General features: G+C 72.0%; 49 protein-coding genes and 1 pseudogene (2 of these 50 only partly in view). 21 read left to right on the top strand and 29 right to left on the bottom strand.

What is annotated here, in order from left to right:
• From cas5e to OG242_RS20430, 6 genes are all read right to left on the bottom strand, one after another.
• Positions 1-657, bottom strand: partial view of a type I-E CRISPR-associated protein Cas5/CasD gene (cas5e, locus tag OG242_RS20455; RefSeq protein WP_405899536.1) — the 5' portion only. The gene continues 72 nt to the left of window position 1, outside the view; the window shows 657 of its 729 coding nt (coding positions 1-657); the start codon lies at positions 655-657; the stop codon falls past the left edge of the window.
• Complete coding sequence (gene cas7e, locus OG242_RS20450) at positions 654-1,871, bottom strand: type I-E CRISPR-associated protein Cas7/Cse4/CasC (RefSeq protein ID WP_405899535.1); 1,218 nt, start codon at positions 1,869-1,871, stop codon at positions 654-656. Before cas7e ends, cas5e begins: the two co-directional genes overlap by 4 nt.
• Before the next feature lie 91 nt (positions 1,872-1,962).
• Positions 1,963-2,634, bottom strand: coding sequence for a type I-E CRISPR-associated protein Cse2/CasB (gene casB, locus OG242_RS20445; RefSeq protein WP_405899534.1), 672 nt, complete (start codon positions 2,632-2,634; stop codon positions 1,963-1,965).
• Positions 2,631-4,250, bottom strand: a complete 1,620-nt coding sequence (gene casA, locus OG242_RS20440; RefSeq protein ID WP_405899533.1) for a type I-E CRISPR-associated protein Cse1/CasA — start codon at positions 4,248-4,250, stop codon at positions 2,631-2,633. The genes casB and casA overlap by 4 nt, the downstream gene beginning before the upstream one ends.
• Positions 4,251-4,341: 91 nt before the next feature.
• On the bottom strand, positions 4,342-7,236 hold the full coding sequence (gene cas3 / locus OG242_RS20435; protein ID WP_405899532.1) for a CRISPR-associated helicase Cas3': 2,895 nt from the start codon (positions 7,234-7,236) through the stop codon (positions 4,342-4,344).
• Positions 7,237-7,555: 319 nt separating this feature from the next.
• Positions 7,556-8,020: an ATP-binding protein gene (locus tag OG242_RS20430; protein WP_405899531.1), complete on the bottom strand. Its 465-nt coding sequence runs from the start codon at positions 8,018-8,020 to the stop codon at positions 7,556-7,558.
• 144 nt (positions 8,021-8,164) lie between these two features.
• On the opposite strand from OG242_RS20430, the gene OG242_RS20425 reads away from it, so the two are divergent.
• Both OG242_RS20425 and OG242_RS20420 read left to right on the top strand, forming a co-directional pair.
• Positions 8,165-9,013 carry a helix-turn-helix domain-containing protein gene (locus OG242_RS20425; protein WP_405899530.1) on the top strand — a complete coding sequence of 283 codons (849 nt, stop codon included), beginning with the start codon at positions 8,165-8,167 and terminating at the stop codon, positions 9,011-9,013.
• Positions 9,010-9,207, top strand: a complete 198-nt coding sequence (locus tag OG242_RS20420; RefSeq protein ID WP_405899529.1) for a DUF397 domain-containing protein — start codon at positions 9,010-9,012, stop codon at positions 9,205-9,207. The genes OG242_RS20425 and OG242_RS20420 overlap by 4 nt, the downstream gene beginning before the upstream one ends.
• Before the next feature lie 203 nt (positions 9,208-9,410).
• Here OG242_RS20420 and OG242_RS20415 read toward each other — a convergent pair whose 3' ends face one another.
• Positions 9,411-10,361 (bottom strand): LysR family transcriptional regulator, encoded by a 951-nt coding sequence (locus OG242_RS20415; protein ID WP_405899528.1) that lies wholly within the window; start codon positions 10,359-10,361, stop codon positions 9,411-9,413.
• A 63-nt stretch (positions 10,362-10,424) separates the two neighbouring features.
• Between OG242_RS20415 and OG242_RS20410 the strand changes: the two genes are divergently transcribed.
• The 4 genes and pseudogenes from OG242_RS20410 to OG242_RS20395 all read left to right on the top strand — a co-directional run bounded on the left by OG242_RS20410 (position 10,425) and on the right by OG242_RS20395 (position 15,449).
• Positions 10,425-11,717: an MFS transporter gene (locus OG242_RS20410; RefSeq protein ID WP_405899527.1), complete on the top strand. Its 1,293-nt coding sequence runs from the start codon at positions 10,425-10,427 to the stop codon at positions 11,715-11,717.
• 460 nt (positions 11,718-12,177) lie between these two features.
• Positions 12,178-13,515 (top strand): annotated as a pseudogene (tnpB, locus tag OG242_RS20405) (IS607 family element RNA-guided endonuclease TnpB); the annotation flags it as partial.
• A 95-nt stretch (positions 13,516-13,610) separates the two neighbouring features.
• Positions 13,611-14,327, top strand: coding sequence for a L,D-transpeptidase family protein (locus OG242_RS20400; RefSeq protein WP_405899526.1), 717 nt, complete (start codon positions 13,611-13,613; stop codon positions 14,325-14,327).
• A gap of 102 nt (positions 14,328-14,429) precedes the next feature.
• On the top strand, positions 14,430-15,449 hold the full coding sequence (locus OG242_RS20395) for a sigma-70 family RNA polymerase sigma factor (RefSeq protein ID WP_405899525.1): 1,020 nt from the start codon (positions 14,430-14,432) through the stop codon (positions 15,447-15,449).
• A 25-nt stretch (positions 15,450-15,474) separates the two neighbouring features.
• Here the strand turns inward: OG242_RS20395 and OG242_RS20390 are convergent, their stop codons facing one another.
• The 9 genes from OG242_RS20390 to OG242_RS20350 form a co-directional block, all read right to left on the bottom strand.
• Positions 15,475-15,819, bottom strand: coding sequence for an STAS domain-containing protein (locus OG242_RS20390; protein WP_405899524.1), 345 nt, complete (start codon positions 15,817-15,819; stop codon positions 15,475-15,477).
• 44 nt (positions 15,820-15,863) lie between these two features.
• Entirely contained in the window at positions 15,864-17,141 is a 1,278-nt protein-coding gene (locus OG242_RS20385; protein ID WP_405899523.1) for a thymidine phosphorylase, read from the bottom strand.
• Positions 17,142-17,256: 115 nt separating this feature from the next.
• Positions 17,257-17,661 carry a cytidine deaminase gene (locus OG242_RS20380; protein WP_405899522.1) on the bottom strand — a complete coding sequence of 135 codons (405 nt, stop codon included), beginning with the start codon at positions 17,659-17,661 and terminating at the stop codon, positions 17,257-17,259.
• Complete coding sequence (locus OG242_RS20375) at positions 17,658-18,947, bottom strand: ABC transporter permease (protein WP_405899521.1); 1,290 nt, start codon at positions 18,945-18,947, stop codon at positions 17,658-17,660. The genes OG242_RS20380 and OG242_RS20375 overlap by 4 nt, the downstream gene beginning before the upstream one ends.
• Positions 18,944-20,059: an ABC transporter permease gene (locus tag OG242_RS20370; protein ID WP_405899520.1), complete on the bottom strand. Its 1,116-nt coding sequence runs from the start codon at positions 20,057-20,059 to the stop codon at positions 18,944-18,946. The genes OG242_RS20375 and OG242_RS20370 overlap by 4 nt, the downstream gene beginning before the upstream one ends.
• Positions 20,056-21,639 (bottom strand): ABC transporter ATP-binding protein, encoded by a 1,584-nt coding sequence (locus OG242_RS20365; RefSeq protein ID WP_405899519.1) that lies wholly within the window; start codon positions 21,637-21,639, stop codon positions 20,056-20,058. The genes OG242_RS20370 and OG242_RS20365 overlap by 4 nt, the downstream gene beginning before the upstream one ends.
• A 310-nt stretch (positions 21,640-21,949) precedes the next feature.
• Positions 21,950-22,990, bottom strand: a complete 1,041-nt coding sequence (locus OG242_RS20360) for a BMP family protein (RefSeq protein WP_405899518.1) — start codon at positions 22,988-22,990, stop codon at positions 21,950-21,952.
• Positions 22,991-23,128: 138 nt separating this feature from the next.
• On the bottom strand, positions 23,129-24,358 hold the full coding sequence (locus OG242_RS20355) for an amidohydrolase (RefSeq protein ID WP_405901669.1): 1,230 nt from the start codon (positions 24,356-24,358) through the stop codon (positions 23,129-23,131).
• 161 nt (positions 24,359-24,519) lie between these two features.
• Positions 24,520-25,128, bottom strand: coding sequence for a hypothetical protein (locus OG242_RS20350; RefSeq protein WP_405899517.1), 609 nt, complete (start codon positions 25,126-25,128; stop codon positions 24,520-24,522).
• A gap of 232 nt (positions 25,129-25,360) precedes the next feature.
• On the opposite strand from OG242_RS20350, the gene OG242_RS20345 reads away from it, so the two are divergent.
• Both OG242_RS20345 and OG242_RS20340 read left to right on the top strand, forming a co-directional pair.
• Positions 25,361-25,603 (top strand): type II toxin-antitoxin system Phd/YefM family antitoxin, encoded by a 243-nt coding sequence (locus OG242_RS20345; protein WP_405899516.1) that lies wholly within the window; start codon positions 25,361-25,363, stop codon positions 25,601-25,603.
• The gene (locus tag OG242_RS20340) at positions 25,603-25,977 is read left to right on the top strand and encodes a type II toxin-antitoxin system VapC family toxin (protein WP_405899515.1); all 375 of its coding nucleotides are present in this window, start codon (positions 25,603-25,605) and stop codon (positions 25,975-25,977) included. The genes OG242_RS20345 and OG242_RS20340 overlap by 1 nt, the downstream gene beginning before the upstream one ends.
• Positions 25,978-25,998: 21 nt before the next feature.
• Here the strand turns inward: OG242_RS20340 and OG242_RS20335 are convergent, their stop codons facing one another.
• The 4 genes from OG242_RS20335 to OG242_RS20320 are packed head-to-tail and all read right to left on the bottom strand — an operon-like array spanning position 25,999 to position 30,630.
• A complete protein-coding gene (locus OG242_RS20335) occupies positions 25,999-27,057 on the bottom strand; it encodes a hypothetical protein (protein WP_405899514.1) in 1,059 nt (352 codons plus the stop codon).
• Positions 27,058-27,068: 11 nt separating this feature from the next.
• Positions 27,069-28,004, bottom strand: a complete 936-nt coding sequence (locus OG242_RS20330) for an N-acetylneuraminate synthase family protein (RefSeq protein WP_405899513.1) — start codon at positions 28,002-28,004, stop codon at positions 27,069-27,071.
• 11 nt (positions 28,005-28,015) lie between these two features.
• On the bottom strand, positions 28,016-29,248 hold the full coding sequence (locus OG242_RS20325) for a cytidylyltransferase domain-containing protein (RefSeq protein ID WP_405899512.1): 1,233 nt from the start codon (positions 29,246-29,248) through the stop codon (positions 28,016-28,018).
• Positions 29,249-29,280: 32 nt separating this feature from the next.
• The gene (locus tag OG242_RS20320; protein WP_405899511.1) at positions 29,281-30,630 is read right to left on the bottom strand and encodes a DUF6716 putative glycosyltransferase; all 1,350 of its coding nucleotides are present in this window, start codon (positions 30,628-30,630) and stop codon (positions 29,281-29,283) included.
• Between the two features lie 209 nt (positions 30,631-30,839).
• Here OG242_RS20320 and OG242_RS20315 point away from each other — a divergent pair, with 209 nt between their 5' ends.
• The 4 genes from OG242_RS20315 (at position 30,840) to OG242_RS20300 (ending at position 36,667) form a co-directional block, all read left to right on the top strand.
• The gene (locus OG242_RS20315; protein ID WP_405899510.1) at positions 30,840-31,817 is read left to right on the top strand and encodes a glycosyltransferase family 2 protein; all 978 of its coding nucleotides are present in this window, start codon (positions 30,840-30,842) and stop codon (positions 31,815-31,817) included.
• A complete protein-coding gene (locus OG242_RS20310) occupies positions 31,817-33,187 on the top strand; it encodes a polysialyltransferase family glycosyltransferase (protein WP_405899509.1) in 1,371 nt (456 codons plus the stop codon). The genes OG242_RS20315 and OG242_RS20310 overlap by 1 nt, the downstream gene beginning before the upstream one ends.
• A 3-nt stretch (positions 33,188-33,190) precedes the next feature.
• Positions 33,191-35,671, top strand: coding sequence for a YfhO family protein (locus tag OG242_RS20305; RefSeq protein ID WP_405899508.1), 2,481 nt, complete (start codon positions 33,191-33,193; stop codon positions 35,669-35,671).
• A gap of 69 nt (positions 35,672-35,740) precedes the next feature.
• Positions 35,741-36,667, top strand: coding sequence for a class I SAM-dependent methyltransferase (locus OG242_RS20300; protein WP_405899507.1), 927 nt, complete (start codon positions 35,741-35,743; stop codon positions 36,665-36,667).
• A gap of 22 nt (positions 36,668-36,689) precedes the next feature.
• On the opposite strand, the gene leuE is transcribed toward OG242_RS20300, so the two are convergent.
• On the bottom strand, positions 36,690-37,358 hold the full coding sequence (gene leuE / locus OG242_RS20295; RefSeq protein WP_405899506.1) for a leucine efflux protein LeuE: 669 nt from the start codon (positions 37,356-37,358) through the stop codon (positions 36,690-36,692).
• A 203-nt stretch (positions 37,359-37,561) separates the two neighbouring features.
• Here leuE and OG242_RS20290 point away from each other — a divergent pair, with 203 nt between their 5' ends.
• Positions 37,562-38,488 carry a L,D-transpeptidase family protein gene (locus OG242_RS20290; RefSeq protein ID WP_405899505.1) on the top strand — a complete coding sequence of 309 codons (927 nt, stop codon included), beginning with the start codon at positions 37,562-37,564 and terminating at the stop codon, positions 38,486-38,488.
• 178 nt (positions 38,489-38,666) lie between these two features.
• Here the strand turns inward: OG242_RS20290 and OG242_RS20285 are convergent, their stop codons facing one another.
• The 7 genes from OG242_RS20285 to OG242_RS20255 form a co-directional block, all read right to left on the bottom strand.
• Positions 38,667-39,866 carry a helicase associated domain-containing protein gene (locus tag OG242_RS20285; RefSeq protein WP_405899504.1) on the bottom strand — a complete coding sequence of 400 codons (1,200 nt, stop codon included), beginning with the start codon at positions 39,864-39,866 and terminating at the stop codon, positions 38,667-38,669.
• Positions 39,866-40,690, bottom strand: coding sequence for an RNA polymerase sigma factor (locus OG242_RS20280; RefSeq protein ID WP_405899503.1), 825 nt, complete (start codon positions 40,688-40,690; stop codon positions 39,866-39,868). Before OG242_RS20280 ends, OG242_RS20285 begins: the two co-directional genes overlap by 1 nt.
• A gap of 275 nt (positions 40,691-40,965) precedes the next feature.
• A complete protein-coding gene (locus OG242_RS20275; RefSeq protein ID WP_405899502.1) occupies positions 40,966-42,222 on the bottom strand; it encodes an ATP-grasp domain-containing protein in 1,257 nt (418 codons plus the stop codon).
• Positions 42,223-42,257: 35 nt separating this feature from the next.
• A complete protein-coding gene (locus OG242_RS20270; protein ID WP_405899501.1) occupies positions 42,258-43,448 on the bottom strand; it encodes an ATP-grasp domain-containing protein in 1,191 nt (396 codons plus the stop codon).
• 49 nt (positions 43,449-43,497) lie between these two features.
• The gene (locus OG242_RS20265) at positions 43,498-44,595 is read right to left on the bottom strand and encodes a hypothetical protein (RefSeq protein ID WP_405899500.1); all 1,098 of its coding nucleotides are present in this window, start codon (positions 44,593-44,595) and stop codon (positions 43,498-43,500) included.
• Positions 44,596-44,710: 115 nt separating this feature from the next.
• Positions 44,711-46,051, bottom strand: a complete 1,341-nt coding sequence (locus OG242_RS20260; RefSeq protein ID WP_405899499.1) for an aldehyde dehydrogenase family protein — start codon at positions 46,049-46,051, stop codon at positions 44,711-44,713.
• Positions 46,052-46,163: 112 nt separating this feature from the next.
• Positions 46,164-46,835: a cyclase family protein gene (locus OG242_RS20255; RefSeq protein WP_405899498.1), complete on the bottom strand. Its 672-nt coding sequence runs from the start codon at positions 46,833-46,835 to the stop codon at positions 46,164-46,166.
• 474 nt (positions 46,836-47,309) lie between these two features.
• On the opposite strand from OG242_RS20255, the gene aroF reads away from it, so the two are divergent.
• The 8 genes from aroF to OG242_RS20215 all read left to right on the top strand — a co-directional run bounded on the left by aroF (position 47,310) and on the right by OG242_RS20215 (position 57,255).
• Entirely contained in the window at positions 47,310-48,359 is a 1,050-nt protein-coding gene (gene aroF / locus OG242_RS20250; RefSeq protein WP_405901668.1) for a 3-deoxy-7-phosphoheptulonate synthase, read from the top strand.
• Between the two features lie 19 nt (positions 48,360-48,378).
• Positions 48,379-49,473, top strand: a complete 1,095-nt coding sequence (locus OG242_RS20245; RefSeq protein ID WP_405899497.1) for a phenazine biosynthesis protein — start codon at positions 48,379-48,381, stop codon at positions 49,471-49,473.
• Positions 49,474-49,475: 2 nt separating this feature from the next.
• A complete protein-coding gene (locus OG242_RS20240; protein ID WP_405899496.1) occupies positions 49,476-50,933 on the top strand; it encodes an isochorismate synthase MenF in 1,458 nt (485 codons plus the stop codon).
• Positions 50,934-51,027: 94 nt separating this feature from the next.
• Positions 51,028-52,227, top strand: coding sequence for an NAD(P)/FAD-dependent oxidoreductase (locus OG242_RS20235; protein WP_405899495.1), 1,200 nt, complete (start codon positions 51,028-51,030; stop codon positions 52,225-52,227).
• A gap of 25 nt (positions 52,228-52,252) precedes the next feature.
• A complete protein-coding gene (hisC, locus tag OG242_RS20230; protein ID WP_405899494.1) occupies positions 52,253-53,377 on the top strand; it encodes a histidinol-phosphate transaminase in 1,125 nt (374 codons plus the stop codon).
• A gap of 67 nt (positions 53,378-53,444) precedes the next feature.
• Entirely contained in the window at positions 53,445-54,728 is a 1,284-nt protein-coding gene (locus OG242_RS20225; protein ID WP_405899493.1) for an MFS transporter, read from the top strand.
• Between the two features lie 69 nt (positions 54,729-54,797).
• On the top strand, positions 54,798-56,171 hold the full coding sequence (locus OG242_RS20220) for a hypothetical protein (RefSeq protein ID WP_405899492.1): 1,374 nt from the start codon (positions 54,798-54,800) through the stop codon (positions 56,169-56,171).
• 31 nt (positions 56,172-56,202) lie between these two features.
• Positions 56,203-57,255, top strand: a complete 1,053-nt coding sequence (locus tag OG242_RS20215) for a zinc-binding dehydrogenase (RefSeq protein ID WP_405899491.1) — start codon at positions 56,203-56,205, stop codon at positions 57,253-57,255.
• Between the two features lie 64 nt (positions 57,256-57,319).
• Here the strand turns inward: OG242_RS20215 and OG242_RS20210 are convergent, their stop codons facing one another.
• Positions 57,320-57,671: the 3' portion of a DUF5937 family protein gene (locus OG242_RS20210; RefSeq protein ID WP_405901667.1), read on the bottom strand. Its footprint extends 626 nt past the window's final position; only the last 352 of its 978 coding nucleotides appear in the window; the start codon falls outside the window, past its right edge; its stop codon occupies positions 57,320-57,322.

Genomic DNA, 57,671 nt, shown 5'->3' with positions numbered 1-57,671 from the left:
GTTGGGAACGGTCACCGTCCTGCTGACCACCGTGCGCAGGGCGTGCCGACGTTGCTCGGCGGAGAAGCTGAGCGGCTGGTCGCGCTGGTAGTCCGCGTCGGCCTCCTTCCCGTCGGCCTCGCGGAGCACCGTCAGGGACACCGTCGCCTCGCCCCTGTGCCGACGGCGGTACCAGGCAGCCGCCTGCCACGGCTCTTCCGCCAGCGCCTGCTGGAGCGAGTCCCCGTCACGTACGCCCAGCTCCACCGGCTGTGCGGGCGGACAGGAGCGACGGCCGAGGAACGGTGGATACACCGGTGCCCGCAAGGACGCGTGCAGGCGGGTGAGGAGGCCGCTCTCGCCCGCGACTGCCGCCACGAACACCGCATCGGCCAGGTAGAAGCGTTCGGACAGCGGCATGGAGGCGCCGGTGACCCCATGGTGTGCCGTCTGGAAGTCCCTTACCCGGCTGCCCGGTTGGTCGATCCGCACGCCGAAGCGCAGACCGGTCAGGGCGGCCAGTGCCTCGTCGTCGCCCCTTTCGATGCCTGCCGCCGCCGCGAGCAGACCGATCACTCCGCTCTTCGTGGGAGCCGATTCCGTGGTGCGCCGAGTGAAGCGGGCGGACGCACCCCACGACTGCAAGGGGCCCGCCAGCCTCATGGTCAGCACGCTCATTCCGGCTTCTCCAGGCGTTCGGCGACGGCCTGCCCCACCGAGGCGACGAGTTCGCCGATGTTCCGGGACTCCGTGCCGATGCCCGCGAGCTTCCGGGTGTTCGGACCGACGCGGAGCACCCACGTGAGGGTGGACCCTTCGTCGCCGTACGCCCGCTCGACGTCCGGGATGTACTCCGCGAGGCGCGCACACGCCTCGGACATGTGCCCGCCGAGGTCTCCGCGCACCGGCTCCTCGAAGGCAGCGACGAAGCTGATGGGACGGGTGGTGCGAAGCTTCACGACGACGGCGTCGGGCAGCGTGTGGTGGCCGAAAGTGTTGATCTTTCCGGTGGGCAACGACTCGACGAAGCCCTGGACGAACGCCTCGGCGGCCCGGCGCACCGGGGTCACCTCGGACTCCTCCTCGCGCAGCCCCTCCCCCAGGTTGGCCGCCAACTGGTGCACGCCGAGGGCCGCGTATCGGTAGAGCGTCGCCGAGTTGAAGTCGACCGTGCCGATCATCCCGGCGCCCGGCTCGGAGTCCTTGTTGCGGTCGTCGACCGCCGTGTAGTAGTCGGACTCGTTGTCCACGCGGTGGACGCTGATGGCGTGGGCGACCTGCACCGCCGCGTCCACGTTGAAGTCGGTGGCATCCGCGACCATGCGTCCGAACAGCGCGATGTCGACGGAGTGCCGGGTGTCCGCGATCTGTTTCACCCGGGCCTTGTTTTCTTTGTCCTTCAGGAACCCCGCGATGTCGGCCGCGCCCTCGACGGCGAACCGGGCCAGTCCGTCGAGCTGCCGCGCGCTGAGGAAGACCAGGTACTTGGCCTGGGGCAGCGCCTCCTGGGTCTCTTCGTCCCCCTCTCCCTCCGCGGCCGCCTTCTTCGCGGAACTCTTGCGCTTGGGGACCTCGATCTTGAGCCCCGTGGCGGCGATGACCTCTGCCGCCAGCTCCAGGGCTTCGGCCTCTTCCACGGACGCGTCATGCTCGCGGATGCGGTCGGCCAGCACCTCGACGACCTTCTTGGTCCGCACGCCCAGTTCGCTCGGGTCGAGGAGGCTCTCGGACTTGAAGTAGTCCCGGGTGGCCTTCTTCCACGCCTGGCTGGAGACCCGGGCGCGGGGTACTCCCCCGTACACCGACGACTTGGGGGACCCGGTGTCGTCACGGTTCAGATTGCTCGGTGGGACGGTCTGCAGGGCATGGACATCGAGGTAGAAACGGTTCACGAGGCGTCCTTGTCGTACTGGCTGGTGTGTGGGTGCTGCCGCATTCGGCGGAGCCCCGTTGGTTCAGAGGGAGATTGAGGGCAGCCGGGTGTCATTCGTCCGCGGACCCGCTGCCGCCCGGCTGCCGGACGTCACCCGGCTTCTCCCCCTGCCAGGCGTGGAAGGACCGTCCCCATTCCCTGCGCACCCGGTCAGGACCGTCCGGCCACTGCCACGTGTAGAGCTGCCCGGCGAGCAGTGCGTAGTCGAGGGGGAACTGCTCACGGCGCAGCAGCAGGACGATGTCCCGCAAGCGCTGAGCGAGCGTGGACAGGTCCGGCGCCGTACCGGCCCGGACCAGCCGCTTGCGCAGCGAGTCGTCGATCTCGTCCGGCTTCATCATGCGGCGCACGGCGGCGCCGACCCCGCGTGGTTTCCCACGACCGCCTCGTTCATGCATGCCCGTGTCCCGCCGGGACTGCTGATGCAGCGCCCACAGCGTGAGAGCCGTGTGGAGGGCGTTCTCCGCGCGTTCGAGTTCGGGTTCGCTCAGCTCGCGGGCGTTGTCGGCGGGGACGTGCAGAGGCGAGGTGTCGACCAGAGCCCACAGGTCGGGCAGGCTCTCCGGCTTCTGTCCGGCACCTCTGCGCAGCCGGGCAAGAGCCGCGACGGCGTTCGACTCGTCGTCCCGATATCCGCGTTGGAACACGCCGATGCGTGCACCGGCGAGTTCCTCAACCCGCTTGCGAGGAGTCGTCAGAGCGGTGGTGGTGATCGTCGTCATACGTGTTCCTTGGTGGCAAGCGCGGCGGCGGGCGTGGCGGCCTCTTGTCCACTGCTCGTGTCCGTCGGGTGTTCGGAGTCCGCGGGATGGCCCAGACAGCTGTCGATGCGGTGACGGAACCAGTTGCCGGCGAGGCCGGCGTTCAGCCATTCCGTACGCGACTTGACCGTGATGAGGACGCCCTGCCAGGCGGCATCGCCGGCCCGGTCGATGAGGCCGTTGCCCAGCCGGGACACGATCTCGTGCACCTGTCTCTGCCAGTCGGCGCGTGCGGCATACGGATCCGTGCTGCCGTCCAGGGCCGCGAGCCAGGTCCGGTAGTGGGATCCCAGCACATGGAATCCCGCGTCGCGTGCCGTGGCCCGGGGGCCGTCGCTCTCGGTGCCGGCGGCGCGGGCGAGGTTCGTCGCGAGGTCCCCGAGCGCCATGACGGCGTTGTCGGCGTCGGTCACGGCGCTGATCGCCTGCTCCGCGTACTCGCTCTTGCGCTCGTGGAGCAGGACGACCGAGATGGACACGTGGTCGTCGACGACCTCGTCGATCACCGACTGCTGCGTCCCGTACTGGGCGCCGACGATCCGCGCCCTGATCAGGTAACCCTCGGACAGCACCTCGCTCGTCACCAGCTGCGCGATCCACTCGAAGAGCCTGGGCGGGAGGTAGTCGGCGGCTTCCGCGCCCTGTGCGGGTGCGCCCCTGTTGGCGATCAGAGAGGCGAGCCCCCGCCATGCCGAGCGGGCTGGGTCGTGCTCGCGGGGCATGTAGGCGGTCGCCTCGCCGTGCTTCTTCTCCTGCGCCTTGCTGCGCCGCCAGGCGGTCATCGGCTCGCAGCCGTGTTTGTTGCGCGCGGTGAGCGGGTCTCCGTAGCCGAGGACCACGCCGTGGACGCCGTCGGCGTCCGAGTGCAGCTGGATGCGCCGGGTCTGCCAGGTGTAGAGGTCGCGGACACCGGTGGGACGGCGTACGGGCTCCGCCCCCGGCCCGCAGGCCTTCCGTCGCCAGGCGGGGAGGTCGTCGCCGGCATCCCAGTCGCTGAGGCCGACCGTGTCCGCGGGCGACACCATGTTGAGCAGGAGGGTTTCCCGCAGCGTGCTCCCCTCGACGAAGACACCGCCCAGGTTGCCCGCCCAGCCGACCCCGAGCGGGTAGACCTTGCCCTTCTTGGCCCGGTCGTCGCCGACGACACCGCTTTTGATGCCGGAGGTGTCGTACGCGTGCGCGTGCACGATCCAGCGGGCGGCCTCCGCGTACGTAAGCCGGTCGACGCCCGGCATGCGCGAGCTGAAGAAGGGGTCCCCGTTGGGCACGTCGGCCACGATGCGGTTGAGCGACGCCACCTCGCCCTTCTCCGTGCGCAACCCGGCCACCTGGAAGAACGGCGTGCGGGCGTGCAAGAGGTCGAAGCGGTCGCGATGCTCGTCGAGGTAGTCCCCGAGCGGCGCGAAGCAGTCGTCGTCGGACCACAGCTCCGCCCAGTGCTCGGTGTCCCGGGGACCGTTGAGCGCGTCGTGGGCGACGGCGAGCAGGAGCCGTAACAGCGCGAACTCCTGGGTGGGCAGGTCACCGACGATCCGCCGCAGGTCGCGGGCCTCGTCGAACACCTGCCGCAGCGACATCTCGTCGTGTTCGCCGTTCAGACGCAGAACTGGAATCCATGGCTCCGACGTGAGGTCGAACAACATTGCGCGGGCCGCGTTTTCATCTGTCTCAGTCACGGGTCACCTCAAGGCCGTCGCTCTCGCTGTAGCTCAGGGAAAAGCCTGCCAGGTGGGTCTGACAATTCTCGTCGAGCGCGAGAATCAGCTGGCCGGAGAGCCAGTGGCTGTCCTTCATCTGCCAGGCGGGCACGTACAGTTCCTCCAGTTCGGTGATGGCCCGCTCCATGACGTCGGCGTACGAGAACTGCATCGGCAGCCTCAGCCCACAACTCGCCGCCGCCCTCGCCGCCTGCCGGGTCGGCACCTGGTCCCGCGGCAGTTCCAGCCCGCCGAGCGCCTTGCCGAACCGGTCGGGAGCGAGCCACGGAAGGGTCGTCAACGTCCCGGCGCCCTTCCGCTGCACCACGACGACCTCCAGGTTCTCCCGGCTGTCGCGGACCTGCGCACGCCCGGCAGGGGTGTCGTCCGTGTCCCCCACTCCCGCGGCGACCCACCCGAAGAGCGGCTTGCCGGGCGCGCCCACCTTCCCCAACCGGAACACGGACGCCCGGTCGGACTGATCGGCGCGGTGGTCTTCGTAGCGTTCGCGCGCGGCGGTCAACGCGTCCGCCCAGCCGGCGGGCGCGTCCGTGTCGGCCGCGTACGCGGCCTGAACCAGGGGGCTGATGTCGTCGGGCAGCCGTACGGCCCGCGCCTCCCCCTGCACGAGGTGCGGCAGAAGGGCTGCGGCGGACCGCAGGAGCGCATACGCCCCGTACACGGCGACCGACCCTCGTACGGGCACAGGCACCTCGGGATCCCAGTCGGCGCCCGTGACCAGACAGCGGGCACGACGAAGCCGCTCGGGACGGTCCCGCTGGTCCACGCCGCGTTGGTGGCGGTGCAGACGGCCCATGCGCTGGAGCAGGAGGTCGACCGGGCAGAGGTCGCTGACGAGCAGGTCGAAGTCGACATCGAGGGACTGCTCCGCCACCTGGCTGGCCACGACGATGTGCGGGCCCGGGGGACGGCCCCGTGCCGTGCCGGGAGGCCCGAAGCGTTTGAGTAGATCCGCGTCCTTGACGGCCCGGTCGACGTCGACGAAGCACGAGTGCGCGACCGTCACGTTCTCGTCGCCGAACCGGGCCCTGAGCGCCTTCGCCGTCTCCAGCACTCGCTTGACGGTGTTGCGTACGACCAGCGCGCAGCCTCCGCCCGCCAGTTCGTGGGCGAGACGCTCGACGAGGGCGTCCATGTCGTCGTCGAACGGTTCGAGAACGACATCGGTGCCGCGCCCGGAGGCGCCGGGGTTGCGCATGACCGGCGAGCCGCCGTGCCTCACGGCGGTCAGCAACGGGTAGGCCGTGGCCCCGGCCACCGCCTCGAACGCCTCGTCCCGCGCGGCCGCTCCCGCGTACGCCTCGACGAGTTCGCGCCGCCTTCGGCTGGGAAGGGTCGCGGACAGGACCACGACGGGCACCCCGTAGGCACCGAGCCACGCCAGCACGCGATCCAGATAGACGCTCATGTACGTGTCGTACGCGTGCGCCTCGTCGATGACGACGACCTTCCCTGCCACGGCGAGGTGACGCATCGCCAGGTGTCGGCTCTTGAGGCCGGCGAAGAGGAGCTGGTCGATGGTCCCGGCGACGAAGGACGCGAGCATGGCTTTCTTGCGTCCCCGCAGCCAGGCATGCGCGACGAGTTCGGCGGATGCGGCGTGCGGCGTCTTCGGGGCGTCGAGGTCGACGGCGACGATCTGCTGGGCGCTGTCGCGCATGAGGTCGGCGAAGTGCTCGTTCAGCGCGGCCTTGGAGTGGGCGAGGAGTACGGAGTGCTGAGCACCGCGGGTGGAGGGGAGCCGGTCGATCCAGTCCAGCAGACGGGGGAACATCGCGTTGCCGGTGGCCATGGTGGGAAGGGCGAAGAAGACGCCGCCGGCGCCGGAGAGGGCGGCGAAGATCTCGGCGACGGCGAGCGCGGCCTCGGTCTTGCCCTCGCCCATGGGCGCCTCGATCACCATCAATCCCGGTCCGTCCATGGAACGGGCCAGCTCGACGGCGGCCTCCTGGACCGGCCGGGCCTTCGCCCCCTCGGGCAGACCGAACCGAGAACCGATGAGCTGCTGGGCATCCTCGGTTGGCTCTTCAGGAGCCCAGGGACGGGGGAGGTCGAGCCCTCGCCAGGCGGCGGCCACACGTTCCTCACCACTGCGGGCTGCGTCCTGCGGGAAGTACGGGAAGAGGTCGGCGTTGCTGGCGATCCAGTCGGCGACGATCACGAGGGAAGTGAGCAGTACCTGCGCGGTCTGCGGCAGCCGCACGTCCCGCCAGGCGTCCAGCCGGTCCTGTACGCGGTACTCCTCCGCACACGCGTCGAGCAGTTCGCCCTGCACCCGCTGCCAGGCGTCGCGGCTGGGGCCGGGGCTGCGTAAGAGATGCCCGTGCCTCTGCAGCACGGCGATCTGCCCGGGCTCCGGGGGCACGCCGTGATGCCCACCGATGACGACGGTCAGCTGCCCGACCTGCTTCCCGGCCCAGCCGTGCCGCTCCCGCAACCACTCCCCGAGCAGCGCCTGGCCGGCGAGCCCGTGCGGGGCGAGCCGGCGGTCCGGGCCGAGGGCCTTGGCGGAGCGCATCTCCAGCCCGGCGTCCCGCATGCAGTCGGCGAGCTGATCGACCTGGCAGGCGAAGGCGGGCGTGGCCTTCCCGATGTCGTGCACCCCGGCAAGCCAGACGGCCAGCCGCCGCCCGTCACGCTCCCCTTCGGGGAGCCCCGAGCTGATGAGCGCCCGCACGTTGGCGGGCAACCACGTGTCCCAGAGCAACCCGGCGACCGCCGCGCTGTCCTCCATGTGCCGCCACAACGGCAACCACCCGTCGGTGCCCCGGTCGTGCTTGGCCCACACGGTGCGGGCGGGGGTGGCGAGCCTGGCGCGGAGGCCGGGGTGGCTTGCGGTGGTCATGAATCATGAATACATGAGGGGGGTGAGACGAGATGTTCATACGATGAAAGTTGCATAGGTGCAGGGGTAGTTGACGTGAAGCTTCCATCACGAGGGTGACTGACGGCTAAAATGCCCTCTCGACTTGCGCGACTTGGTGAGCCAATGGGCAGCTTGGGGCCGTTATGCCGGATTCCGTGAAAGTGGTCAGAAACCCGACCCTCGCCGAGTAAAGCCGCAGGTCACGCAGTCTGCTCCCCGCACGCGCGGGGATGGTCCCATCAGTCCTGTGAAGAACCGGGAAGGCTTTGCCTGCTCCCCGCACGCGCCAGGACAGCCCTCAATCCGTTCCAGGGGCTGCCGGCAGAGTCGTCGCCGCTTCGGCCCAAACCGTCTTGCCGGGCCCGACTCGGTCCCTCACGCCCCAGGAGGTGGCCACCGCATCAACGATCAGGAGCCCCCGACCGCAGTCCGCATCCGCGTCGGGCTGCGACACCAGCAAGGGGTCCGGGCGGGCGTCGTGAGTCTCGGACACCTCAACCCGCACGACGCCGGTTTCGGACGTGTGCACCAGTCGAAGCTCGAAGTCCCGTCCCGGCACGCGCCCGTGCAGGACAGCGTTTGCTGCGAGCTCTGCCACGAGCAGCGCCACCGTGTCCGAGAGTGAAGTGCCGTACGGGATTCCCCACGCGTCGAGTTGCCAAAGGGCCAAGCGGCGCGCGAGGACCGCGCCACGGCGAGTGGCGGAGTACCTCTGAGTGAACACATTCGCGGCAACGGGGCGTTGCTCCTGGAGCGGTGTCATGCGTACAGCCTTCCGCCCCACCCCGCCTCGGCAGCAGGAACTGCGCCCATACAGATCACCCTGTACGAGTTGACTCGCTGGACAGGGTCAGTAGCTCTCCGTAATCCTGGCGATGTTGATCGACGCTCGAAAGGCGGGGCAGCCATGGCGGCACACCACGACGGCACCAGGGCCTCCGGTGAGCCCGAACTCTCGGACAGCTTGCAGACGTTCGGCGCCGTCCTGAAGGCCCTCCGCGAGGCCGCCGGTCTCACTCAGGAGGAGTTCGCGCCCCGCGTGAGGTACTCGCACGCTTACGTCGCCAAGATCGAGCAGGGTAAGCGGTTCCCTCCCGAGGACCTGCCGGACCGGGCCGCGGAAGCTCTCGACCCTCTTGCGGGCAAGGTCCTGGCCGCTGCGGCCCGCAGCCTCCGGAGAAGGGCCGGGCTGGCGTCCTGGTTCCTGCAGTGGGCGGGGATCGAAGAGGAGGCGATCACGCTTTGCGCGTACGAGTGCCGGGGCATCCCCGGGCTGTTACAGCCGGTGGAATACATCCAGGCCGTGTTCGGACTCCAGCTGCCACCCCTTACCGAGACGCAGATCGAGCGCCAGGTTGCAGCCAGGCTGGAGAGGCAGAGACTCCTGACCGAACACCCGAACACAGCCTTCAGCTTCATTATCGAGCAGTGCGTTCTGGAGCGTCAGGTTGGCGGTCCCGAAGTAACGCGGGCCGTCATCGACCATCTGCTCGACATCGGGCGGCGCACCAACGTCGAGGTGCAGATCATGCCGCTCCGGCAAGAGGACCACGCGGGAGTCGACGGGCAGATGTACCTGGCCGAGAGCCCTGACAACAGGTGGTTCGGCTACACCGAAGGACACCGCTCAAGTGCTCTGATCAGCGCCCCCAGCGAAGTGAGCATCTTCCTTCAGCGCTATGGCAAGCTGCGTTCACAGGCCTCGGATTGCCGGGCCACGGTGAGTTTGCTGAAACAGATGCGAGGAGCGCTATGAGCACCACTGAAGACATGAACTGGTTCAAGAGCAGCTACAGCGGGGGCGACGGTGACAACTGCGTGGAGATCGCTCTGCGGTCCACCACAGTGCACGTACGTGATTCGAAGGACACCACCCGCCCCTCTTTGTCCGCCTCCACTGCGGCTTGGTCGGACTTCACCGCGTACGCCTCCAGCGTCCGTACCTTCTAGCGCATCCCACCTCAGGGTTGATCCCTCGTACCGCCCGGGCTTTCCCCGCTGCACCAGCTGCTCCCCGCACTCGCGGGGATGGTCCCTACGCCCGGGTGGACTGATGACCGCACCCGGCCTGCTCCCCGCACTCGCGGGAATGGCCCGCTGAAAACAGTCGCCGGCATCCGGCGAATTGAGGCCACCGGCGCCCGCGTGGCGCCCTACGGCAGCAGGCTCCCCCGCCGCCCCAGCAGGAACTTCTTGAACGCTGCCACCGGGGCCGTGTCCGGGTGGCCGTCGAGCCACGCCACCCCGATCTCGCGCACCGCTCTCGGCGCCGTCACCGTCAGCTCCACCACCCCCGGCCGGGCCACCGCGGGCGGCGGGAGCAGCGCCACGCCCAGGCCTGCCGCGACCAGGCCGCGCAGGGTCTCCGCCTCTTCGCCCTCGAAGGCGACGCGCGGGACGAAGCCGGCCTCCGCGCAGAGGTCGTCCGTGATGCGGCGGAGGCCGTAGCCGGGTTCGAGGGTGACGAAGGTTTCGTCGGCCGCTTCGGCGAGGCGGATGCGGCGGCGGGTGGCGAGGCGGTGGTCCTCGGGGACGACCAGGCGCAGGCGTTGTTCGTCGAGGCGGCGGGCGACCAGGTCGGGGGCGTCCGGGACCGGGGAGGTGAGGCAGAGGTCGAGGCCGCCGGCGCGGAGGCGTTCGATCATGGCCTCGCCGTAGTTCTGGACGAGTTGGAAACGGACCCGGGGGTGGTCGGCCCGGAAGGCGCGGATGAGGGCGGGGACGGTCTCGGAGCCCATCGTGTGGAGGAAGCCGAAGGCCACCTTGCCCGCGGTGGGGTCGGCGTCGGCGCGTACCGAGTCGGCGGCCTTCTCCACCTCGGTGAGGGCACGTTCCGCCGAGCCGAGGAAGGTGCGGCCGGCCGGAGTGAGGGAGACCGTGCGGCCCTTGCGGGCGAAGAGTGCGACGCCCAGGTCGTCCTCCAGGCGCACCATCGCGCGGGAGAGGGTGGACTGCGGGACGCCCAGCTCCTGCGCGGCGCGGGTGACGTGTTCGTGGCGGGCGACCGCCTCAAAGTACGCGAGGCGCGGCGCGAGGACCGCGCGGATGTCTTTTTCGTAACTGCTCGGTGACAGCCGGGGCTGTGAGCTGCGTTGATGCGCCATGGGATTGATTATTCGCTGTTTGTGCATTGGACGCATGAATCCGCCGCGGCCTACCGTCGTCGCATGCCTCCCGCCAGTACCGGGGCGTCCACCCTCACCGTGGCCGCCTCGACCCAGTCGTCCTCCGTCACCACCGACACCGCCGGCCGGCTCGAACCCGGGCGCCCCGGCTACCGCCGGATGAGCTTCGCCCTCTTCGCCGCCGGTGTCGCGACGTTCGCGCTCCTCTACTCCACGCAGGCACTGCTGCCCGCCGTCTCCGCGTCCTTCGGCGCGACGGCCGGGCAGGCGAGCTGGACGGTGTCCGCGGCGACCGGCGCGCTGGCCCTGTGCGTGCTGCCGATGAGCGCGCTGTCCGAGCGGTTCGGGCGCCGGCAGATGATGACCGCCTCGCTGGTGATCGCGGTGACGGTCGGACTGTTCGTACCGTTCGCGCCTTCGCTGGGCTCGCTGATCGCGCTGCGCGCCGTGCAGGGCGCCGCGCTCGCCGGACTGCCCGCCTCCGCGATGGCGTACCTGGCGGAAGAGGTCCGGCCCAAGGCGCTCGTCGCCGCGATCGGGCTGTTCGTGGCCGGCAACAGCATCGGCGGGATGAGCGGCCGCATCCTCACCGGCTGGGTCGCGCAGCTGTGGGGCTGGCGCGCGGCGGTCGGCGCGGTCGGTGTGCTGGCCCTGGCCTGCGCGGTCGTCTTCCACCTCATGATCCCGCGCGCCCGCAGCTTCACCCCCGGGACGCTGAACCCGAAGGCGCTCGCGCGTACGGTCGGCTCGCACCTCGCCAATCCGCTGCTGCGCCGGCTGTACGCGATCGGCGCGCTGTTCATGACCGTGTTCGGCGCCGTGTACACGGTCATCGGCTACCGGCTCGTCGAGGCCCCGTTCAACCTGCCGCAGGGCATCGTCGGTTCGATCTTCCTGGTGTACCTGGTCGGTACGGTCTCCTCCGCCGCCGCGGGGCGGCTCGTCGCCCGGCTGGGGCGCCGGGGCGCGCTGTACCTCGCCGTCTCGACCACGGCCGCCGGTCTGCTGCTCTCGCTGGCCGACCGGCTGGCCGCGGTGCTGCTGGGCCTGGTGCTGATCACGGCCGGGTTCTTCGCCGGGCACGCGGTCGCCTCGTCCTCGGTGAGCCGTACGGCCACCACGGGCCGCGCCCAGGCGTCCGCGCTGTACCAGTCGGCGTACTACCTGGGCTCCAGCGCGGGCGGCACGCTCGGCGCGGTGGCCTTCCACGCCGGCGGCTGGGCGGGCACGGTCGCGCTGGGACTGCTCGCGGTCCTCGGTGTCGTCAGCGTCACCCTGTACGGGACGCGCGCCGCGCGGGTCGAGCGGCTGCGGCTCGCGCCCGGACAGAACTGAGACATTCGACGCACAACCAACCGCTCCCCTTCGCACATCTGGCAGGCGGAATCACCGCAGTGCGCGCGAAGGGGTAAACAACTGGGCGGTGCCGTAGCCCTCGGCGTCGTCGTCGCGATCGAGTGGACCCGGGGACTGCGCCACCGTAGCCCCGGCTGGTCCGGCCGTAGATGACGCCGGTGTCCGGGTCCAGGACGCTGCGGCCGCACGCGCGGCAAGCGCTGAACAACTGTTCCTATCTATTTCAGTAGTTGTATGGCATTTTCTGTGAATATGCTGATGTGGTGACTCTGTTGCTGGCGCGTCGATGGGGGCGTGCGTGAAGAACTTCACACCGCGACCTGGCTTTATCGTGTCGGCGTACCGGCTGGCGCTGGATCCGGGCTCTGCGGCTGTGGCCCGGTTGCACTCGCATGCGGGTGCCGCGCGGGCCGCGTACAACTAGGCGGTCGCTCATGTCACCGCAGTGTGGGGGCAGCGCACCGCCGAAGCCTCCTACGGGATTCCCGATGAGAAGCTGACGCCGTGGCGGTCGTGGTCCATGCCCGCTCTGCGGAAGGCGTTCAACGAGAACAAGCGGGTGGATCCGCGGTTTTCGGGGTGGTGGGAGGAGAACTCCAAGGAGGCCTACAACACCGGTCTCGCCAACGCGTCGGCGGCGTTCGACGCCTACGCGAAGTCGAAGAGAGGGAAGCGTAAGGGCGTACGGGTGGGTGTTCCGCGTTTCAAGTCGAAGCGGGAGGCGCGGCCGTCGTGCAGGTTCACGACCGGGGCGATCCGCATCGAGGCGGATGGCAGGCATGTCACGCTGCCCAGGATCGGCACGATCCGCCTCCACGAGCCCCGCCCCGACCTGCGCGCCCGTATCGACGCAGGCACGATGCGAATCCTGTCCGCGACGGTCAGGTTGGACCGGGGGCGCTGGTTCGTCTCCTTCCAGGTCGAACAGCAAAGAGAACTGGTGCGGGTCGCCCGTCCGGACGCTGCAGTCGGGATCGACCTGGGCGTCAAAACCCTCGCCGTCCTCGCGGACAGCGACGGAACCGTGACCGAGGTACCCAACCCACGTCACCTCGACCACGCGCAGAAGCAGCTGCGCCGTGCCAGTCGCGTTGTCTCACGCCGCCGGGGCCCCGACCGCCGCACCGGGCAGAGGGCCTCACGGCGGTGGGAGAAGGCGAACCGGGCCCGCAACAAGGTTCACCACCGGGTGGCGAACCTGCGCGAGGACAGCCTCCACAAGCTGACCACCCGCCTCACCCGCGAGTACGGCGCCCTAGTGATCGAGGACCTGAACGTGGCGGGGATGGGCCGCAACCGGCGGCTGTCGCGCCGGGTCGCGGACGCCGCGTTCGGCGAGTTCCGGCGACAGCTCACATACAAAACCCGCCGGCACGGGACACGCCTGGTCGTGGGCGACCGATGGTTTCCCTCCTCCAAGACCTGCTCACGCTGTGGCGCAGTGAAAGCCAAACTGCCCCTGTATGTGCGCGTCTTCGAGTGCGACACCTGCGGACTCGTCGTGGACCGGGACGCAAACGCGGGACACAACCTGCTCGCCCTCGTAACCCGCAACACCAACACCAACACCGTCCGGAGTACAGGTACCGGAGTGGCCGGAGACCTGGATCCCACCAATCTGGTGAGGTCGAAGCCCCGTGGAGCCGACCGCAAGACCCGCACCACCTGCCCCGACCGTACGGTCGGGGCAGGGCGGGCAGGTGGCACAATCCCCAGAGCCGGGACAGAAACGGGAGACCGTCAACAGGACACCAAAACGCAACTCGCACTTTGGTGACACCGTCACGGACCATTCCGGCAGAAACGTCGGAATTGCCGAGATCTACTGATGATCGCAGCAACGGAGTTGGCGTACATGGGAGTCAGTGAGAAATGCGGAAAATATCGGGCATAGCAGTCACATGGGTCCGCCGCGGGCTCGTTCTGTCGGTCGCGGGTCTGACCGCGATTCCGGCGTTCGTCCTCGGTACGGGCGGCAGCGCGCAGGCGGCGTCCTGCACGACGTCCAAGGGCCCGTACCAGAAGCAGGTGGAGAAGTACCTGCACCTGAAGGTGGACGGCAAGCAGTCCGCGGCCGACTGCAAGAAGATCCGGTCGTTCCAGAGCACGTACGGGGTCACCCCGACCATCGGCTACGCGGGACCCGTCACGTGGCGCACGATGCAGACGCTCACCGCGCAGAAGGCGGCCGGCAAGAACCCGAACAAGGCCGGGAAGTGCCCCACCAACAAGGGGCGCATCGCGTGCGTCGACCTGACGCGGCAGATCAGCTGGATCCAGGACGGCAAGAAGCTGAAGTTCGGGCCGGTCCCGGTGCGGACCGGGCGGGACAAGTACGAGACGCGGACCGGCGCGAAGAAGATCTACTGGCGCCACAAGAACCACGTGTCGTCGATCTACCACGTGGCCATGCCGTACTCGCAGTTCTTCGACGGCGGGCAGGCGTTCCACGCGGTCGGCGTGAAGATGTGGAACCCGCCGGGGTCGCACGGCTGCGTCAACATGCGCACCGCGGACGCGAAGTCATACTGGAACCTGTTGAAGAACGGCGACGACGTCTACGTGTACGGCCGCAAGCTCGGGACCTGACCGGTTTCCGCTCTTCCCGCCCCGTTGTCAGTGCCCTGCGGTAGCTTCCGAAGTGCTACGTGAAGTGAGCGGTGTCACAGCACGACAGGGGTGGAGCGGGCAATGAGTGAACTGGCAGCGGCGGCGGGGTCCGGTACGGGGACCCGCCCGTCGGGCGATATCGACAGCCGCCTGGAAGGACACCGGGTCGAGCTGACCGGTTACTGCTACCGGATGCTCGGCTCGGCCTTCGAGGCGGAGGACGCCGTCCAGGACACGCTGGTGCGGGCCTGGCGGAGCTTCGACAAGTTCGAGGGCCGGTCCTCGCTGCGGTCCTGGCTGTACCGCATCGCGACCAACGTCTGCCTGGACATGCTGAACGCGGGCAAGAAGCGGGCCCGGCCGGTCGACCTGACCGGGCCGACGCCGCTCGCACAGGCCGCGCTCAACCCGCTGCCGGAGAACACCTGGCTGGAGCCCATGCCGGACGGCCGCATCCTCCCGACGACCGACGACCCGGCGGAGGCCGCGGTGGCGCGTGAATCGGTACGGCTGGCGTTCGTCGCGGCGCTCCAGCACCTGCCGCCGAAGCAGCGGGCCGTGCTGATCCTGCGCGAGGTCCTGGCGTGGAAGGCCGCGGAGGTCGCGGAGCTGCTCGACACCTCGGTCGCCTCGGTCAACAGCGCTCTCCAGCGCGCCCGGGCCACGCTGACCGACCAGGAGACCGTGGCCGCCGACGCGGCGAACCCGCTGGACGAGGAGCAGACGAAGCTCCTTGAGCGGTACGTGGCGGCGTTCGAGGGCTACGACATGAAGGCCCTGACCGCCCTGCTCCACGAGGACGCGGTGATGACGATGCCGCCGTTCGACCTCTGGCTCCAGGGCCACGAGGACATCACCGGCTTCATGACGTCCCTGGGCGCGGGCTGCGCCGGCTCCCGCCTGATCGCGACCTCCGCCAACGGCACCCCGGCCTTCGCCCACTACAAGCCGAACCCGGAGGGCCCCGGCTTCGTCCCGTGGGCGGTCCAGGTCATCGACATCTCGGACGGCGCGATCACGGGCATGCACTGCTTCCTGGACACGCCGCGGTGGTTCCCGCTGTTCGGGCTGCCGGAGCGGCTGGAGGCGGATGCGGTGTGAGGCGGGGCGTGGTGCGGGCGCGCGGCTACTCGGTGGCGGGGCGCTGATGCGCGGGAGCCGGGACGACTCGTCCCGGCGGTGCCCCCGCCATCTCCCCCAACCCCACCAGCTCCAGCAGCGCCCGCAGTTCAGGGGGTGTTCCGCGTAGCCGCAGTTCGCGGCCGTTCGCTCTGCGGGCTGTGAGGGACAGTCGGGCCAGGGCCTCGATCGTGGTCAGGTCCGGGTGGACGGCGGCGCTCACGTCGCAGTGCGCCGTTGCCGTCGGCGCGGCGGCCAGGGCTGTTCGCAGTTCGGCGCAGAGGCGGGGTACATCGGCCCGGGTGAGGTGGTCCGGGAGGACGACGGCGGCCGCCGGCTGCTCGGGGTTCATGTCCAAGGAGACCGGCGGCGCGCCGAAAAGTCATCGCACCGGGATCAGGCGATGCGCTCCCGGACCACCGGGGTCGCCGTGAACGGGGTGCCCGCCGGCTCGATGTCGTACGCGTCCGGAAGCGCCTTGAGGGCGTAGTCGAACTTCTCCGGGGTGTCCGTGTGCAGCGTCAGCAGCGGCTGGCCGTCGGTGATCTCGTCGCCGGGCTTGGCGTGGAGCTCGATGCCGGCACCGGCCTGGACCGGGTCCTCCTTGCGCGCGCGGCCCGCGCCGAGGCGCCAGGCGGCGACGCCGATGTCGTAGGCGTCCAGGCGGGTCAGGATGCCGGAGGAGGACGCCTTGATGACGTGCTGCTCGCGGGCGACCGGGAGCGCGGCGTCGGGGTCGCCGCCCTGGGCGGAGATCATGCGGCGCCAGACGTCCATGGCGGAGCCGTCCCGGAGGGCCTTCTCCGGGTCGGCGTCCTTGAGGCCGGCCGCGTCCAGCATTTCGCGGGCGAGGGCCAGGGTGAGGTCGATGACGTCCTTGGGGCCGCCGCCGGCCAGGACCTCGACGGACTCGCGGACCTCGAGGGCGTTGCCCGCGGTGAGGCCGAGGGGGGTGGACATGTCGGTGAGCAGGGCGACCGTGCGGACGCCGCTGTCGGTGCCGAGGGCGACCATGGTGGAGGCGAGCTCGCGGGCGTCGTCCAGGGTCTTCATGAAGGCGCCGGAGCCGACCTTGACGTCCAGGACCAGGGCGCCGGTGCCCTCGGCGATCTTCTTGGACATGATCGAGCTGGCGATGAGCGGGATCGCCTCGACGGTGCCGGTGACGTCGCGCAGCGCGTACAGCTTCTTGTCGGCGGGGGCGAGGCCGTCGCCCGCCGCGCAGATGACCGCGCCCGTGGTGTCGAGGACGTCCAGCATCTCGGCGTTCGAGAGGTGGGCGCGCCAGCCGGGGATGGACTCCAGCTTGTCGAGGGTGCCGCCGGTGTGGCCGAGGCCCCGGCCGCTGAGCTGCGGGACGGCCGCGCCGCAGGCGGCGACGAGCGGGGCGAGCGGGAGGGTGATCTTGTCGCCGACGCCGCCGGTGGAGTGCTTGTCCGTGGTGGGGCGGGAGAGGCTGTCGAAGTTCATCCGCTCGCCGGAGGCGATCATGGCGGCGGTCCAGCGGGCGATCTCCGTACGGTTCATGCCGTTCAGCAGGATCGCCATGGCCAGCGCGGACATCTGCTCGTCGGCGACCTCGCCGCGGGTGTACGCGTCGATGACCCAGTCGATCTGCTCGGGTGTCAGCTCGCCGCGGTCCCGCTTGGTGCGGATGACGGAGATGGCGTCCATGGTCTGGCGTCCTTCCGGCCGTTACGTACAAACGCGTGGGTCCCGATGACTCTACGCGCATAGAGGGAGAAAGAGGCGCCGGGTGGGCCCGGAAGGGGACCACCCGGCGAGGGGTTCAGCCGAGGTGCGACGGGCCGAAGGCCTGGGGCAGCATCTCGTCCAGGGTGCGCAAGCCGTCCGGGGTCTCCAGGATCAGCTCCGGGCCGCCGAACTCGTACAGCAGCTGCCGGCACCGGCCGCACGGGACCAGGCTCTCGCCGGCCCCGTCCACGCAGGTGAAGTGGGTCAGCCGGCCGCCGCCCGTGGCATGCAGCTGGGAGACCAGGCCGCACTCGGCGCACAGCCCGATCCCGTACGAGGCGTTCTCGACGTTGCAGCCGGTGATCGTACGGCCGTCGTCGACGCGGGCGGCGACGCCGACCGGGTAGCCGGAGTACGGGGCGTACGCCCGGGACATGGCGTCCCGGGCGGCGGTCCGCAGGGCGTCCCAGTCGGCCTCGGTGAAGGGCGGGGGCGTCACTTGCCCTGGCCCTTGCGGTAGCGCATGCCGTCCGCCTTCGGCATCCGCAGCCGCTGCGCGGAGAGCGAGAGGACGAGCAGCGTGACGACGTACGGAGTGGCGCTGACGAACTCGGTGGGCACGCTGTCCGTACCGAGGTACCAGACCAGGACGACGGCCGCGATGACCGCGCTGACGACGCCCTGCAGCCAGCTCCTTCGGTAGAGCTTCCACACGGCGAGGCCGACGAGCACGACGAACAGCAGCAGGAGCAGCGCGTGGACGGACTCGCCGCCGTTGCGCAGCTGGAGCGCGTCGGCGAAGCCGAACAGGCCCGCGCCCATGGCCAGTCCGCCGGGGCGCCAGTTGCCGAAGATCATCGCGGCGAGACCGATGTAACCGCGCCCGCCGGTCTGGCCCTCGTTGTAGATGTGCGAGGTGACCAGGGAGAGGAAGGCGCCGCCGAGCCCGGCGAGCCCGCCGGAGACGATCACCGCGGCGTACTTGTACGTGTAGACGTTGACGCCGAGCGATTCGGCGGCGACCGGGTTCTCGCCGCAGGAGCGCAGCCGCAGGCCGAACGCGGTCTTCCACAGGACGAAGAAGGTCCCGATGAACAGGACCACGGCCAGGATCGTCAGCAGCGAGAGGTTGGTGACGAGGCCGCCGAGGATGCCGGCCAGGTCGGAGACGAAGAACCAGTGGTGCTTCTCGATGGAGTGCAGCCAGTCCGAGAGGCCGGGAATCGTCACCGAGGTGATCTTGTCGGCCGGCGGGGACTGCTTCGGTGAGCCACCCGCGGCAGCCGCGTCGCCGGTGTTGAACCACAGCTTGGCGAAGTAGGTGGTGAATCCGAGCGCCAGGATGTTGATCGCGATGCCGGAGATGATGTGGTCGACGCCGAAGGTGATGGTCGCGACCGCGTGGAGCAGACCGCCGAGCATGCCGCCGACGACACCGGCGAGTACGCCGAGCCAGGGGCTGGTCTGCCAGCCGGCCCAGGCACCGAAGAAGGTGCCGAGGATCATCATGCCTTCGAGGCCGATGTTGACCACGCCGGCTCGTTCGGACCACAGGCCGCCGAGACCGGCGAGGCCGATCGGCACGGCCATGGCGAGCGCGGCGCTGATCTGGCCCGCCGAGGTGACGTCCTGGGCGCCGGTGATGGCGCGCACGGCGGACAGCGCGAGCAGGGCGCCCGCGATGATCAGCAGGATGACGGGGAACGAGAGGCGGGAACGGCCGCTCTTGCCGCCGGTGACCTTGGGGGCCGCCGGGGGCGGGGTGGAAGTCGCCGTGGCGGTCACGCCGACACCTCCTGCTGGTCGGAGTTACGGGCGGCCTGTGCGGCGAGTTCCGCGCCGACCTTGCTCTGCTGGCGCTTGAGTCCGTAGCGGCGGACGACTTCGTAGGCGATGACGACGCACAGGACGATGACGCCCTGGATCACGCCGACGATCTCCTTGTCGTAGCCCTCGAACTCCAGCTTTCCGGTGCCGCGCTCCAGGAAGCCCCAGAGCAGCGCGCCGAGCGCGATGCCGACGGGGTGGTTGCGGCCGAGGAGGGCGATGGCGATGCCGGTGAAGCCGATGCCCACCGGGAAGTCGCCGCTGAACTCGTGGCTGTCGTTGAGCAGCGTCGGCATGCCGATGAGGCCGGCGACGGCGCCCGAGATGAGCATCGAGGTGACGACCATGCGGCGGACGTTGACACCGCTGGCCTCGGCGGCGGAGTCGGACTGGCCGACGGTGCGCAGGTCGAAGCCGAAGCGGGTGCGCGAGAGCGTGAACCAGTACGCGATGCCCGCGGCGACGGCGACGACGATGAAGCCCCAGACGGGTGTCGGCGTCGTCGGGAACTCGAAGAAGTGCGAGGACTCCGGGAGCGGCTTGGTGGAGATCTTGGTGCCGGCCTCGTCGAGGTGGCCGAGGCGGTTCTGCTGGAGCAGGTAGCCGATGACCGCGGTGGCGATGGAGTTCAGCATGATCGTCGAGACGACCTCGCTGACGCCCCGGGTGACCTTGAGCAGACCGGCGATGCCGGCCCACATGGCGCCGACGATCATCGCGGTGAGGATGATCAGCGGGATCTGCAGGGCGCCGGGCAGGGTCAGGGCGCCGCCGAGCGCGGCGGCGAAGAAGGCCGCGAGGCGGTACTGCCCGTCGACGCCGATGTTGAAGAGGTTCATCCGGAAGCCGACGGCCACCGCGAGACCCGCGAGGTAGTACGTCGTCGCCTTGTTCAGGATGTAGACCTGGCTGTCCGACTTCAGGCCGTAGTCGAACATGATGCCGAAGGCGTTGAACGGCTCCTTGCCGGTGGCGGCGAGCACGAGTGCCGTCACCAGGAAGGCGACCACGATCGCGAGTACGGGGGCCGCGATCCCCAGGAGCAGGCGCTCCTTGTCGATCTTCTTCATCGGTCCTCTCCCCCTTCGCGGGGGTCGGTGTCGTCGTCCGTGGCGGCGGAGGCTCCGCCTTCCTCCGGCGCTTCGAGGTGGCCGCTGGCCGCGCCGGTCATCGCCGAGCCGAGCTCCTCGGGAGTGATGGTCGCCGGGTCGGCGTCCGCGACCAGGCGGCCGCGGTACATGACGCGCAGGGTGTCGGAGAGCCCGATCAGCTCGTCCAGGTCGGCGGAGATCAGCAGGACCGCCAGGCCCTCGCTGCGGGCCTCGCGGATCTGGTCCCAGATCTGGGCCTGGGCACCGACGTCCACGCCCCGGGTGGGGTGCGCGGCGATCAGCAGCTTCGGCGCGTGGCTCATCTCGCGGCCGACGATCAGCTTCTGCTGGTTGCCGCCGGAGAGGGAGGCCGCGGTGACGTCGATACCGGGGGTGCGGACGTCGTACTCGCGCACGATCCGCTCGGTGTCGGTGCGGGCGGCCTTGATGTCGAGGAAGGCGCCCCGGCTGTTGGGGCGCTCCGTGACGTGGCCGAGGATGCGGTTCTCCCAGAGCGGGGCCTCCAGGAGGAGCCCGTGCCGGTGGCGGTCCTCGGGGATGACGGCCATGCCGCCCTCGCGGCGCTTGCGCGTCGGGGTGCGGGAGATGTCCGCGGCGTCAAGCGTGAGGGTGCCGGCGTCCGGGGTGCGCATGCCCATGATGGCGTCGACCAGTTCGGACTGGCCGTTGCCCTCCACTCCGGCGATGCCCAGGACCTCGCCCTTGTGGATGGTGAAGGTGATGCCGTCGAGCACGGCGCGCACGGCGCCGTCCGGGTCGGTCGCGGTAAGCCGCAGGCCGTCGACGGTGAGCATGGGCGTGTCGGTGACCGTCGACTCGCGGGTCTCCGGGGAGGGCAGTTCGCTGCCGACCATCAGCTCGGCGAGCTGCTTGGTCGTGGTGTTCTCAGGGTCGGCGGTGCCGACGGTGGTGCCGCGCCGGATGACGGTGATCTCGTCGGCGACCGAGAGGACCTCGCCCAGCTTGTGCGAGATGAAGATGACGGTCAGGCCCTCGGCCTTGAGCTCGCGCAGGTTGTCGAAGAGCGCGTCGACCTCCTGCGGCACGAGGACGGCGGTGGGCTCGTCGAGGATCAGGGTGCGGGCGCCCCGGTAGAGGACCTTGAGGATCTCCACGCGCTGGCGGTCGGCGACGCCGAGGTCCTCGACCATGGCGTCCGGGCGGACGCCGAGTCCGTACGCGTCGGAGATCTCCCGGATCTTGGCGCGGGCCCGGTCGCCGATGCCGTACAGCTTCTCGGAGCCGAGTACGACGTTCTCCAGGACGGTGAGGTAGTCGGCGAGCATGAAGTGCTGGTGCACCATGCCGATGCCGCGGTCGATGGCGTCGCCGGGGTTGGAGAACGAGGCCTGTTCGCCGTCCACCGCGATGGTGCCCTCGTCCGGCTTCTGCATGCCGTACAGGATCTTCATCAGAGTGGACTTGCCGGCGCCGTTCTCGCCGACGAGGGCGTGGACGGTGCCGCGGCGCACGGTGATGTCGATGTCGTGGTTGGCCACGACCCCGGGGAACCGCTTGGTGATGCCGCGGAGCTCCACGGCATGGGGACTGCTGGACGCGTTGATGGCGCACTCTCCTTGGCAGGAGCGGAGGGCGGGGGCGGTGAGGACGGGAAGGCGGTGGACGGCGGGTGGAGCGGTGTGCGGCTCGTGGGGCGCGGGAGTGCGTACGGGGCGCGGCGGAAAACGTATCGCGCCGGGCCGGTCCCAGTCCCGACGCTACGCGCGTAGCGTCGCCGAATCGTTGGCCACCTGATCACAGGTGGCCCGCACCCCGCCGGGGGTACGTGAATCGGGGCCCGGGACGGGCGGCCGAAGCCGCTCGTCCGGGCCCCGATCGACGGGTGGATCAGGTCGTGGTCTTGACCTTGATGGTGCCGTCGACGATCTTCTTCTTCGCCTCGTCGAGCTGGGTCTGGATGTCCTTGAGGTGGTCACCCGTGGGGGTCAGGCTGACGCCGCCCTTGGCCAGCGAGTACGTCTGGGTGCCGGTGATCGGCTTGCCGTCCTTGACCGACTTGACCAGGTCGAAGACGCCGGAGTCGACGTTCTTGACGACCGAGGTCAGGATCGTGTCCGCGTACTTCGCCAGGGCCGGGTCCTTGGCCTGGTCGGAGTCGACGCCGATGGACCAGGCGCCCTTCTTCCCGGCGACGGCCTCGATCGAGCCGGCGCCCGAGCCGCCCGCGGCGGCGAAGATGACGTCGATGCCCTTGTCGAGCATGCCCTTGGCGGCGGCCTTGCCCTTGTCGGGGCTGCCGAAGCCGGAGAGGTCCGAGCCGGTGGACAGGTACTGGATCTGCACCGTGGCCTTGGGCTTGGTGTCCAGGACGCCCTGGCGGAAGCCGGCGGCGAACTTCTTGATCAGCGGAAGGTCCACACCGCCGATGAAGCCGACCTTGTCGTCCTTGGACTTCAGCGCCGCCGCGACACCGGCGAGGTAGGAACCCTGCTCCTCGGTGAAGACGATGTTGTCGACGTTCTTCGCGTCGGAGACGGAGTCGACCAGGCCGAAGCTGACCTTCGGGTACTTGGGCGCGATCTTGTCGACCGCCTCCTTGTACGCGAAGCCGATCGCGATGACCGGGTTGTAGCCGCCCTCGGCGAGCGACTGGAGCCGCTGGTCGCGGTCGGCCGAGCTCTCACCGGTCTTGGCGGTGAGCTCCTTCGTCTCGGCGCCGAACTCGGCCTTGGCCTTGTCCAGGCCGCGCGCGGCGGAGTCGTTGAACGAGTTGTCGCCACGGCCGCCGACGTCGTAGGCCATGCCGATCTTCATCTTGCCGTCGTCCGAGCCGCTACTCTCGTCGGACGACTCGCCGCACGCGGTGGCGGTGAGAGCGAGGGCCGCGGTGACGGCGATCGCGGCGCTGATCTTGGATACGCGGCGCAAGGGAAGGCTCCTTCAAACCTGACCGAAGCGCCTCTTCCGGCGCTGGTTTCGCGGCGATCGTAACGCGCGTAGATGTCAGATAAAGCCCTGTACGGAAGCCGTTACCGGATCGTCGTGAACGGGGGGCGACCTGACCGGTTACGGATGGTTGACGTGGAGCAACGCGGAAGCGGTGAAGAGCTCCACGCCGACCGTGATCGCCTCCTCGTCGACGTCGAAGTTGCCCCGGTGGAGGTCGAGTCCGCGCGTGTCGCCGGGGGTGCGGACCCCGAGGCGCGCCATGGCCCCCGGGACGTGCTCCAGGTACCAGGAGAAGTCCTCGCCGCCGAGGCTCTGCTCGGTGTCCTCGATGGCGTACGGGCCCCGGCGGGCGGACATCGCGCCGGCCAGGAGGTCGATCGCGGCGGCGTCGTTGACCACGGGCGGGACGCCGCGGACGTAGTTGATCACCGTCTTGGCCCGGTGCATTCCGGCCACCTCGTCGATCGCGGCGTGCACCAGGTCCGGCGCCTCGCGCCACGCCTTGAGGTCCAGGCAGCGGACCGTGCCGGAGAGCTCCGCGTGCTGCGGGATGACGTTGCAGGCGTGACCGGTCTCCAGCCGCCCCCAGGTGAGCGCGAGCCCGGACCGCGCGTCGACCCGGCGGGCCAGCAGCGCGGGCACCTCGGTGGCGACCTTGGCGGCGGCGGTGACCAGGTCCGTGGTCAGGTGCGGGCGGGCGGTGTGGCCGCCGGGTCCGTCCAGGGAGAGCTCGAGACGGTCGCAGGCGGAGGTGATCGCGCCGACCCGGAGGCCGATGCGGCCGACGTCGACCTTCGGGTCGCAGTGGACGCCGATGATCCGGCCGACGCCCTCCAGGACCCCGGACTCGATCGCGTCGGGCGCGCCGCCGGGCAGCACCTCCTCGGCCGGCTGGAAGATCAGCCGCACCGGGTTGGGCAGCAGCCCCTGCCGGTCCAGCTCGGCGAGGACCAGGCCGGCGCCGAGGACGGTGGTGGTGTGGATGTCGTGGCCGCAGGCGTGGGCGCGGTCGGGCACGGTGGAGCGGTACGGCACGCCGGCCTTGGTGTCCGGGATGGGCAGCGCGTCGATGTCGGCCCGGAGCGCGAGCATGGGGCGCGTGTCCTCCCCGCGCGTCCCGACGTCGCAGATGAGCCCGGTCCCGGAGGCGAGCACCCGTGGGGCGAGGCCTGCGCGCTCCAGCCGGGCCTTGATCGCCGCGGTGGTGCGGAACTCCTGATTGCCCAGCTCGGGGTGCATGTGCAGGTCCCTGCGGAAGGCGATCAGCTCCGCGCGCAGGGCGTCGGAGAGGGCGCCGGGCAGGTTCTCGCCCTGGGACGGGCCGGCTTCGGACTCGGGGCAGATCAACTGGCTCACCTTTTGAAGGGTAAGCCTGTTCCCTCCTCAACTGACCATGAAACAAGAAAACTTCAGCCACATAGGCGAATATTTGGCCGCGTCTCGGCGTGTGGGACGCGAACAGGATGGGTAGACTGCCCGGCCCCCGCGCCCCGCCCACCAGGCGATCGTCAGCCCGTCAGCCCCCGGCGCACCGGGAAGAGCCCCATTCCTATGCACAGGGCCCCGGGCGCCAGCAGGTCCAGGCTCATGGCCATCATCACGACCCCGGCCAGCACCAACAGCGGGGACCATCCCGGGACCTCGCCCCGGCGGAAGAACGCGAGCAGGGTGACGAGCGCCAGCAGCCCCAGCCAGAACAGCATCGGCAGCACCGTGTAGACGACCGGCATCACACCGGGCACGTCCTGCACCTTCTCGAACATGTCGCTCATCGCCTGATCGTCCGCCGCGAGGAACCCCACCACCAGGTCGATCACCGCCTGGACCGCCACGGCGGCCGTCCCCAGCAGCCCGAGCCCGGCCGCCACCCGGACGCCGGCCCGTCTCCCGCCGCGCTCCCCGGCCGGCAGCCGTAGGCCCAGGAACACCGGGACGAACGCGAGCACACCGGCCAGGAACAGCACGTGCGCCGCCGACCACCACACACCGGGCCCGTAGTCGCCGACCGCCCGCCCGATGAGCCGCACCACTCCGTATCCGGCCATCAGGGCCGGGCCTGCGAGGAAGGCGGTCATGGTGGTGGCCCGCTGAGGCTTCGTCAATTCCCGTGTCTGCATGCCTCAATGATCGACTTCAGCCAGCCCGACGGCTATCGGGGACACCCCTGGAGCGCCCCTGACAAGAACCCTGCGGTACCCAGGGTCAAAGACGAACCGCATCAGGGTTTGGCCGCTCCCCCTGCGACGGCCGCGCCGGACGCGGACCCGGGAGCCGAGCACGGCGACGCATCACGGAGTATGCTTAGTCCAGCGGTTAGTCCACTCCCGCACCCACCCCCGTGAGGCAGTCGTGGAAGCAGCTCGTCAGTACAACGTCCATGAGGCCAAGACCCACCTCTCGCGCATCCTGGAGCAGGTGGCCACCGGCGAGGAGGTGGTCATCTCCAAGGCCGGAGAACCGGTGGCGAAGGTGGTACCGCTGAGGGCCCGGGTGGCCCGGACCGGGCGGGGCTCGCTGCGCGGGCAGATCAGCATCGGCCACGACTTCGACGAGCTGCCTGACGACGTGGCCGACGCCTTCGGGATGCGCTGATGAAGATGCTGCTCGACACCCACGTCGTCCTGTGGTGGCTCGGCGACTCCCCCGAGCTCACCGAGGAGGTCAAGCACCTGCTGGACACGGAGCCGTCGGTCTTCGTCAGCGCGGTCACTCCGTGGGAGATCTCGATCAAGCAGTCCCTCGGGAAGCTCGACGGACCGACGGACCTCGCGGAACGGGTGCGGGACAGCCAGTTCACCTCGCTCCCGGTCACTGCGGGACACGGCGTCCGGGCGGGCAGGCTGCCCGAGCACCACCGCGATCCCTTCGACCGGATACTGATCGCGCAGGCACAGACCGAGGGGATGACCATCCTGACCCGCGACAAGTGGATCCCCTCCTACGACGTCCGGGTCATGCCCGTCTGACCAGGACGTCGCCCCGTCCCCTCACGCCTCCGACGTCACCGCCGGAACCCGCCACGGCGCCAGGCGGTGGACGTCCCGGGCGGTCTCAGTGACCCCGCTCAGGAAGCCCTGCGCCCGCGGGGACGCCGTCTCGTGGAGCCATTCCGGGGCGATGTCGCAGACCGCGACCTTCACCTCGGTGCCGGCCAGCGCGAGGGGCAGGGTGTGGACCACGGTGGACGGGAAGCTCAGGACCGTACGGCCGATGGGGCCGCGGCGGGCGATGAGCTCCAGAGGGAGGTCGGGGCGGACGATCTCCAGGCCTGTGGCCGCCTCCAGGGCGTGCAGCTTCTCGGTGGACTCGCGGCGGTGGGCGAAGTAGCGGGTGGCGCCGTGCGTACGGGCGAGGGCGCCGACGGCCTCCAGGTAGCGGGCCCGGTCCACCACGCCCGTCTCGACCAGCGAGGTGCCGACCAGGTCCGCGCCCTTGGTGAGCGTGGGCGGACCGAAGCGGGTCCGGGTCCAGGAGAAGGTGTTCGGGATCAGGGTGACGCCGGGCGGCGGGATCACGGGCATGGCGGTGAACAGCTCGACCTCGCGCGCCGCCGAGGGGGTGAACCGGCGCCGCGCGGTGGCCGTCACCGGGGCCAGGGCCAGGCCGCGCGGGTCGAAGCCGCCGCGCCGGTGCCACCGCACCAGGCGCTCGCCCCGGGTGAGCTGGGCGACGAACTCCATGGTGGCGGTGCCGTCGTCGACCACGGTGAGGCGGCGGGGGCGTACGAGCGACAGCAGCAGCTGTACGTACCGCGAGAACGGGTCGCCGATGACGATGTGGTCGGCGTTGCGGACGAGCCGGGTGAGGGCGCGCAGCGACTTCACGGGGGTGCCCGAGTCGCCGCGCGCCTCCTGCCAGCGCACGGTCATGCCCTCGTCGCGGGCCAGCTCCGCCATCCGGCGCAGCTGACCGCGCGACATCGGGTCGACCGGGGGGAGGACGACGACGGTGACGTCCGTGAGGACGCGCCCGCCGCCTCCCTCGGTGACGGCCCACTCCAGGACGTTCAGGAGCTGGACCGGGCTCTCGACGAAGGCGAGGTTCACCGGCCGGCCCGTCAGACCGCGACCGGCTCGGCGGCCGGGGCCGCCGCGTCGCTCTCCGCCACGACGCCCGGGACCCGGCGGAGCTTCTTCATCGGGCCGAGCTCGGACTCGTACACCTTCTTGACGCCGTCACCGAGGGAGGCCTCGATGGTGCGGATGTCGCGGACGAGGCGGGTGAGGCCCTGCGGTTCGACGGACGCGGCCTGGTCGGAGCCCCACATGGCGCGGTCCAGGGTGATGTGGCGCTCGACGAACGCGGCGCCGAGGGCGACGGCGGCGAGGGTGGTCTGGAGGCCGGTCTCGTGGCCGCTGTAGCCGATCGGGACGTTGGGGTACTCCTGCTGGAGGGTGTGGATGACCCGCAGGTTCAGCTCCTCGGCCTTCGCCGGGTACGTGGAGGTGGCGTGGCAGAGCAGGATGTTGTCGGAGCCGAGCACCTCGACGGCGTGCCGGATCTGGCGCGGGGTGGACATGCCGGTGGAGAGGATCACCGTGCGGCCGGTGGCGCGCAGGGTGCGCAGCAGCTCGTCGTCGGTGAGCGAGGCGGAGGCCACCTTGTGGGCGGGGACGTCGAACTTCTCCAGGAAGGCGACGGCCTCGGTGTCCCACGGGGAGGCGAACCAGTCGATGCCGCGCTCGGCGCAGTGCTCGGAGATGGCCCGGTACTCGCTCTCGCCGAACTCGACGCGGTGGCGGTAGTCGATGTACGTCATGCGGCCCCAGGGGGTGTCGCGCTCGATGTCCCACTGGTCGCGCGGGGTGCAGATCTCCGGGGTGCGCTTCTGGAACTTGACGGCGTCGCAGCCGGCTTCGGCGGCCACGTCGATCAGTGCGAGGGCGTTGTCGAGGTCGCCGTTGTGGTTGATGCCGATCTCGCCGGTGATGTAGACGGGGTTGCCGGGGCCGGCGGTGCGGTTGCCGAGGGTGCGCAGGCGGGAGGTGCTCATGAGGGTGTTCCTTACTCGGTGGGGACTGAGGTGGGGGCCGTGGTGAGGGTGGGGCCCAGGAGCCAGGCCGCGATCTCGCGGATGGCGCCGGAGCCGCCGGGGGTGGTCGTCACGGCGCGCGCCGCGGCGCGTACCGAGTCGTGGGCGCTCGCGACGGCGACGGGCCAGCCGGCGAGCGCGAAGCAGGGGAGGTCGTTGACGTCGTTGCCGACGTACATGACGCGTTCGGGTGCGAGGGACTGCTCGTCGCACCACTGCTTGAGCGCGAGGTCCTTGCGGTCGACGCCGTGCAGGACGGGCACGCGCAGTTTGTGGGCGCGGGCGGCGACGACGGGGTTCTGTTCCGTGGAGAGGATCAGCAGCGGGATGCCCGCCTTGCGCAGGGCGGCGATGCCGAGCCCGTCGCCCCGGTGCACGGCGACGGTCTCGCGGCCGTCGGCGTCGACGAGGACCCGGTCGTCGGTCTGGGTGCCGTCGAAGTCGAGGACGACGGCGTCCACGTCGTCGCGGGTGGGCAGCGGGGCCGGGTCGACGATCGGGGCGAGCGCGCGGGCGCGGGCCAGGTCGTGCGGGTCGTCGATCTCCAGGACGCGGGCCGGGTCGGTGCGCACCAGCGCGGTGTGGCCGAAGAAGCGGTGGCGGTGGGTGCGGAAGCCGGCGGCGTCCATGGCGTAGGCGGCGCCCGTTTCGAGGAGGTCCTCGGGGCGGTCCTGGCGGCGGGGGCGGACCCGCTTGTCGTGGTTGACGCCGTAGTTGTGGTCCTCGACCTCGGTGCCGTCGCGCCACAGGAAGCCGTGGAAGGGGGCGACGGTGACGGCGGTGTCGGCGCCCTCGCGGGCGACGGCCGCGGCGACCCCGTCGATGTCCTCGCGGGTCAGGAAGGGGCTGGTGCACTGGACGAGCAGGACGACGTCGACGGCGCGGTCCCGCGTGGCCTCGTAGGCGTCGAGGGCGTGCAGCACGGCGGCTTCGCTGGTCGCGGTGTCGCCGGCGATGTTCTCGGGGCGCTGTACGCAGTGCAGCCGGGCGCCCTCGCCGAGTGCTTCGGCCGCCGCGCGGGCCGCTTCGGCGACGGCGGGGGCGTCGGTCGTCACCACGACGTCGGTGACCTCGCCGGAGGCCAGGCAGGCGCGGACGGCACGGGCGACGAGCGGGACGCCGCCGACCCTGGCGAGGTTCTTGGCGGGTACGCCCTTGGAGCCGCCGCGCGCGGGGATCACGGCGAGCACGGTGGGTCGGTTCATCGGTGCTCCAGTGAGTGGCTCGGAGGTGGTGTTCACAGCTCGCCCATCCGCCGGACGACCGGGGCGACGCGCTGGACGCCGTGCCGGTACGCGCCCCGGGCCGCGTCCCGGACCGCCTCGCGCACCGCCGTCCTGACCCGGCCGGCCTCGCGGGGCGCGGTGGCGCCGGGCAGCGGGTGGCCGTCGGGGGCCAGGTGGTGGCGGGCGAGGATGCCGGGGAGGTAGCCGGGGGCGGTGGCGGGCGTGTAGTAGGGCGCCGGGTCGTCCAGCCGGCCCCGGGCCAGCAGTGCGGTGACCCGGGCGCGGGCGGTGTCGTAGGCCGTGGCGTAGCTGCCGTCGGCGGCGACGCCCTGACCGGCCAGCCACGCGGGGTCGGGCCGGGGGCGTGCGCCGGCGTCCAGGTGGTCGAAGGAGGTGAGCAGCCCGGAGCCGGTGAAGTGGTGGTTGCCGAGCGCCTCGCGCACCCCGAGGTCGGTGAGGACGGCGGTGGGGATGCGGCGGTGCAGGGCCTCCAGGGCGGCCGTGGAGGAGACGGTGACGAGGAGGTCGGTGCGGTCCAGGACCTCGCCCATGTGCCCGTAGACCAGGCGGAGGTTGGACGGGAGGCCGCCGGGGATCCGTTCGGCCAGCTTCTGGTAGGGCAGTTCCTCGATGTGCGTGGTGTGCTCGCCGGGCTTGGAGCGCAGCTTCAGCAGGACCTCGCGGCCAGGGTGCAGCCGGGCGTGCTCGACGAGCCTGCGCAGCAGGTACGTCCGGTCGGCGCGGTTCTCCGGTACGGAGGGCTGGGCGGCGAACACCAGGGTGTCGCGGCCGGGTTCGGGCCGGTACGGGTCGCCGCCGAGGAACGGGAGGGCGGCCTCCGTGACGGCCGAGGCGTCGGCGCCCACTCCCTCGTACACCGCGCGGAAACGCTCGGCGTCGTGGCGGGAGTTGGCGAGGACGACGTCGGCGCCGTGCCGCAGCAGGAGCCCGTCGGTGAGCTTCTCGTAGACGACGCCGACGTAGCCGGTGACGAGGACGGGCCTCGTGGGCAGCCGGAGCGCGGCGATGCCGTGCAGCATGGCCTGGACGGCGCCGCCGACGAGGGCGAGGACGACGACGTCGTACCCCTCGTCCCGTACGGCGTGCAGGAACTCGACGGCGGTGACCTCGCGGACCCGGTCGGCGTCGATCCCCACGTCGCCGACCTCGGCGAGCTGGCGGGGGGTGGGGGTCGCCCGGCCGCGCAGGAGCAGCCCGCTGATCTCCACCCGCTGTGCGGGCGCCCCGGACACGGGGGCGGTGAGGCGGCGCGCGGTGAGCGCGCCCCACTTCCACCGGGTGTCGGAGTCGGCGATCACGGCTGCCCTGAGGGCGGTCGTCTTTTCGGTACGTCGTGGCACGCCTTCGAATTTAGGAAGGCATTGGGATTCGCGGCCCAACGTGACGGCAACAGCGGGTTAACAGCGTGCCGACGAACGGCGAATCAGCAGGCGGAAAGGCTGTCGCGGGGCAGAGGAACGGGCCGGTTCATTGTCCCGACATTCTTCGTTCACCTGCCGTACCCGTCGGGGCAAGGGTAAATGCCGGACCGGCCCCTAGCGTGTACCGCGTGGTCAAGCTCTCCGTCATCGTGCCGTTCTACAACGTTCGGGCCTACGCCCCCGACACCCTGAGAAGTCTGCGGGCCAACGCCCGCGAGGGCGTCGAATTCATTCTCGTCGACGACTGTTCGGCCGACGGGACCCTGGAGATCCTCCAGCGCGCCGAGCGCGAACTCCCGGGTGCCGTGCTGGTCGCACACGAGAAGAACGGGGGCCTGGCCACCGCGCGCAACACGGGAATCGACGCGGCGCGCGGCGAGTACCTCACGTTCCTCGACGGCGACGACTGGGTCGTGCCCGGGCACTACGAGCGGCTGCTGGCCGCCATCACCGGCCTGGGGTGCGATTTCGTCCGCACGGACCATGTGCAGTTCACCGACCGGGTCCGCACGGTCCACCGCGTCCCGTTCGGGCTGCGCGACACCGTGGTCAGCCCGCGCGAGGTGATCCTTCCGGCCGACCGGTCGACGCCCGTGGACTACGCGTACGCCTGGGCCGGCGCCTACCACCGCAGGCTCGCGGAGTCCGGGGTGCTGCGGTTCCGGGACGGACTGCGCACGGCGGAGGACCGGCCCTGGATCTGGCGGCTGCACCGGGAGGCCGATTCCTTCGCGGCGGTCGGCCTGCCCGGCGTCTTCTACCGGCGCGGGGTCGCCTCCTCGCTGACCCAGATCGGCGATGTGCGCCAGCTCGACTTCATCCGCGCGTTCGACCAGGTGCTGGAGGAAACAGCGCAGGATCCGGATGCGGACCGTCTGATGCCGAAAGCGGTGCGCACGTATTGCGCGGTCATGGCACACCATTTGGAATCGATCGAAAGGTTCGAACCAGCAGTGGCAAGGAAATTGCGCTCGATGAGTGCGGCTTCCCTGCGGCGCATGCCCCAGGACGTTCTCGCGGAAACGCTGAATTCGCTGGGCGAGCGCCGCGCGGACCGGCTGCGCCGGGTGCGCCGGCGCTCCGTCTCGCGGGAGGTCGCGGCCTGATGCCCGGCAAGCGGTCCACCATCCAGATCTTCTCGGCGTGCACGCAGTACGCCGCCGCCACGCTCGTCGCGGCCCTGCGTTCCGGCATGTTCGGCCCGCGCTCCGAGCACCGGCGCATCCTCGTCGTGAGCGACACCTCGCCCTCGCCCGAGCTCGGCACCCCGCTCCACCACCGGCCCGGGTTCGAGGTGCTGGCCGACGAGTTCGACGCGGTGCGGTCATGGAACGACTTCATCAGCCCGTTCCATCCGGCCGGCTGGTCCCCCCGTGGGCAGGACGCCCCGCTGTGGGAGCGGGCGGTGCGCGCGGCCTGGGACCTCGGGGACGAACCGGTCGAGCTGGCCTGCGAGTCCATCCAGGCCAACCCGGCCCAGGCGCTGGCGACGGTGTTCGGGGACAGCCCGCTGCACGTGTACGCGGACGGGCTGATGAGCTACGGGCCGACCCGCAGCCGGCTGGACCAGTTGGTCGGCACCCGCGTCCGCCGGCTCCTCCACCTGGACCTGGTGCCGGGCCTGAAGCCCCTGCTGCTCACCGAGTTCGGGGTGGAGCCGGAGATCGTGCCGACGGACGCGTTCCTGAAGGTCCTGGGCGAGCTGACCGATCCGGTGGCCGCCCCGGTCGTCGCCGGCGAGGGGCCGGGTCCGGCGCTGCTGCTCGGCCAGTACCTCTCCACGCTAGGCATCCTGACGCCCGCTCAGGAGGAGGAGCTGCACGCCGGGATGGTGCGCGGCGCGGTCGCCCTCGGCCACACCCGTATCGTCTTCAAACCGCACCCCAGCGCACCCGCCCACTGGACGCAGGCCCTTGAGGAGGAAGCGGTACGGCTTGGCGCCAAGCTCACCGTGGCCGACACCCCGGTCCTGGCGGAGACGCTGTTCGAGACGATGCGCCCCGCCCTGGTCGTCGGCTGCTTCTCCACCGCCCTGCTGACCGCCGCCTCGTTCTACGGGCTGCCGGTCGCCCGCCTGGGCACGGGCCCGCTGCTGCACCAGCTCAGCCCGTACCAGAACAGCAACCGCATACCCGTCACGATCGTCGACGCGCTGCTCCCCGACCTGGCGGACCCCGCCGCGGTGACCGGCTGGTCGATGCCCCCGCCCGAGGAGATCGCGAGCGGGGCCGCCGGGCTCGTCGGCGCGGTCGGCTACGCGATGCAACCGCAGCTCCAGGCCGGTCTGCGCCCCGTCGCCGAGCGTTACCTGAGCGGCCACCGCGAGGCCGTGCGCCGCTACTTCAAGCGACGCCGGCTGACCGCACTCGGGCTGCCCGGGGCCATTCCCGCCCAGCTCACGTTCATCCCGCGCAACGCGACGGTCCGCCGCATCGCGCGCCGGGCCCGCACACTGAAGAGGGCTGCGGCCGGCTGAGCCATGAGGAAACTCCCGATACCCCGGTCCCCTCGCCCCCGGGCCGCCGCCCTGGCCGCCCTGCTCGCCGCCCTCACCGTCTGCGCCGGGGACGCGGTGGCCCGCAGCTACCCGTTCGGTCCGCACACCCGCAGCGTCAACGACCTGGGCAATCAGTTCGTCCCGTTCCACGCCCGGCTCTGGGACCTGCTGCACGGGCGGGCGGACGGCGGACTGCTGCTGAACTGGCAGTCCGGCTTCGGCACGAGCTTTCTGCCGGACTTCGGTACGTATCTGAGCAGCCCGTTCGCCCTGCTCGTCGGGGTCTTCCCCAGGGACGGGATCGACCTGGCCGTCTACGTGGTCACGCTGGTCAAGACGGGCGTGGCGGCCGCCGCGATGGCCTGGCTGCTGACCGCGTTGCGCCGGGGCCGGGGGAAGGAGTGGGCGGCGGCGGTGCTCGGGGCCTCGTACGCGCTGTGCGGGTGGTCGGTGATCGAGGCCGTGTACAACCCGATGTGGCTGGACGGGCTGATCGCGTTCCCGCTGCTCTGTCTGGCCGCCGAGTGGGCGCGCACGGGCCGCCGGCCGGTCCTGGGCACGCTGCTCGTGACGCTGGCCTGGGTGTCGAACTTCTACACCGCGTACATGGCGACGCTCGGTGCGGCGCTGGTGCTGGTGGTGCGTCTGGTGCTGGAGGACGGGACGCGGCGGGAGCACGTACGGGGGCTGGGGCGGGCGGTGCGGACGGTCGCGCTCGGGATCGGGCTGGCCGCGCCGGTCCTGGTGCCGGTGTTCCTCGGGACGCGGCACGCCTACCCGGGCTGGACGCGGGAGTTCGCCCCGGCCGCCTGGCCCGACGTCGCGGCCCGGTTGCTGCCGGCGACGTACAGCTTCTTCAGCCCGGCACTGTTCCTCGGCACCGGCGCCCTGCTCCTGGCGGGCGCCCTGGCCTTCCACCGTGCCGTCCCGCGCGCCGAACGCCTGGTGTGGGCGGGGCTCGTGGCCGGGGTCGCGCTGTCGTTGCAGTGGGGGCCGACGCATCTGCTGTGGCACGCCTTCGCGACGCCGAACGGCAGCCCGTACCGCCAGACGTTCGTGCTGTCCGGGCTCGTGGTGATCGCCGCCTGGCTCTCGGTCGCCCGGGCCTGGCCGGACCGGCGGGCGCTGCTGGGCGGCGCCGGGGTGCTCGTGCTGATCGCCGCCGGGGCCGTGTCCAGCGCCCTGGTCACCGCGTGGACGTATCCGCTGTTCGCGGCGGGACTGGCAGCCGTGGCGGGCGCCCTGGTCCTGGCCCGGCGAGGGCGGTTCGCCGTGCTGGCCGCGCTGCTGCTGATCGGCGCGCAGGCCGGGCAGGCCGCCGCGACGACCGCGTACGCCGACCGGCAGCGGCTGGGCCGGCTGGACGACTACGCGCCCTGGGGCGAGCGCCAGCGCCTTCAGGCGGCGGCGGTCGCCGACGCGGACGGCTGGCCGCGCTACCGGACGGACCCCGGCCTGGAGCAGAGCACGGCGAACGATCCGCTGCTGGTCGGCGGCCAGGGCGGGGCGTACTACAGCAGCCACACCCCGGACGTGCTGACCCGCACCTTCCTCGCCCTGGGCGCCGGCTGGACGTCGAACGGTCGGGCCCTCCACGACCTGGACAGCCCGGTGACCGACGCGGTGTTCTCCGTCGGTGCCCGGGTGCACATGCCGCGCGACCCGCACCAGGGCTGGAACCGCCCGGACGCCCGCCCGGTCACGGTGACGCGGGCGGAGGTGCCGCCGCTGGTGACGGTCCGGGCTGACAACGAGCGGGTGCGCTACGGGCGTTCCCCCTTCCGCAACCAGGAGAAGCTGCTCGGCGCGTCCGTCTACACCGTGCCGGCGACCGCCCTGCGTGCGGCGGACGGGAGCGGTGCGCCCGACGAGGGAGCGTACGACTACGCGGTGCGGCCCGGTGAGTACACCCTCCGTGCGACGTGTCCGGCCGGCAGCGAGGTGTACCTGTGGGCGCCGGACCTGTTCGGCCGCGCGCGGCTCGGGGCGGGCGAAGTCGCCGATTACCGAGGGGAGTTGCCGGGGCGAAGGGCCGAGCTGCGCACGCTGGGGGACGGCGGCGGGGCGCTCGCGGTGACGCTGCGGGTGGCCCGGCCCGGGACCGTGCCGCACGAGGCCGTGGGCTGCCTGGACCGGGTCCGGCTGGCCGACGCGGTGGCCGGGCTGAAGCGGACGGGGGCGACGCGGGTGACGGTGACCGGGAGCGTTGTACGCGCCGACCTCCCCGCAGGCACGCGCGGTTTGGCGGTGCTCGCCGCACCCCGGATCGCCGGCTGGAGCTGCGGGGGCCGCCCGGCCGGCTCGTACCTCGGGCTGGTCGCGGCCCCGGTGAGCGGCGACCGGCCGGTCCTCGACTGCACGTTCCGGCCACCCGGGCTGAAGGCGGGGGGCCTCGTCGGGGCGGTGGCGCTGCTGGGGCTGGCGGGGGTGGTGGTGGCGGGGCGTCGGCGCCCGGCCGCGTAGCCGCGACGACACCGAGACTTCATCTTCGCGTGGTGGGGCGGCCCGGCGCTCGCGCGTACGTTCCCAGCCATGGTCTCCCTCCTGAACAACCGCCTGACACGGCGCGCCCTGCGCCCCGCCACCGCCCTGGTCGACCGCCGCATCCAGCAGCGCGTGGAGCGCGCCGCCGGGCCGTTGCGCGGTGAACTCGCCGCTCTGCGACGGGAGTACGAGGAGGATCGGCACGGCCGGTACGCCCTGGAGCTGCTGCTCGACGGCACCGGACGCGGCGCACACCGGATACCGCCGGCCCGCGAGGTCGACCGGCTGGTCGGCGAGGTGGCGTCCCTGGCCGGGAACGGGGCGGCGGCGCGGCGCAGTGTGGTGGCCGCCTACCGCACGGTGGTCGCGCTGGAGGCGCTGGGCGTCGGCCGGATGGCGGGCTCGACGTCCAACGTGTGCGGCAAGCTGGCGACCGTACCGCTGCTGGCCCCGCCGGACGGGCGCATCCTGGAGATCGGCACGCTGTACGGGCTGTTCGCCGCCGCGCTGACCCGGATGACGCACCGGGCGGGCATCGAGCCGGAGCTGACGATCGTCGACCCGCTGGCCGGCTCCCAGCTCCAGCCGGGCACCTCGCAGCCCGCCGACCCCACGGGCACCCCGGTGCGCGAGGACGTGGTGCGCGCCAACCTGGCGCTGACCGGGGGCGGCACGACGCACCACCCCCGGATTGTCCAGGGCTTCTCCGGCGCCCCCGAGGTGCGGGCGGAGGCGGGCGACCGGACGTACGGAGTGATCGTGGTGGACGGCGACCACTCCATGGCGGGGGTGGCCGCGGACCTGGAGTGGGTCGAGGAGATCGTGGCCCCGGGCGGCGTCGTGGTGCTCGACGACTACGGCGACCCGTCGTGGCCGGGCGTGCAGGAGGCCCTGGACAAGCACCTGGCGGACGGGGCCTCGCGGCTGCGGCTGCTGGGGCGCGTGGCGACGTCGGCGTATCTGCGGGCGGAGTGACCCGTAGCCCCTGAAGGACCCGTCAGACGCTGCTGAGCGACAGCTTCGCCGCGAAGCCCAGGAACAGCACCCCGGCCGCCGACGTGGCGCCGGCCGAGAGCCGCCGGCGCCTGCGGAAGGCGGCGGACAGCCGGGTGCCGCCGAAGATCAGCGCCGACAGGTACAGGAAGCTGGCGATCTGGAGCAGGGTGCCGAGAACCAGGAAGGACAGTGCCGGGTAGGCGTAGCCGGGGTCCACGAACTGCACGAAGAACGAGATGAGGAAGAGGATCGCCTTCGGGTTGAACAGGCTGACCACCAGCGCCCGCCGGTACGGCCGCTCCATGGCCCCCGGAGCCTGCGCCTCGGCCCGCTCCTCGTCCGTGATCTCGGCGACCCGCCGGTGCCGCTCGCGCCACATCGACACGGCCGCGCGCAGCATCCCGATCGCCATCCAGGTCAGATAGCCCGCGCCCGCGTACTTGACGATCGCGAACAGCACGGGCGTCGTCTGCAGCAGCGACGAGGCGCCCAGCGCGGACAGCGTCATCAGCACGGCGTCGCCGGTCCACACCCCGGCGGCGGCCACGTACCCGGTCCGCACCCCGCGCCGCGCGGCGACGGACAGTACGTACAGGGAGTTGGGCCCCGGCAGCAGGACGATGAGCGCGAGGCCGGCGAGATAGGTCGGAAGATCGGTGACACCCAGCATGGGACGGAGTCTCGCACGCGGGCGGAATGATCCGGAAGCGGGTCTTGCGGGGGTATCGGCGCGCGGAGGTGCGTTCTCTGTCACAGAAGCGCGACGGGAAGTGCGGGACAGGATTCGGCAACCGGGTGGAGCGGGAACCCGTCCCATGAGATACGCGGGTTCAGGGGCCGACGACGCCGGGGCCGAGGACACAGGGGGCTGGGATGATACGCACGGGCAGGACCGGGCGCGGTTACGCACTCCGAGGGGCGGCCGCCGCCGTGGCCGTTGTGGCGCTGGCCGCCGTGACCGCGGGCTGCAAGGAGCAGCCCGCGTCCGGTGCCTCGGCCGCGCCCTCCGCGCCGGAGAGCAGCGGCTCCCCCACCGACGACGCGAAGCCGGGCGGCGGCTCCGCGAGTCCGTCCGCGAGCACGCCGGCGAAGGAGCCGGCGAAGGCCTCGCCGAAGCCGGGCGCGAGCCGCACCACGCCCCCACCCACGCCCACGGCCGATCCGCAGGGCAAGGTCCTGATGGCGAGCGGGTCCGAGGGCAAGCAGGTGCGCGAACTCCAGGCCCGGCTGCGACAGATCGGGCACTTCAACCGCACCCCCACGGGCTACTACGGGACCGTCACGGTCGCCGCCGTGCAGTCGTTCCAGGGCAAGCGCGGCCTGTCGCGCACCGGAAGGACGGACACCGTCACCTGGCAGAGGCTCCTCGGCATGACGCACGAGCCGACGGCCGCCGAGCTGAACCCGCCGACCACCCGGCCGGCGGCGAAGCCGGACAAGCGGTGTCTGACCGGGCGGGTGCTCTGCATCAGCAAGAACAGCCGCACGCTGTCCTGGATGATCGACGGCAAGGTCGTCTCGTCGATGGACGTACGGTTCGGCTCGCAGTACACGCCGACCCGCGAGGGCACGTTCTCCGTGTACTGGAAGTCGCGGCACCACGTCTCGACGATCTACCACACGGCCATGCCCTACGCGATGTTCTTCAGCGGCGGCCAGGCCGTGCACTACTCGTCCGACTTCGCGGCCCGCGGCTACAACGGGGCCTCGCACGGATGCGTGAACGTCCGGGACGAGGGGAAGATCGCGGCCCTGTTCGCCGCGGTCCGCAACGGCGACAAGGTCGTCGTCTACAAGTAGCGGCACCGGAAACGGAGAGGGGCGCGGGCGGGACCGGGGGAACGTGTCCCGCCCGCGCCATGTGCGCCGAGCCGCAGGTACGGGGGGAACCCCGGCTCCGGGCGCTGCCGATGACCAGTCGGCTCATTCCGTACAGCGTCGGGAGGCCGGAAAACGTCACACCGGCCGGTACGTGCGGTCAGCGGACAGCCGCTCCGGCGGTGGGCCGGGGGTCGTCCGCCGCGGCGGAGCCCGACGGCGCCGGGTCCGGGGCGATGGCCGCCGCCGAGGGGCCGGGCGACTCGGAGAACCGGATCGAGGGGAGCGGGCCGGCGGCGTCGCCGCCCTGATCCGCGTCCCCGTCGGCCGGGCCGCCGTTCTTGTCGCCGCCCTGCCCGTCCTCGCCGCCCTCGCCGCCCTCGCCGCCCTCGCCGCCCTCGCCGCCCTCGCCGCCCTCGCCGTCGAGCAGCCGGTCGCAGAACCGGTCCAGGTTGCGGGCGCCCTTGGCCAGGGCTTCGAGGCGGGTGCGGCGTTCGTCGTCGAGCTTGCCCTCGCGGTAGTCGCGGCAGGCCTTCCGGGTCTTGGCGTACCAGGCGCCGGCGGCGTCCCCGTCGTCGTCGCCGGAGCGGCCGTTCCCCTTGTCGGGGTCCGAGGCGCCGGCGCCCTCGTCGGAGCCGGCCTCGCCGGGGCCCGTACCGTCGCCGGACCGGCTGCCGCCCGTCGGGTCGGTGCCGGTGGTCCCGTCGCCCTTGCCGTCCAGGGGGGCGCCGCCCTCGGGGCGCGCGGTGTCCTCGTCCTCGCCGGTGCCGCTGCCGGGGGGCGGGGCGTCCGGGGACGGGGTGCCGGGCGGCGGGGGCGCGGAGGTCTCCTCGTCGGGGACGGCGTCGGCGCCGAGTTCCTCCGGGGAGGCGGCGGCCGAGACGGAGGTGGCCGGCGAGGGGGTGTGCCGGCCGAAGGGCCCGGGCAGCATCCCGGAACCGGCGGCCACGGCCACCCCTCCTATGGCGCAGCACGCCAGGGAGGCGACCAGGCCGAAGCGCAGGGGCCGGCTCCAGCGGAACGGGCGGTCACCGCGCGGACCCGTGGCCCCGCCACCCGCGCCGGAGGCGGCCCTGCCGATGTGGACGGGGGCGAGCACCGCGGTCTCGGGGCCCTCGCCGTGTGCGGCCGGCGCCTGAGCGGCGGCGCGGCTGGGGGCGGCGCGGAAGGCGGCCAGCGCGGCGGCCTCGCCGGGCAGTTCGCCGGTGGCGGGGAGGGCGGTGCGGGCCGCGTCGCCGAGGGCGGCGGCCAGGCGTTCGGCGTCCTGACAGGGACGGCCATCGGCAGGGTCGACCGGTTCGCCGCGGAGCAACTTCTCCGCCGCTTCCTTGTCAAGCCATGCGTACTGCTCGTCGGCCATCACATGTCCTTCTGCGTCCACAGACGCGAATGCGTCACACCGGCGGGAGCCACCAGGCCGGTGTGCGGGAGGCGTTGTACGGGTACGGCGCCGAGCCCCCCGGTCCGGCCCGGTGCGCCCGGCGCATTCTCCCGGAGCGAGACCGACGGCGCCTCGGGGCCGCCCGGCACGCGGGGCGGGACCGGTGCCTCGGCGACGGGCCGTCCGACCGGACCGCCGTCCGCCGCCACCGTTGCGCCCGGGCCGCCGGGGCCGCCGTCCACGGCGGCGACGCTGTCCGCCCGCAGCAGTTCCGCCAGCCGCTTCAGGCCGCGGTGGGCGGCGGTGCGGACCGCGCCGGGGCGCTTGCCGAGCGTCTGGGCCGCGCTCTTCGCGTCGAGCCCGACGACCACGCGCAGTACCACGGCCTCGGCCTGGTCCTGCGGCAGCTGGGCGATGAGCGACATGGTGCGGCCGGTGGCCAGGGACTCGATCGCCTCGTCGGCCGTGTCGGAGACGGCCGGCTTGTCGGAGAGCTCCGTCTCGTCGCCGCCGATGGCGGGCCGCCTGCCGCGCATCCGCAGATGGTCCAGGGCACGGTTGCGGGCTATGCGCGCCGCCCAGCCCCGGAAGCGGTCGGCGTCCCCGGTGAAGCGGTCGAGATCCCGCGCTATCTGGAGCCATGACTCGGACGCCACGTCCTCGGCGTCCGGCTCCCCCACCAGCGTCCTTATGTAACCCAGCAGCCGCGGCTGCACAGCGCGGTACACAGTACGGAAGGCGTCCTCGTCCCCGTGCTGTGCCGCGAGCACCGCGGCAGTAAGCCCCGCGTCGTCCCCCAGCACTACCTCAACCCTGCCCTGCTGTCCGAATCGCAGCTGGTCACCACTGCCGCGCCACCCTGCGCGACTCAGCACGCTACGTCCTCTGCGTGCACCGCGTCCATGACTTGTACAACCCGCAACATTCCATCGCCGCGCCCCGGTGTGACAGAAAACGCACCCACGGCGCTGAGATGAGTACGGGGTCGTCCTGCGGCCCCGCGGAAGACGACCGGGGCCTCTCCTGTGGGGGGTGGCGGCCCCGGTCGTCGTTCCACGGCTGTCAACGGCCGTGCCGGTCAGGCGAGTTCGTAGAAGCCGTCCCCGTCCAGGTATCGCGTGGTCAGCGCGTCACGGGCGACGGTCGCCTCGGTCTCGTGCAGGAGGTAGACGCGGAGCGGGAAGGTCCAGTCGTCGGTGGACGGGTGCACCGTGTCGCCCGGCCGGGTGCGGAAGAGCACGTCGTGGAAGCTGTCCAGGGCGCGCAGTTCGGCCAGCCGGGGGTAGGAGCGCAGTGTTCCGCCCCGGGGGGCCACCATGTTGACGATGCGGGCGTGGCGGGCGACGCGGTAGTCGTCGTCGGCTCCGGCCAGGAAGGCATCGGGGTCGGTGCCGGCTTCGACGGTGAGGTCGAGCTGGCTGGTGCCGAGCGCCGCCGTGACGGGCACATGGACGTCGGCGCCGCACACCCGCGCTCCCGTCTCGACCAGGCGCACGCCGTCCGGTGTCAGTTTGAGTTCGGTGTGGGCGGGGCCGTGCGCGATGCCGAGGGCGTCGAGCACCCGGACGGTGTGGTCGACCAGGAGGTCCTGTTCGGGTCCGCGCCGGGGCAGCAGCTCGGCGCCGGCGGCCAGTTCGGCGACGCCGTTGGCGCCGAGGGTGTGCATCTTCCAGATGTCGGAGACGCGGTGGACGCCGTCGCGGCTGACGGTGTTGACGATGTACTCGTGGCCGACCAGGTACTCCTGTGCGAGGACGGCCTCGTTCTTCTGGCCGAGCACGCTGGTGCTGCCGTGCAGGGAGCGGAAGGCGGCCGAGACCTCCTCGGCGCCGGAGCAGAAGAAGACTCCGTCGCTGCCCGCGCTGCTGACCGGCTTCAGCACGACCCGGCCGCCGCCGGTCTTCTCGTACCAGCCCAGCAGTTCGTCCAGGTCGGTGGTGCGGAGCTGTTCGACCGCCGGTACGCCCGCCGCCCTGACGGTCTCGATCATGCGGTACTTGTCGCGGCGCGCCGGGCTCAGCGCGGTGCCGTTCGACGGCAGGCCCAGCTGCTCGCTCAGCGCGTCGGCGAGCGGCACCGCGCGTTCCACTCCGGGAATCAGCGCGATCGGCCGGTGCGCGCTCAGGGCCCGGAGCGTCTCGGTGAGGTCGCCGTGGTGGACGATGTGCGCGGCGAAGTCGTCGGGGCGGTAGCCGCGTGCGTAGTTCGGGGGGATGTCGGGCGTGCTCTGTACGTGGACGCAGTCATGGCCGCGGGCCCGGAAGAGCGGCGCGAGACAGCGCGAACTGGCGTAGGCGTCGACGATGACGACCGCCGGGGCGCTGGAAGCATTCATGTTTTCCTCACCGGTGTGGAAGCTCGGGGGCGGTCTCAGGCGGTCGGGCTGGTCCGGATCCGGATCCGGGCGGCCGCCGCCTCGGCGCGGGTCACGGCCTCTTCCGCGTCCCGGCCGACGGCGATCACTTCGCCGCACACGCGGTCGGCGGACCAGGTCACCGGCGGGATGACCGTTCCGGGTTTCGCCCTGACGCCGAGGGTGACGCCCTCCAGTCCGTCGGCCGGCAGGTCGACCTCGCTCACCACACCGGGCTCGGCCGCGAGGAAGCGGATCGCCGCGCCGCCGAGCGGGGCGGGGACCTCGTCCTTCCAGGGTTCGATGCCCAGGGGGACGGCGACGGCGGCGCGTACGAGGTCCACCCCGTAGGCGAGCCGGACCAGTTCGGGGATGTTGTCGCCGCCCGCCCGGTTGTGGGACTCGATGATCCGCAGCCCGTCGGGAGTGATCATGATCTCGGTGTGCGAGGGGCCCTCGACGAGGCCGACCGCGTCCAGCAGGCGCGCGGTCAGCTCGGCTATCTCCTCGCGGGTCCGCTCGTCCACGCGGGCCGGGACCGAGTGGCCCGCTTCCACGAAGCCGGTACCGAGGAGCTTGTCCGTGACGGCCACGACGGTGTGCCTGCCATCGGCCGAGAAGCCCTCCACACTCACCTCGTGGCCGGTGAGGAACTCCTCCACCAGCATCCGTTCGCGTCCGGCGGCCTCGACGCGCGCCCAGACCTCGGCGGCCTGCCCCGGCCCTTCGGCCTTGTGGACGTCCCGGCTGCCGCCGTAGTCGAGGGGCTTGACGATGCCGGGGCCGCCGAGTCCGGTGAGGAAGCCGGCCAGTTCCTCCGCGCTGTGCACGACGGCGAAGCGGACCGGGGACAGCCCGGTCCCCTCCAGGTGGCGGCGCATCGCGGACTTGTCCTTGAGCAGGGTGACGCTGCGCAGGGAGTTGCCCCCGAGCGAGAACTCCTCGTTGAGCCGGGCCGCGGTGACGAGCCCCAGTTCGGCCGGCGAGAAGAAGCGGGCCACGGGCAGCCGGGCCTGCAGCGCGCGCCCGGCCGCCAGGACCGCCTGCGGGTCGCCCAGGTCGACGTCGATCACCTCGGCACACCAGCGGCGCGCGGCCTCGGGGTCGTACACACCGGGCTTGGCGAGCATGGTGATCTCGCAGCCGAGTTCCGCCGCCGACTTCAGCACGCTCGGCCGGCCGCCCAGCAGGGCGATACGCGTAGCCATCTCTTGTGATCTCCGATTCTGTTCTTGGGGGAAGCCGTCGTCGGCCCGGTCAGTCGGCGATCAGCGTCACGTTGTCCCCGAAGCGCATCAGCGGACGGTACTGCTCGGCGCGTGTGTGGCGCATGGTGCGCAGCATGGCGATGGCGCTGCCCGCGGCCTCGTCGGACTGGATGATCGAGGTGTCGTCGCCGACGAGTGCGGCGGTGATGGTGACGTGCTGCTCGATGTCCTGGAGATCGGCCTCAAGGAGTGCGTCCCGGGCGAGCGCCACCTCCGGGGCGTCGGCGGCGAGCTTCTCGAAGGAGTCGGTCCAGGTCTGCGCAAGGGTGCGCATCGCCTTGCGGAACGCCTTGTGCTCCGGCTGGGTGCGCCCGGTGAGCGCCACGGGAACGGCGGGCGGTGCCATGGTGGGCCGGACCTCGGCGTCGTAGCAGGGCGCCGACATGTCGCCGGACTGGATCATCGCCGCGGTGAACGCGCGTACGTACACGGCCGCTTCGCGCAGCGCTTCGCCGGCCGCCGCCGTCTCGCCGTCGCGGTGCTCGTCGAGCGCGCGCCTCACGGAGTCGGCCGCAGCGAGGTTGAGCACGAAGTAGAAGTGGTGCGTGATGACCCAGCGCGTCAGTTCGCCCTGGTCGGGGGTGACGGGAGCCGGGCCGGCGGGCGTCTCGGGGGACGCGGGGTCGCGTTCGGCGTCCTGCGGGTCCAGGCGACGCAGGACGTGGACCATCGCGAGGACCTCGGCGGCCTGCTGGTTCAGCGAGAGGCGCGCGATCCTCAGGTCGGCGAGGGCCCGGGCGACGATGACGGTGACCTCGGAGACGAGCCGGGCGTCGTCGATCGGGGCCGTACGGACACCGAAGTACGTGTGGTTCGGGACGATCGGCGTGAGCGCGGCGGCGTCCATCGGCGCGACCCGGGCGCGCGTCGCGAGCCGGGCCGTGGCCTCCGCCGCGGTCTCCAGGGCGTCCCCCAGCGGTGCCACGCGCACGCCTCGCGGGTTCAGCAGTTCGGTGTGGAGGTCCTCCAGCGCGGTCACCGCGTCGCGCAGCGCGGCCGCGACGGGCTCGGCCGGCCGGGACGCGGCCCGGACCAGGTTGTTCGCGGGGAGGACGACGAGCGGGAGATCGGGGCAAGCAGCAGACATGTCGGGTACCTCGGTGCGTCGTGGCGTGGGACGAGGACGGGAGCAGATGTGTCGTACGGCGGGGCGGGGTGGCGGTACGGGCAGGCTGCGGGGAGCGGCCCGTACCGCGCCGGCCCTAGACGCGGGCGTAGCCGCGTGCCTCGTTGAGGAACTGGCCGAGGTAGCCGTCGTGCGGCAGGTACGGGTCCAGCCACCACCGGGCGACGGGGCCGTGGACGACGGTGCGCACCCCGGGCATGGCCAGGGCCTTCTCGACGAGGGAGGCGTCCTCGGTGAGCAGGCCGAGGACGAGCGAGTCGTCCAGGGGCGCCATGCCGTCGGACTCCTGCCACGGGGCCACCCAGGCGCAGGGGAACGGGAGTTCCGTCGCCAGCGCCGGATGGTCGCTGCGGTCGAGGAGGAACACGGCGGGCCGCAGTGCCACGGCCTCCCCGCCGACGGGGACCAGCGGTTCTCCGGGGTGGGCGGCGACGAGGTCGGGGGCCGTCCCGGCGGCGCGTGCGGCGGCCGCGCGCAGCGCCTCGGCCTCGGGCCGGGGCCGCACGGGGAGGACCGCGCGTGGGTCGGTGACGGGGTGGGCGGGGAGCGCGGCGAGGCGTTCGGCGAGCCGCTCGGCCAGGAGCCGGTGGTCGCCCGTGGTCAGGACGGCGGTCGTGTTGGTGCAGCGCACCCCGCCGTCGCCCGCGATCTCGGCGACGAGGTGGTCGAGGAGCGCCTCGTCCACCTCGGTGTCCACGAGGATCTTGCTGCGCCCCGGTCCGCGCACGAGGACCCGGTCGTTGCCGCGCAGCCGGGCGACGGTGTCCTCGCCGCCGTAGACGAGGGCCAGGTCACCGGCCTCGGTGAGGGCGTCCGCGGCGGCGTGCCCGCCGGGGAGGAGGCTGATCCGGCCGGGGTGGAGCCCGGCGGTGAGCAGGGCGTGGACGAGGCGCAGCGGGGTGAAGGGGTCGCGGCCGCCGGGACGGACCGCGACGCGGTAGCCCATGGCGATCGCCTGGAGCCAGGCGCCGTGCGTGCCGGGGTGGTTGCTGGGGGCGATGACGGACAGGACCTGGCCGCGGCGTACCCAGCGGGCGGTGGTGCCGGCGCCGGCGGGTATCTGGTGGCGGACCGCCTCGCCGAGCGATTCGGTGTCGCGGGCGACGCGTTCCAGGACGCCGCGGGCCACCGTGACGGGGACTCCGGAGGCGAGCGCCTGGAGGTGGCAGTACTCCTCCGGGGTCTGGCCGCCGAGTGTCGCCTTGGCGAAGAGTCTGCCCGCCTCGGCGAGGACGGGGAGGAGTTCGGCGGCGTCCGCTTCGGGTGCCTGCCGCATGTTCTTGACCGTCAGCCGGGCCAGGAGGGCCGGGACCTCGTGGACGGTCGCCAGGGGTTCGCCGGTGACACCGTGCAGCACACGGGTGTCGCGGGAGGTGCGTTCCTCGCCGGCGCGGAGAGCGGGTACGGGTAACAGCACGCCAGATCAACTTCCTCCGGATCGGGGCCGGTTCGGGGCCGGTTCGATGGTTCGCCGGGGGCGCACCGTGCCGGACCGGCCCGGAACCGGTATGGGTCGCGGCTCGGGTCGGTCAGAACGGCCAGCCGTCGAAGACCACGGCGCGGGCCGGTGCGGCCTCCACGTCGGCGACCTTGATGGGGAGGGCCATGAGCTGGACGACGGGGTTGGCGATGAGGCCGAGGTTCTGGATGTTCTCCAGGATCGGGATGCCGGCGGAGAGCAGCCGGCGGTGCACCTGGCCGCTGCGGTCGTCGGGCCGCTCGGTGATGCAGTCCATGCCGACGAGCGTGGTGCCGTTGTCGGCCATCCAGTCGGCGGCCGAGACGGTGAGGTACGGGGGCTTGTCCCAGTAGTCCTCGCGGCCGAGGTACCGGTCGGGGTGGTCCGTGCGGATCAGCAGCCGGTCCCCCTCCTGCCACACGTCGCGGACGGCCTTCTCCAGGTCCTCGCCCGTGACCGGGTCCAGGTCGCGCTTGTAGGAGAGGTCCGCGACGACGGCACGGCCGACGAACGTGCTGAGCGGGACCTCGTCGATCTTCTCCCGGTCCTCGAAGAAGTGGTAGCCGGCCTCCACATGTGTCCCGTTGTGGGGGAATATCTCCAGGTTGGAGAACGTCCTGCCGGTTCCCGAGGGGTCGGACGCCGGGGTCATGGCGCGCTGAATGTGGAATTCCGGATACCACGGCGCGTCGTAGGCGGGCATGCCCTCGGACCAGCCCTGACTAATGTCGATCAGCTTCACGCTGCACTCCACGCTCGAACGGAAACGACCCGCCGGGGCGGCGGGACCCGGGAGAACCTAACACGGCACAAGGGAAACTCCAGGAAAATCAGAAACTAAACATTCAACTAAATGCGGAGTGCAGAATTCCATAAAGCGGCGCGTCCGACACGGCCGCCACGTTCACGTGACCTTCACTCGCTGCACCGGTCCCTGCACAGGTAGCCGCAACCCGGCCGGGCGTTACATGTGGATCATCCGGTATGCGCAGCTTGATTGCCGGACTCCATCCTCTTCACACCTCTACATACGTATACGCGCATAGCTACCGCTACCTCGCGAATGAGAGCAGTTGCACCTTTTCGTAGGTATGCCCGTTTGGGGCCATCGAAAAATGGTGCTTGCGGGTCGGCGACGGGCTCGCTACTGTCACCCTCGGCACAAAAAGAGAACCGAAGTAATAGGCTCCTGGAAGGCCATTCCGTGATCGTCATAATGGATTCATCGGCACCCAGAGAAAGTGCCGGAACCGTAGTCGACGTCCTTTCGAAAAACGGCATCAATACCGCGTTAACCATCCTCGGGAATTCCGCGGTGCTCGTCTCCGAGAGTTCCGGAACGCCGGAACTGGCCGACATGCTGGAGGGTCTTCCGGATGTCGCCCGCGTCCTGCGGGTGGCGGGGCCGCAGCGGCTCACGAGCCGCGCCTTCCGCGAGGAGAACACCCGCGTCCGCGTCGGCAAGAATGTCCAGGCGGTTTTCGGCGGGGACGAGTTCGTCGTCATCGCCGGCCCCTGCGCGGTGGAAAGCGCCGAACAGATGACCGGGATCGTCGATCTGGTGCACGCCGGCGGCGCGATCGTGCTGCGGGGCGGCGCCTTCAAACCCCGCACCTCTCCGTACAGCTTCCAGGGCCTCGGGCTCGCGGGTCTCACGCTCCTCGCGGAGCAGCGCCGGCGCACGGGACTTCCGGTCGTCACCGAAGTCGTCACGCCGAAGGACGTCGAGTGCGTCGCCGAGGAGAGCGACATGCTCCAGATCGGCGCGCGCAACATGCAGAACTTCGAGCTGCTGCGCGAGGCCGGTGCGGCGGGCAAGCCGGTCCTGCTCAAGCGGGGGATGTCGGCCACGATCGAGGAGTGGCTGCTCGCCGCCGAGTACCTCCTCCACATGGGCAACGACGACGTCGTCCTGTGCGAGCGCGGCATCCGCAGCTACGACCGCAGTACGCGTTTCACGCTGGACCTCAGCGCGGTGGCCGAGGCCAAGCGCCTCACCCATCTCCCGGTCATCGTCGACCCGAGCCACAGCACCGGGAAGCCGCACCTGGTCGGACCGATGTCGCTGGCCGCGGCCGCCGCCGGTGCCGACGGGCTCATCATCGACGTGCACACCGACGCCCGCGCCGCGCTGTGCGACGGCGCCCAGGCTCTCGACGGCGCGCAGTTCGCCGACCTCATGGAGAAGCTGGTCCCGCTCCTCGGGGCCCTGGGCCGCCCGCTCGCGGCGACCGCCCGCCCCGCCGGTTCCCTCGCCTCGGCCTGACCGCCCCCTGGAGAGCAGCATGTCGCGCCACATCACCGACCCGTTCACCTCGGACCTCGGGCCCGACGAGTTCGTACCCGCCGCGATGCGGTGGCACTTCTCCCCCGAGACGGGGTCCCCGTTCTGGCTCAAGCGCGCCGCCGACCTCGGCTTCGACCCCCTGACGGACATCCGCACCTGGGACGACCTCGACCTCTTCCCCGACGTGAGCGAGGAGTGGCGGGCCGTCTCCGTCGACGACCTCGTTCCGGCGGGCACCGCCGGCGACCCCTGGGACTTCCAGGTCTTCGACAGCGGCGGCACGACCGGCTCGCCCAAGCGCATCGTCGAATCGCGCTCCCGGCGCAACGGCGTCCACTGGGTCAGCGAGGTACTCGCCGCCCACGGGGTGCCCGGGACCGGCGAGGGACACTGGCTGCACATCGGCCCCACCGGCCCGCACATCGTCGGCCGTTCCGTCGGACTGCTCGCCCAGCTGCGCTCGACGTTCTGCCACTACATCGACTTCGACCCCCGCTGGGTGAAGAACTGCGTCAAGCAGGGCAGGGGCGAGGAGGCCGGGCGCTACGTCAAGCACATCCTCGCGCAGGCCGGGGACGTGCTCAGTACGCAGCCCGTCTCCGTCCTCTTCGCCACCCCGCCGGTGCTGGAGGCCCTCTGCGCCGACGAAGCCCTCCTCGACCTCGTACAGCGCAAGGTGCGGGGCATCGTCTGGGCCGGCACCAGCGTCAGCCCGGAGACGCTGCGGGCCTTCGAGGAGGAGCTGTTCCCCGGCGCGGCCGTCGTCGGGCTGTACGGCAACACCATGATGGGCATCGCCCCGCAGCGCCCCCGGGAGTCCGGGGACACCCACCCGTGCGTCTTCGTGCCGTTCCACCCGTACAGCAGGGTCAAGGTCGTCGACCCCGCGGAGCCCACCCGCGAGGTGGCTCACGGCGAGCGCGGGCAGGCCCGCATCAGACTTCTCTCCCGTGACCTGCTGGTGCCCTGGACGCTGGAGCGGGACTCGCTCGTCCGCGTCGCCCCGACCGCGGGCTATCCGCAGGACGGCGTCGCCGACATCCAGGTGCACAGCGGCGACAGCGGCCAGTCCATCATCGAGGGGGTGTACTAGGAATGAGCGTCGACACCGCGCCGGCCCCCGGCGCCTTCACCCTCACGCCCGACGAGCTGACCGCGCTCGTGGACGCCTGCCGCGCGGGCGTCGAGCGGGCCCGCGCCACCGGTCACCACGCCCTCGTCAGCTGGGCCGTCCCGTGCGCACTCGCCGACCCCTTCGCCATCTGGGCGGGAGCCCGCGCCCACGCCGGGCGCTCCCTGTACTGGCAGTCGGCGTGGGACGGCACGACCGTCCTCGCCTTCGGCAGCGCCCACGATCTGCGCGGCACGGGAGCCGGCCGCATCCCCGCCGTCCGGGCCGCCTGGACGGAGCTGGTGCGCGACGCGGTCACCGAGGGCAGCGGATACGGTGCGGGGCCCCTGGCCGTCGGCGGCTTCGCGTTCGGCGACGGTACGGGCGGGGCGCCGGGCGAGCTGCCCGAGGCGCTGCTGTGGGTGCCGCTCCTCCAGCTGCGCTCCTCCGCACCCCATGAGGCGCCGGGCAGCACGCACACGGCGGAGCTGCGGCTCAACGCCCTCGTGGACGGGAGCGACGACCCCGGGCTGCTCGCACAGGCACTGACCCTGCGGGCCGAACGGTGCCTGGCCGCCCGGGACACGAGCGGGCCGAAGCCCTCCCCCCGACCGCGCGCGAGTGTCGACACGCCCGCCGCCGGGGAGTGGAAGGACCTGGTGCGCCGGGCCACGGACCGGATGCGGGCGGGCGACTTCGAGAAGGTGGTGCTCGCCCGCCGCGTGGACGTCACCGCCGACCGGGAGTTCGACGTGCCCGCGGCGGTGCGCCGGATGCGGGAGACCTACGCCGGCACCACGGTCTTCGCCCTCGGCCACGGTGACACCACCTTCCTCGGCGCGACGCCCGAATACCTCGTCCGCGTCGAGGACCGGGAGGTCCACTCCCTGGGCCTCGCCGGGACGACCCCGCGCGGGAACACCCCCGACGAGGACCGGGCGCTGGAGGCAGAGCTCTCCGGCAGCACGAAGCTCCTGCACGAGCACGAGGTCGTCGTGCGGATGCTGAGCAGCGCGCTCGCGGAGTCCTGCGTCGACGTCACGGCCGAGTCCGGGCCCCGGGTCCTCAAACTCGCCAACGTCCAGCACCTGTCGACGCCGGTGCGGGGACGGCTGCCCGAGGGCTCGGCGGAGGGAGTCCTCGGCCTGGCCGCCCGGCTCCAGCCGACGCCCGCGCTCGGCGGTCACCCCCGCGCCGAGGCACTGGAGTGGCTCGCCCGCAACGAGGGCTTCGACCGCGGCTGGTACGCGGGCGGCGTCGGCTGGGCGGACCAGGAGGGGAACGGGGAGTTCGCCGTGGCCATACGCTCCGCGCTCGTACGGGGTGCCTCGGCGTCGCTGTACGCCGGGTGCGGCCTCGTCGCGGACTCCGACCCCGAGGTCGAGTACGCCGAGACCTGCGCCAAGCTGCGGCCCATGCGCGCCGCCCTCGGTCTCGACTGAACGGCCGGGCTCCGGCGCCGCCCCGCACCGGGCGGCGCCGGAGCCCGCGCCCCTTCGGCCCCGTCCTTCCCACGCCCCACGGAGACCTGGCAACTTGACCATGGAGAACATCGTCGTCGTCGGCGGCGGACTCGCCGGCTCGCACACCGCCGCGGCGCTGCGCGCCCGCGGCTACCCGGGCGCCCTCACGCTCGTCGGCGCGGAGCCGCACCCGCCGTACGACCGCCCGCCGCTCACCAAGTCGGTCCTGGCCCGCGAGGAGGAGGACACCTCCTTCCCCACCGACTGGGACGGCCTGGGCCTCGGCCTGCGCCTCGGCGAGCGCGCCGAATCCCTCGAACTGGACGACCGCCGGCCGGGCGGGGTCCTGAGGACGACGGCCGGTCCGCTCCCCTTCGACGGCCTCGTCCTGGCGACCGGCGCCGAACCCCTCAGGCTGCCCGGCGACGGGGAGCAGCACGTGGTCCGAACGGTGGACGACGTGCGCGCCCTGCGCCCGCTGCTGCGGACGGGCACCCGCCTGGCGCTCGTCGGCGCCGGCTGGATCGGCGCCGAGATCGCCACGGTCGCGGCCGGGAAGGACTGCCGGGTCACGGTCCTGGAGGCCGGCCCGGCTCCGCTGGCCGCCGCGGTCGGAGCGGACATCGGGGCGTGGACGGCCCCGTGGTACGCGGCGGCCGGGGTCACCCTGCGCTGCGGCACCGCCGTGGCCTCGGTGGACCCGGGCGGACTGCGCCTGGCGGACGGGGAGTTCCTCGCGGCGGACGTCGTGGTGGTGGGCATCGGTGCCCGGCCCGCGGTCGGCTGGCTCGCCGGCTCCGGGCTCGCCCTGGCGCGCGGCGTGGTCGTCGACGAGTCCCTGCGCACCGCCCGGCCCGAGGTGGTGGCGCTCGGCGACTGCGCCGCCTGGTGGTCACGGCGGTACGGACGGCGCATGGTGGTCGAGCACTGGGACACCGCGCTCAGGGCGAGCGAACCCGCTGCCGCGGCGCTGCTCGGCGAGGACGTGTGCCACGACCCGGTCCCGTACTTCTGGTCGGAGCAGTTCGGCCGGACCGTGCAGTACGCGGGCGACCACCGGGGCGCCGACCAGGTGGTGCTGCGGGGCTCGCCCGAGGACCCGGACTGGGCCGTCCTGTGGCTGGAGGACGGACGGCTGCGGGCGGTCCTCACCGTGGACCGCCCCCGCGACCTGGTGCAGGCGCGCCGCGCCCTGACCAACGGCTGTGCGGTCGACGTCCCGGCCGCCACCGATCCCGCCACCGCACTGCGCGACGCGCTGCGTGCGGCCTGACCGACGCGGAGAGGACACCCCCTTCATGACCACGACGCACGACACCCAGGACCTGCCCCAGGACCTGACTCAGGACCGGTCGGACGAACTCCCCCGGTTCCGGGCGGCCTTGAGCAGCCTCGTGAGCTACCGGCCGCAGAAGCCCGCGCTGTCCCCGGAGGGGCGTTCCTACGCGCTCGCCGCCAACGAGACGCCGTTCGGCACGCTGCCGAAGGTGGCGCAGGCGATCGCGGAGGAGACCGCGGGCGTCAACCGCTACCCCGACAACGGCGGTCAGGCCCTCGTCGCCGAGCTCGCGGAGCGGTTCGGCCTGGACCCGGAGGGCATCATGCTCGGCTGCGGTTCGGTCGGCGTGGCCCAGCAGCTGATCACCGCAGTCGCCGGACCGGGTGACGAAGTCCTCTACGCCTGGCCCTCGTTCGAGGCGTACCCGATCCTCACCCGGCTCGCCGGGGCGACCGCGGTCCAGGTGGAGCTGCGCGAGGGCGTCCACGACCTCACGGCGATGGCGGAACGGGTGACCGACCGCACCCGGCTGGTCTTCGTCTGCAACCCGAACAACCCGACCGGCACCGTCGTCGGCCGCGCGGAACTGGAGGAGTTCCTCGGCCGGGTGCCCGCGGGCTGCCTCGTCGTCCTGGACGAGGCGTACCACGAGTACGTGCGCGGCACGGACACGCCCGACGGGCTCTCCCTCCTGCCCGGCCGCCCCGGGCTCGTCGTGCTGCGGACCTTCTCGAAGGCCTACGGGCTCGCCGGGCTGCGCATCGGCTACGCGGCGGGCGACCCCCGCGTGATCGGCGTGCTGCGCAAGGCGTATCTGCCGTACAGCGCGGGCAGTGTGGCCCAGGCGGCCGCCGTCGCGGCCCTGCGCTCGGGCGGGGAGGTGAGGCGGAGGACGGACATCATCACGGCGGAGCGCACCCGTGTCACCGACGCCCTCCGTGCGCTGGGGTGGCGGGTGCCGGCGAGCGAGGCCAACTTCCTCTGGCTGCCGCTCGGCGAGAGCGCCGCGGCCTTCGGGGCGCACTGCGCGAGCGCGGGGATCTCGGTACGGGCCGTGCCGGATGCCGGAGTCCGCGTCACCCTGGGTCTGCCCGCCGACAACGACGCCTTCCTCACGGCGGCCACGGCCTTCCCGCCGTCCTGACCCGCATCAGCCCCACCCAGCACCTACCGGGAGCCGGCGGTGTACCGGCTCGCACATTGGGAGACGCATGTCCTTTCTCCGCCCCCGGTTCCCGGGCGAACGCGCCCTGGTCTCCGGAATCGCCGTGGACGCGGTCGGCTCCGGGATGTACGTCCCGTTCAGCCTGGTGTTCTTCCGTCATGTGACGGGCCTGCCCCTGCCGCTGATCGGGCTCGTCCTCACCGTCACGGGGCTCGTCAGCATCGCCGCGGTCCCCCTGGTCGGCATCGCGGTGGACCGCTTCGGCGCCCGCACCATGCAGATCTCCCTGTACGTCCTGCGGGGGCTGAGCTTCGCCTGCTTCCCACTCGCCCACTCCCTGCCGGTCTTCGTCGTCGTGGCGCTGTTCACCTCGGTGGGCACCCGCGCCTTCCGGCCCGCCCAGGACGCCCGGCTGGCCGAACTCGCCGCGGGCACCGACCGGGACCGGCTCCAGGCGCTCAGCCGCAGCCTGAACAACGCGGGGCTCGGCGCGGGAACCCTGATCGCCTCGGTCGTCATCGCCACCGCGGGCGACTTCGGTTACACCGTCACGGCGTGGCTCAACGGAGCGAGCTTCGTCGCCGCGGGGTTCCTCGCCTCGCGCACACCGCCCGCGCCGCCGCGCGACCCGGCAGTCCCGCGTGCCCGGGGCGGGGGCTACCGGGTCGTCGCCAAGGACCGGCCCTTCCTCGGCCTCGTCTACGCCAACCTCTGCGTCGCCCTCGGCTTCTCCGCGCTCACCTCGCTCCTCCCGCTGTACGCGGCGGGCGTGCTGGACCTGCCGGACGGACTCGTCGGCAGCGCCTTCCTCCTCAACACCGTGCTGTGCGCGACGCTCGGGGTCCCCGTCGCCGCGCTCTCCCGGCGCCGCTTCACCACCCGGACCCGGGCCGCCGCCGCGGGCGCCGCGCTCTTCTCGGTCGCCTTCCTCGGCCAGGCGGCGCTGGGCACCGTCCGGCCGCACGGCGTACCGCTCCTGCTCGCCGGGCTGCTGGCCGCGGTCCTCGTCATGACGGTGGGCGAGATGGTGTACAGCCCCTCCTCCGGAGCGCTGTCGCAGTTCGCCGCGCCCCAGCAGCTGCGCGGCCGCTACCTGGCCACCTATCAGCTGTCCTGGTCACTGGCGTACGCCCTCGGCCCGATGGTGTTCACCTCGCTGCTCGCCGTCGACGGCCGTCTGCCGTGGCTGCTCGTCGCGACCACGGCGGCGCTCGGCGCGGCCGTGCTCGTACGCGTCGAGCGGAGCCTGCCCGCCGGGGCGGTCGCCTTCGCTCCCGTGCCCGCGCCCGCCTCCGCGCCCGGGAAGGCGACCACGACCGCCGCCGAGTGACCCCGGCCCGCCCCACGCAGTCATCGCGGCGGCGCACCCGCCCGCCGCACCACGATCAGGAGACACGACATGGACCGCGTCACGTTGACCGAGAAGTACCTCGCGGAGCTGGAGGCCGCGGGGCTGTCGAGCGAGGAGCTGCTCGGCGCCCTGCCGCAGAACAAGATCCTCAACAGCGACAAGCCCAACGGTGTGGGCCTGTGGCTCGCGCGCCCGGTCTTCCTCGGCGGTGAGGAACTGGGCCGGCTCGCCGGGGACCTCGACAACCTCCTCAGCGCGCTGGACAGCCTGCCCGAGAGGCTCTTCGGCGGGGACTTCGCCGCCTTCGCGCGCGCCGTCGGGCTCACCGAGCCGCAGGTCGACGCGGTCATGCAGAACCGGGGCGAGCGGATGACCCGGCAGAGCCGCGCCGACCTGGTCTGCGACGGGACCGGCTTCAAGCTCCTCGAACTCAACATCGGCAGCGCGATAGGCGGCGTGGACAACGTCGACGTCTGCCGTGAGCTCCTTGAGGTCCCCGTCCTCGCCGAGTTCGCCGAACGGCACGGGCTGACGTTCGTCGACTCGCTGCGCGAGCAGGTCCACAACATCCTCACCGAGACCGGCTTCTCGGCCGACGACCACCCGGTCGTCGCGCTCACCGAATGGCCCTCCGCCTTCTCCGACGAGCTGCCCTACATGACGCAGCTGTGCGAGCGCTGGGCCGGGCTCGGCCTCGACGCCACCCCCTGTCACCTCGGTCAGCTGGAGGTGCGCGACGGACGCGTGTGGCTCGGCGAGCGGGCCGTCGACATCATCGTGCGCACCTTCCTCATCCGTGACGTCATCACCCCGGACGCCCCCCGGCTGACCGCTCCCGTCTTCGACGCCGCGCGCCGGGGCGAGGTCAAGGTCTTCACCCCGCTCGACACCTCCGCCTACGCGAGCAAGGCGGCCCTCTCCCTGCTCTCGGAGGAGGGCAACCGCCACCTGTTCCCGGCCGAGACCCTCGCGAGCCTCGACCGCATCCTGCCGTGGACGCGGCGGGTCCGCCGCGAGGAGGTGACGCTGGAGAACGGCGAACGCGTCGACCTCGTCGACTACGCCCTGGCCAACGCCGACGACCTGGTCCTCAAGCCCACGTCGCTCTCCGGCGGCAAGGGCGTCGTGCTCGGCTGGGCCGACGACCTCACCCCCGAGGCCTGGCGCACGCACGTGCTCGCCGCGCTCGACAGCCCGCACGTGCTGCAGCGCCGGGTGCGGCCGGCCCAGGAGACCGTGCCGGTCCCGGGCGGCGGCGTGGACCGGTTCCGCCCCGTGTGGGGGATCATCACCGGCGTCAACGGCTTCATCGGCGGCAGTGTCCGGGCCATTCCCTCCGCCGCCGGCGACGTCGTGGTGAACGTCGCCAACGGCGCCCACGTCGGTGCGCTCCTGCACGAGGCACCGGCCCCCTCCGCCTGATCCGCCCCCCGTCCCCAGGGAGACCACTGTCATGAAGGCCGCTGTATTCCACGGCAGGCGCGACGTCCGGGTCCAGGAGTGGCCCGATCCCCCGGCCCCCGGGCCCGGGGAGATCCAGCTCGCCATGGTGCGCGCGAGCATCTGCGGCACGGACGTCGAGGAGTACGCCTCCGGCCCGCACCTGATCCCGCTGGCGAAACCGCACTTCGCGAGCGGCCACCAGGGCCCGCTGGTCATCGGCCACGAGATGGTCGGCGAGGTCGTCGCGACCGGCCCCGGCGTCGACACCTTCGCACCGGGCGACCTGGTCGTCCCGGGCTCCGGGGTCTCCTGCGGGGAGTGCCGCTGGTGTGCACGGGGCCGGACCAACGTCTGCGCGCGGTACTACACGCTCGGGCTGCACGTGGACGGCGGTCTCGCCGAACGGGTCAACGTCCCGGCCCGGATCAGCCGTTCGGCGGGCGGTCTGGACGCCGACGTCGCGATCATGGCGCAGCCGCTCGCCGTGGCCCTGCGGGCGGTACGGGGCATCACCCCCGAGCCGGGCCGGACGGTCGTGGTGATCGGCCTGGGCGGCATCGGCTCCCTCGCGGTGGCCGCCTGCGCGGCCCGGGGGGTGGACACGGTCGGCGTGGACGTCTCGGCCGCCCGGCTGGAGACCGGCCGCCGGGCGGGCGCGGGGCTGCTGATCGACGCCTCGCGCGAGGACGCGAGCGCCGCGATCCGCGCGGTGACGGGCGGTCACGGCGCGGACGTGGTGATCGAGGCGTCGGGGGCGGTCGCCGGCCTCGCAACCGCGATGAACGCGGTGTGCCGGGGCGGGCTCGTGCGGCTGGTCGGCCTCCACCGCGACCCCTCGCCGCTCGACCTGACCCGGCTGGTCCTGGAGGAGATCACGCTCGACACGTCCAAGGTCCACATCTGCGACCAGGATCTCCCCGAGGCGCTGTCCCTGCTCACCGCGCACCCAAAGATCGCGACGACGGCGCTCGACGAGGTCATCACCCTCGACCGGCTCGTGCCGGACGGCTTGGAACGCATCGGTCGGGGGGACGCCACGGGCAAGGTCGTCGTCCGCTTCTAGTCGTCCGCATCCAGGAGGAAGGCGTCGCGCTCCGGGGCTTCCCCGGGGCGGGGCGTGCGGCCGTTCAGCCCGGCCGCGTACCGAGCAGCTCGTCGGCGACCGACGTGCGCGCGTACAGCACGGACCGGCCGGCGCGGTGCGCGCTGACGAGTCCGGCGTCGCGCATCGCGGTGAGGAACTGGGAGACCCCGGCCGGCGAGATGCCGGTGCGCCGGGCCAGTTCGGTGGTGGAGGCGGGTGCCTGGAGCTCGGTGAGCAGCAGGGTGCGCGAGCGGCCGAGCACAGCGGTGACCGCCTCGGACCGTGCGGGGGCGGGCCGGTCCCAGAGGACTCCCACGCCCCGTGCGGGGTAGGCCAGTTGGAGCGGCTCCTCGCCGCGTACGACCGTGAGCACGCCCGGTCCGGCGAAGACCGAG

This window comes from Streptomyces sp. NBC_00727, assembly GCF_045161745.1.
In the GTDB taxonomy this organism is placed as follows: Bacteria; Actinomycetota; Actinomycetes; order Streptomycetales; family Streptomycetaceae; genus Streptomyces.
Note: the sequence above shows the minus strand (reverse complement) of the source record. Positions and strands in the feature narration are given on the sequence as shown.

Coding starts and splice junctions, on each gene's coding strand:
- OG242_RS20430 (WP_405899531.1), bottom strand. CDS start 8,020: ATGACACCGCTCCAGGAGCAACGCCCCGTTGCCGCGAATGTGTTCACT.
- OG242_RS20240 (WP_405899496.1), top strand. CDS start 49,476: ATGAGCGTCGACACCGCGCCGGCCCCCGGCGCCTTCACCCTCACGCCC.
- OG242_RS20350 (WP_405899517.1), bottom strand. CDS start 25,128: ATGCAGACACGGGAATTGACGAAGCCTCAGCGGGCCACCACCATGACC.
- OG242_RS20215 (WP_405899491.1), top strand. CDS start 56,203: ATGAAGGCCGCTGTATTCCACGGCAGGCGCGACGTCCGGGTCCAGGAG.
- OG242_RS20400 (WP_405899526.1), top strand. CDS start 13,611: ATGCGGAAAATATCGGGCATAGCAGTCACATGGGTCCGCCGCGGGCTC.
- cas3 (WP_405899532.1), bottom strand. CDS start 7,236: ATGACCACCGCAAGCCACCCCGGCCTCCGCGCCAGGCTCGCCACCCCC.
- aroF (WP_405901668.1), top strand. CDS start 47,310: ATGGATTCATCGGCACCCAGAGAAAGTGCCGGAACCGTAGTCGACGTC.
- OG242_RS20225 (WP_405899493.1), top strand. CDS start 53,445: ATGTCCTTTCTCCGCCCCCGGTTCCCGGGCGAACGCGCCCTGGTCTCC.
- OG242_RS20425 (WP_405899530.1), top strand. CDS start 8,165: ATGGCGGCACACCACGACGGCACCAGGGCCTCCGGTGAGCCCGAACTC.
- OG242_RS20415 (WP_405899528.1), bottom strand. CDS start 10,361: ATGGCGCATCAACGCAGCTCACAGCCCCGGCTGTCACCGAGCAGTTAC.
- OG242_RS20330 (WP_405899513.1), bottom strand. CDS start 28,004: ATGAGCACCTCCCGCCTGCGCACCCTCGGCAACCGCACCGCCGGCCCC.
- OG242_RS20390 (WP_405899524.1), bottom strand. CDS start 15,819: ATGAACCCCGAGCAGCCGGCGGCCGCCGTCGTCCTCCCGGACCACCTC.
- OG242_RS20265 (WP_405899500.1), bottom strand. CDS start 44,595: ATGTCTGCTGCTTGCCCCGATCTCCCGCTCGTCGTCCTCCCCGCGAAC.
- OG242_RS20410 (WP_405899527.1), top strand. CDS start 10,425: ATGCCTCCCGCCAGTACCGGGGCGTCCACCCTCACCGTGGCCGCCTCG.
- OG242_RS20395 (WP_405899525.1), top strand. CDS start 14,430: ATGAGTGAACTGGCAGCGGCGGCGGGGTCCGGTACGGGGACCCGCCCG.
- leuE (WP_405899506.1), bottom strand. CDS start 37,358: ATGCTGGGTGTCACCGATCTTCCGACCTATCTCGCCGGCCTCGCGCTC.
- hisC (WP_405899494.1), top strand. CDS start 52,253: ATGACCACGACGCACGACACCCAGGACCTGCCCCAGGACCTGACTCAG.
- OG242_RS20245 (WP_405899497.1), top strand. CDS start 48,379: ATGTCGCGCCACATCACCGACCCGTTCACCTCGGACCTCGGGCCCGAC.
- OG242_RS20275 (WP_405899502.1), bottom strand. CDS start 42,222: ATGAATGCTTCCAGCGCCCCGGCGGTCGTCATCGTCGACGCCTACGCC.
- casA (WP_405899533.1), bottom strand. CDS start 4,250: ATGTCGCTGCGGCAGGTGTTCGACGAGGCCCGCGACCTGCGGCGGATC.
- OG242_RS20420 (WP_405899529.1), top strand. CDS start 9,010: ATGAGCACCACTGAAGACATGAACTGGTTCAAGAGCAGCTACAGCGGG.
- OG242_RS20305 (WP_405899508.1), top strand. CDS start 33,191: ATGAGGAAACTCCCGATACCCCGGTCCCCTCGCCCCCGGGCCGCCGCC.
- OG242_RS20270 (WP_405899501.1), bottom strand. CDS start 43,448: ATGGCTACGCGTATCGCCCTGCTGGGCGGCCGGCCGAGCGTGCTGAAG.
- OG242_RS20385 (WP_405899523.1), bottom strand. CDS start 17,141: ATGGACGCCATCTCCGTCATCCGCACCAAGCGGGACCGCGGCGAGCTG.
- OG242_RS20290 (WP_405899505.1), top strand. CDS start 37,562: ATGATACGCACGGGCAGGACCGGGCGCGGTTACGCACTCCGAGGGGCG.
- OG242_RS20310 (WP_405899509.1), top strand. CDS start 31,817: ATGCCCGGCAAGCGGTCCACCATCCAGATCTTCTCGGCGTGCACGCAG.
- OG242_RS20340 (WP_405899515.1), top strand. CDS start 25,603: ATGAAGATGCTGCTCGACACCCACGTCGTCCTGTGGTGGCTCGGCGAC.
- OG242_RS20220 (WP_405899492.1), top strand. CDS start 54,798: ATGGACCGCGTCACGTTGACCGAGAAGTACCTCGCGGAGCTGGAGGCC.
- OG242_RS20325 (WP_405899512.1), bottom strand. CDS start 29,248: ATGAACCGACCCACCGTGCTCGCCGTGATCCCCGCGCGCGGCGGCTCC.
- OG242_RS20300 (WP_405899507.1), top strand. CDS start 35,741: ATGGTCTCCCTCCTGAACAACCGCCTGACACGGCGCGCCCTGCGCCCC.
- casB (WP_405899534.1), bottom strand. CDS start 2,634: ATGACGACGATCACCACCACCGCTCTGACGACTCCTCGCAAGCGGGTT.
- OG242_RS20285 (WP_405899504.1), bottom strand. CDS start 39,866: ATGGCCGACGAGCAGTACGCATGGCTTGACAAGGAAGCGGCGGAGAAG.
- OG242_RS20370 (WP_405899520.1), bottom strand. CDS start 20,059: ATGAAGAAGATCGACAAGGAGCGCCTGCTCCTGGGGATCGCGGCCCCC.